Source organism: Paenarthrobacter sp. NPDC090520, assembly GCF_044769205.1.
Lineage (GTDB): Bacteria > Actinomycetota > Actinomycetes > Actinomycetales > Micrococcaceae > Arthrobacter.
The window spans coordinates 56496-111746 of the sequence record NZ_JBIVXM010000015.1 but is presented as its reverse complement, the minus strand read 5'-3'; the positions used below and the strand labels follow the sequence as shown (position 1 = coordinate 111746).

The window sequence follows — 55251 nt, the reverse complement described above, 5'->3', positions numbered from 1 at the left end:
CCGGCGGTTTCATCCAGGCCGAGGGCAATGTTCATGGACTGCACGGCGCCGCCGGCAGTTCCCTTGGTGAGGTTGTCGATGGCGCACGTGACGATCACGCGGCCGGTGTGGGCATCGAAGGCCAACTGCATCACTGCGTGGTTGGAGCCCTGGACAGACTTGGTGGTGGGCCACTGGCCCTCGGGCAGCAGGTGCACGAACGGCTCGTCGTCGTACGCATCTGCCCAGGCCTGCCGCAGCTCCACCGCGGTGACACCGTGGCCAACCTTGGCAGTCGCCGTGGTGAGGATCCCCCGGCTCATGGGAGCCAACGTGGGCGTGAAGGAAACCGTCACCGGCTCCCCCGCGGCATTGGACAGCCCCTGCTCGATCTCCGGCGTGTGGCGATGACCGCCACCCACGCCGTAGGGGCTCATGGAACCCATGACCTCGGAACCGATCAGGTTGACCTTGGCGGCCTTGCCGGCACCCGAGGTACCGGAGGCTGACACAATGACGACGTCGTCCGTGAGGAGCAGGTTGTTGGCGAACCCGGGCGTCAAGGCGAGCAGGGCCGACGTCGGGTAGCAGCCGGGTACGGCGATGCGCTTGGCGCCCTTGAGCGCCTCGCGCTGGCCCGGCAGTTCGGGCAGGCCGTAAGGCCACGTGCCGGCATGGGCCGAGCCGTAGAACTTTTCCCATGCCGCGGCGTCCTGCAAGCGGTGGTCCGCGCCGGCGTCGATGACTACCGTGCCCTCCGGCAGTTGGGCAGCGATCTCCGCTGACGCGCCGTGCGGCAAGGCGAGGAAGACGACGTCGTGACCCGTCAGGTTCTCTACGGTGGTGTCTTCGAGGATCCGGCTGGCCAAACCATGGAGATGCGGCTGCAACTCCCCTAGTCTGGAACCGGCGTTGCTGTGCGCGGTGATCGCGCCGATGGTGACGTTGGGATGGTTCGCCAGCAGGCGCAGCACTTCTCCCCCGGCGTAGCCGCTGGCACCGGAGACGGCAACAGAAATAGTCATGGCTCCAGCATACAGCAAAGTTATTCATACTTGCTGATATTTATGCACGCCTCGGGAGAACCTCATTTGGTGCAGCCCCGTATGCTTGTTGAAGGGTGATCCAGACCGTGCAGACCGAACGTCGGCTGCAGCGTTGCCCGTTATCGATACGGGGCACATTCCATGGCACCCACATCCACCGCTGAGCGCCCCAAACCACGCGCAATTCAGCCGAATCCCGTCGTACAGAGCTATTCAGAGCTCCTTAAGAGCGTCAAGAAAGCCGGACTCCTCGAGCGCCGCAGCGGCTTTTACCTTTGGGTGTTCGTGGCCCTGGTTCTGCTGATGGCAGGTACCTGGCTCGGCTTCGCCCTCCTGGGCGAGTCGTGGTACCAACTCCTCATCGCCGCCGCCGTGGGCATTCTCTGCACACAGCTGAGCTTCCTTGCGCACGAGGCCGGGCACAAGCAGATCTTCGCGTCCAGGCGTGCCAACGACTGGTCCGCGCGCCTGCTGGCCACTGGTGTAGCTGGCATCAGTTACTCCTGGTGGGAGCAGAAACACGGCGCCCACCACAACCATCCCAACGTCATCTCCAAGGACCCGGACATCCGGAACAATGCCCTGGTCTTCCATGAGGACGCGGCAGCCGAGCGCAAGGGGCGCCTGGCCTTCCTGACGCGGAGGCAAGGGTGGTTTTTCTCCCCGCTCCTGACGCTCCTGGGCCTGAGCCTCCAGTTCGATTCCCTGCGCTTCGACTTCGGAAAGCAGAAGGTGCGGCACCGTTGGGTTGAGACGCCCATCCTGGTGGCCCGGCTCGTGGCCCTGCCGGTACTGGCGTTCACCTTCCTTCCCATCGGCATGGCCTTTGCCTTCCTCGGAGTTCAGATCATGGTCTACGGGTTTTACATGGGGGCGTCCTTCGCACCAAACCACAAGGGGATGCCCGTCCTGCCCAAGGACAGCCGCGTGGACTTCCTCAACAGGCAGATCCTCACCTCCCGCAACATTTCGGGCGGGCGCTTCATGGACTTCCTCCTGGGTGGCCTGAACCGGCAGGTAGAGCATCACTTGTTCCCTGACATGGCGAGGCCACACCTGCACAAGGCCGCGGGAATAGTGCGCGAATTCTGCGCCAAACACTCCATTCCCTACACCGAAACATCACTGATGCAGTCCTACGGGATCGTGGTCAGCTACCTCAACGACGTCGGCCTTGCAGCCGGGCGCGGCTTCGACTGCCCGGTTGCTTCGACGCACGGACGCCGCTAGCCGTTCGACACCATGGGTGGCTTGCTCCCTAGGATGGAATCTGGAACCGGGCACCGGAAGGACCGTCCCGGATTAAGGAGCCACCATGACGCACGCGATCGTTGCCCAGCAGCCCGGAGGGCCCGAGGTTCTTGAGTACACCGCCGTTGAGCCACTGCAGCCCGGTCCCGGACAGTTGCTCATCAAGGTTGCCGCCGCAGGGGTCAACTTCATCGAGACCTACCAGCGAAGCGGCATCTACAAAGTTGAATACCCTTTCACCCCGGGTGCAGAAGCCGCCGGAACCGTGGAAGCCGTGGGCGACGGCGTGGAGGACTTTGCCATCGGCGACCGCGTGGCAACCGCCGAGGCCTCCCGGACCTACGCCGAGTACGCCTTGGTGGACGCCGCGAAGGCATTGCCCGTTCCGGACAAGGTGGATGACCACACGGCAGCCGCGCTACCGCTGCAGGGCATCACCGCCCACTACCTCATGAATTCCTCCTTCCGCGTGGAGCCGGGGCACACTGTCCTCCTGCACGCAGGCGCCGGCGGCGTGGGACTGCTGCTATCGCAGCTCCTGAAGGCCAGGGGCGCGAGGGTCATCACCACCGTTTCCTCGGACGAAAAGGCAGACCTCTCAACATTGGCCGGCGCAGACGAAGTGCTGCGCTACGACGGGTTCGCGGAAAAGGTCCGCGAACTCACCGACGGCGAAGGCGTCAATGTTGTTTACGACGGCGTCGGGAAAGACACGTTCGACGATTCGCTGAAGAGCCTGCGCATCCGGGGTTCGCTGGTGCTTTTTGGAGCAGCCTCCGGCCCGGTCCCACCGTTCGATCCCCAGCGCCTGAACGCGGGCGGATCCCTCTCCGTCACCCGCCCCACCATGGTCCACTTTGTCCAAAACACCCATGAGCGCCGGTGGCGGTCCACCGAAATTTTCGAAGCCGCAGCGAACGGAACCCTCTCGGTACGGATTGGCGCCCGCTATCCGCTCGCGGAAGCCGCCCAGGCCCATCGGGATCTGGAAGGCCGCAAGACCACCGGTAAGGTGCTGCTGCTTCCCTAGCTGCAGGGAAACGTTCGGTTGCTGCCAGGCGAACCCCTGTGCAACACATTGTGACGAGCAGGAAACGTCAGACACCTATTGTTCACCTTCCTGGGTAAAGCTGGGCCGGTGAGCATAGATCATCCTGGCGCGGCCGCGGTTTCACCTGCCGTGGCCGCCTACCGCCCCCAGTTCCCGGGGGCGTCAGCAGCACCCGCCGAACGTACCCTCGTGGACATCCTGGAGGAGACTGCACAGTCCTTCCCCGAAGCATCAGCGTTGGACGACGGCCAGAAGTCACTGAGCTACACCGAGCTGCTGGCCGCGGTCCGCACTTTCTCGCGGGCCCTGAACGAGGCGGGGCTCGGCCGCGGGGACAAGGTGGGTGTCCGCATTCCGTCGGGCACCAATGAGCTCTACATCGCCATCCTTGGCATCCTCATGTGCGGTGCAGCCTACGTTCCGGTCGACGCCGACGATCCCGAGGAACGCGCCAAGCTGGTGTTTGGCGAAGCCAAGGTGGGCGCAGTCATCGGCGCGGGCCTGTCCGTCAAGGCAACGGATTCCTCGCACGGACCCATCCGGGGTGGGAGCAAGCCAGGGTTGGATGACGATTCCTGGATCATCTTCACCTCCGGTTCCACGGGCACGCCCAAGGGCGTGGCCGTCAAGCACCGCTCGTCCGCCGCCTTTGTGGACGCAGAAGCCCGCATCTTCCTGCAACCCGAACCGATCGGACCCCAGGACCGCGTCCTGGCCGGATTGTCCGTCGCCTTCGACGCCTCCTGCGAGGAAATGTGGCTCGCCTGGAGACATGGTGCGTGTCTGGTCCCGGCTCCCCGCGCGCTGGTCCGGACGGGCATGGACCTGGGTCCATGGCTGATCAACCACGGCATCACAGTGGTCTCCACCGTGCCAACCCTCGCGGCCCTCTGGCCCGCCGAAGCCCTGGAAAACGTCCGCCTCCTGATCTTCGGCGGCGAAGCCTGCCCGCCCGAACTGGCCGAAAGGCTCGCCGTCGACGGCCGGGAGGTCTGGAACACCTATGGCCCCACGGAGGCCACGGTCGTTGCCTGCGCCGCACCCTTGGGAGGTCCGGGGCCAGTCAGGATCGGACTGCCCCTGGACGGGTGGGACCTGGCCGTCGTGGATTCCGCAGGCGTTCCGGTAGCCGAAGGCGACGTCGGCGAGTTGATCATCGGCGGCGTGGGCTTGGCCCGATACCTCGACCCCGCCAAGGACGCGGAGAAGTACGCACCCATGCACACGCTGGGCTGGGAGCGGGCTTACCGCTCGGGAGACCTGGTCCGCTTCGAGGCCGAGGGCCTCATCTTCATGGGCAGGGCCGATGAACAGGTCAAGCTCGGTGGCCGGCGGATCGAACTTGGCGAAGTCGATGCCGCCCTCCAAGCCCTGCCGGGTGTGGCCGGCGCAGCGGCGGCCGTGCAGACAACGGCCGCCGGCAACCAGATCCTGGTGGGCTACCTCGCCGCCTCCGACGGCGTCAGCCTGGACCTGGACGACGCCCGGAAGGCACTCGGCGAAAACCTGCCCGCAGCCTTGATTCCCCTGCTCACGACGGTCGACACGTTGCCCACCAAAACCAGCGGCAAGGTTGACCGCCATGCACTGCCCTGGCCGTTGGCTGGCGCGGCTGCCGCTGCCGAGCCCGGCGATACTCCCTTGAACCTGCCCGACGACGCGCGCTGGGTGGTGGAGCAGTGGGAGTCCGTGCTGGGCAGCACCGTGGGCTCCCTCGATGCCGATTTCTTCGCCTATGGCGGGGGCTCGCTCGCGGCGGCCCAGCTGGTTTCCGCGTTGCGCGTCCGGTACCCCACCATCACGGTGGCCGACATCTACGCCACGCCGCGCGTCGGGGCGCTCATCGACGCCGCCCGGCAGTCGATTCCCGACGGCGGTACACCCGGTCCCGCTGCTGAGCGCACCGTGCGTCCCACCGCCCTGAAGTCACAGATTTTCCAGGTCCTCATGGGCGTCCCGCTGCACATCCTGGTGGGCATGCGCTGGCTGACCTACCTGATGGCCGCCAACCGCCTCCTTGCCGATTACGCGGGGTTCGCTGCGGCACCGGTGGTCTCGTGGTGGTGGATTGCTGCTTCGTGGCTGGTCTTCGTCAGCCCCTTGGGCCGCATGGCGATCTCCGTGGCAGCTGCCCGGCTGCTCCTGCACGGAGTCCAACCCGGCACCTACCCGCGCTCCGGGAAAACCCACCTGAGGCTTTGGCTCGCGGAGCAGATCCAGGACCTGTCCGGCGCCATCGGCCTGGCCAGCGCACCGTTCGTTCCGTATTATGCCCGGGCCCTCGGAGCGAAGATCGGACGCGACGTCCACCTGCATTCGCTGCCTCCCGTGACGGGACTCCTGTCCTTGGGCAGCGGCGCAAACATTGAACCCGAAGTGGACCTGTCCGGCTGGTGGGTGGATGGCGATTCCGTCCACATCGGGCAGATCCACGTGGGGGCCGGAGCAGTAGTGGGCTCCCGCAGCACCCTGATGCCGGGCGCCACCATCGGGGCGGGCGCACACGTCGAAGCCGGCTCGGCCGTGTTGGGCAAGGTCAAGTCCGGGCATCTCGTGGCCGGCTCACCTGCTGAGCGGCGGGGCAAGGCCAAGCACGAATGGCCCGACGTGGTGCATCAGCGGACCCTGGGCGACAGGCTTTGGTTCTCGGCCTTTGCCGGAGCTTCTGCGTTGCTTGCGCTGATCCCCTACGTCTCGGCCTTCGTTGGTGCACTGGTGATCCTCGCCTTCATCCGGGGCCACGAATCCCTCGAAAGTGCCGTTCCCCAGATCCTCGCAGCCCTCCCGCTGGCCGCGTTGGCATGGTTCTTTGCGAATCTCCTCCTCATCCTGGTCGTGGCCCGCCTCCTGGGTTTGGGCCTCAAGGAAGGCTACTACCGCGTCCGGAGTCGCGTCGGGTGGCAGGTCTGGGCCACCGAACGCCTCCTGGACATGGCCCGCGACCTTCTCTTTCCCATTTACGCGAGCCTGTTCACACCGATCTGGCTGCGGTTGCTCGGCGCCAAAGTGGGCAAGAACGTGGAAGCGTCCACGGTCCTCCTGGTCCCCCGGATGACCACCATCGGGGACGGCGCCTTCCTGGCGGACGACACCATGGTGGCCTCCTATGAGTTGGGCGGCGGCTGGATGAAGATCGCCCCGGCCAAAATTGGCAAGCGCTCCTTCCTCGGCAACTCCGGGATGACCGCTGCCGGACGCAATGTTCCCAAGAACTCGCTGGTGGCAGTTCTCTCCGCGACCCCGGCAAAAGCAAAGTCCGGAACCTCGTGGCTGGGCAGCCCACCCGTCCGCTTGCGCAGGACGGCCGTGGACGCCGACCAGACGCGCACCTTCCGTCCACCGTTCAAGCTCAAGCTCGCCCGTGCGCTGTGGGAGCTGTGCAGGTTCGTCCCGGTCATTCTCACCGTAGCCATCGCCGCGGGCTCCATGCTGGCCTTCAACGCGATCGCGCAACTTTGGGGTTACTGGGCGGCCGCCCTTCTCGGTGGCGTCGTCATGTTGGCTGCGGGCGCGGTAGCCGCAATGAGCGCAATCGTCGCCAAGTGGGTGCTGGTGGGTACCATCCGCGTTGGCGAGCACCCGCTCTGGAGTTCCTTCATCTGGCGGAACGAGGTAGTGGATACCTTCATCGAGATGGTCAGCGCACCCTGGTTCGCGCGCTCGGCGGCGGGAACTCCGGCCTTGGTGTGGTGGCTCCGTGGGCTGGGCGCCAAGATCGGGCGCGGAACCTGGTGCGAGAGCTACTGGCTTCCGGAGGCTGACCTTGTGACCCTCGGCGAGAACTCCACGGTTAACCGCGGCTGCGTGGTCCAAACCCACTTGTTCCACGACCGCGTCATGAGCATCGACACCGTGACGCTCGGCGCCGGCGCCACCATGGGTCCGCACGGCGTCATCCTCCCCGCCGCACGTGTGGGCGACGGCGGAACCGTTGGACCGGCGTCGTTGGTCATGAGGGGCGAGACCGTACCGGCCGGAACCTATTGGATGGGAAATCCCGTCAGCCCCTGGGAAGGTCCGGCCGCACAGTCCGCGAGACTCAAGTAGATTGGGCACACGGCAACAGCAGGAGAACCAGGATTGAGGCCACCGCACTTTATGACCGCAGCGACCACAAACACCGCCGCCGACCCCTACACGCTGGACCACGGGAGCACGGGCTACCGCGTGGACAGGTACGAGCTTGACCTCGACGTTCGGCTCGGCAGCAACAGGTTGATCGGGCGGGCCGTCCTGCGGTGTACCGCGTTGGAATCCATGAGCCAGGTCATCCTGGATTTGGTAGGCCTGCGGGCATCAAAGATCCAGCTGGACGGGAAGAAGGTCCAGAAGTTCAGCCAGCGCAGTGAGCACTTGGTCATCGCTGCCCAGGCTCAGATTAAGTCCGGCCAGCAGTTCGACCTGGATATCCGCTACGAAGGCAACCCCCAGCCCCGGAGGGGGCTCTGGGGCGAAGTCGGCTGGGAGGAACTCACCGATGGTGTCCTGGTGGCGGGCCAGCCGAACGGCGCCGCGTCCTGGTTTCCCTGCAACGACCACCCGCGGAGCAAGTCGAGCTTCCTGATTTCCGTCACCACGGACGACAATTACCGTCCGGTCTGCAATGGCCGGTTGGTGTCCAGAACCCGGAAATCGAGCCGCGAGACCTGGGTCTATGAACATGCCCAGCCCATGGCGACGTACCTGGCCACCGTGCAGATCGGACGTTACGGCCTGATTCCGCTGAACGCCAACGACACCCACCAACGCGTTCCGCAATTCGCGGCTGTTCCGGCGGGCCTGGCCGAGGACGCACGCATGGGCCTGCGCCGGCAGCCGGACATGATGCGGACCTTCGAGGATTGTTTCGGTCCCTACCCCTTTGCCGAGTACACCTCGGTGGTCACGGAAGACGAGCTGGAGATTCCCCTTGAGGCGCAGACCGTGTCCATCTTTGGCCGCAACCATATGCGGGACACGTGGGAAGCCCAACGCCTGATCGCCCACGAGCTCTCGCACCAGTGGTTCGGGAACTCACTGACGGTCAGCAGCTGGAAGCACATTTGGCTGCATGAGGGCTTCGCATGCTACGCCGAATGGTTGTGGTCGGAGGAGTCGGGAACCATGGGCGTTCCCGCCCGGGCGCTGGCAGCGTGGAAGAAGCTCGACGGCGGTCCACAGGACCTTTTGGTGGGCGATCCCGGCCCGGAGCTGATGTTCGACGACCGGGTTTACAAGCGTGGTGCCCTGGCCGTGCACGCCCTCCGCGTCAAGGTGGGAGACGAAGCCTTCTTCGGCTTCCTCCAGCACTGGACCGCGGCCAACCGCCACGGTTCGGTGTCCACGGAGTCGTTCATCGAAGCCGCCAACGCCTTCGTACCAGGCCTGGACGCCGGTTCCGTCCTGCGTCCGTGGCTCTACAACGCCGCGCTTCCCCCACTGCCGTCCGCTCGCTAGCCGAGTGCCAGCGCTGCCACGAGCCCATCCGGGAGCGGCCGTCCACCCACGGCGCCTACATCTTGTATGCCCGGACGGTTCAGCACATCCACGGCAGCCGGGTCCAGGCGAAGCCCGTCGCCGGTCATCTTGAGCCAGGCTTCCTTCCGTGCCCAGAGCCGTGCCCTCTGGGCGTCGCGCTCCACTTCCGGCGCCGCGTCGATCAGCCTGCGTTCCCCCGCGGTCAGGGCAACGTCGTCAAAGCCCTCGAAGCCAACCCGGCTTACCGCTTCAAGGTCCACTCCCAGCCGGAGGCCTTCCGCTGGATGCACGACGCCGGCCAGCAGCATCCAGCCCGACGCCCGGGAGGCGCTGAGCACCAAAGGCGCCGGACCGTCGTCGAGCATGAATCCGGGCCGGCCGTGATCCTGGCCGGGGCCGCACTGGGGACAGCTGTAATCCGGCGTGAGCCTGGACGGATCCACCGCCAATAGCTCCGCAGCGAACCGACGCAAGGCAATACGCCCCGCAACGAATTCATCCCGGTCCCGCGCGGACGCGAAGCGCGCCGCACGGTGTTCCCCGGCTCTTCCCAAAGCCAGCGCGAGCGGTGATTCAAGAAGTGCCACCTCCCCGAGTTGGAGCAGCCTCAAAACCGGCTCCAAGTCTCCCCCTCTTAGAGCAACGCGGGGTCACTTTCGGCCCAATAATCCCTTCGGAATGGGCTGCAAGTGACCCCGCGTTGTTCGGTCTGGACTAGCGCTGGACTGCTCCGAACCGCTCTGCGGCAACGGCAACGGCGGCAGCGCGGGCTTCGGAGGCCTCGTCCGCAGTCAGGGTGCGGTCAGCGGCCCGGAAACGAAGGCCGAAGGCCAACGACTTCTTGCCTTCCTCGATGCCCGGACCCACGTAGACATCGAACAGCGCGACGTCTTCGAGGAGCTCTCCGGCACCTTCGCGGAGTGCGGCCAGAACCTGGTCAGCAGGCACATCCTGCGGAACCACCAAGGCCACGTCCTGGGTTGCCACGGGGAACCCGGAAATGTGTTTGGCCACGATCACGTCGGCCGCTGCTTCGAACAGCGCGTCCACGTCGATCTCCATGGCCACGGACCGCGCCGGCATGTCGTGCGCAGCGAGGAGCTTGGGGTGGAGTTCGCCCGCGTAGCCCACCACGTCTCCGTTCCGGAGGGCCAGCTGGGCCGCCCGGCCGGGGTGGAACGCCTGGTGGCTGCCCTGGCTTACCACCAGCTCGACGCCCACGACGTCTCCGATGAGACGTGCAACATCCAGTCCGTCAGCCCAATCCCACGCCCGGGGCGTGTGGGTCGCAGCGGCCGGTGAATCGTGGCCCGTGAGGACAGCGGCGATGTGCAGCGGCTGGTGCGGAACGCCGTCGAACAGGCCCTCAAGAACCTCATCCGAAGGCTTGATGCCCAGCGGAGGGATGGACTCAGTCCCCAACCGGTCGCCCGGCAGGAAGACCGAGCCGGCCTCGTACAGGGCGAGGTCGCGGAAACCGCGCGACTGGTTGCGGCGGACAACCTCGATCAGCCCGGGCAGGATGGACGTACGGAGGTAGCCGTGTTCCTCGCTGATCGGGTTGGCGAGCTTCAACGCCGGGCGCTGCGCACCTTCCGCGGCCACGCCGAAGGTGTCGTTGGCCGCCTTGGAGACGAACGGGTAGGACAGGACTTCCGTCAGGCCGGCGTCCGCCAGCGCCTGCACCACGCGACGCTTCTGCTGCTGCGTGCGGCTCAAACCACGGCCCGGAGGCGCCACCGGAAGGGTGGCCGGAATGTTGTCGTAACCCACCAGGCGGGCGATTTCCTCGGAGAGGTCTTCTTTGGTTTCGAGGTCGTTCCGCCAGCTCGGTGCCGTCACGGTGTAGCCGGAAGCGGTCTTCTCCACGGAGGCACCGAGGTCTGCGAGCGATGTGGTGATCTGTTCCTCGGTGAAGTCGATGCCAATGCGCTTGGACGCGAAGTCACCGGGCAGTTCGATGGTGACGGCGTCCGGCGCGGTCCCGACGTCGGTTCCGGCCTCGTCAGCCGTGCCACCGGCCAGCTCCACCAACAGGTCCACGACGCGCTGCGCGGCGATGTTGGCGATGTGCCAGTCGACGCCACGCTCGAAGCGCTTGGACGCCTCCGAGGGAAGCTTGTGGCGACGACGTGAACGGGCGATCGAGACCTCGTCGAAGTGCGCGGCTTCCACCAGGATGTTGGTGGTGGAGTCCGAAACCTCGGTGTGGGCACCGCCCATGACGCCTGCGATGCCGATGGCGCCGGAGTCGTCGGTGATCAGGAGGTCCTCGACATCGAGCGTGCGCTCCTTGTCGTCGAGGGTGGTGATCTTCTCCCCCGCCACGGCACGGCGCACCACAATGTCGCCCGAGAGCCTGTCAAGGTCGTAGCAGTGGTTCGGCTGTCCGAGTTCCAGCATGACGTAGTTGGAGATGTCCACGGGCAGCGAGATGCTCCGGATACCGGCGAGGCGCAACCGGGAAGACATCCACGGCGGGGTGGGACGCGAGGGATCGACGCCCCGGACCGTGCGGGCCACGAAGCGGTCGCATCCGGGCTTGCCATAAATGGGTGCGTCGTCGTTGAGCTTGACGCCGTAACCGCCCTGCAGGCTGGCCGGCGCGCTCACCTTGGAGGCGGGGTCGGTGAAGACAGTCCCTGTGGCGTGGGCGTATTCGCGGGCGACACCACGGATGGAGAACGCGTACCCGCGGTCCGGGGTCACGTTGATCTCCGCAGCCTGGTCGTAGAGACCCAGGAGTTCCATGGCGTCCGTGCCAATTTCGGGGTCGAGGCCAATGCTGGACAGCACCAGGATGCCATCGTGGTCCTCGCCGATGCCCAGTTCACGCACGGAGGCAATCATGCCGGCAGACAAGTGGCCGTACGTCTTGCGCGCGGAGATGTGGAAGTCTCCGGGGAGCACGGCACCAGGCAGCGTGACCACTACCTTGTCGCCTTCCACGAAGTTGTGGGCACCACAGATAATGCCCTGCACACCGGAAGGATCGATTCCCTTGCCCGTGAGGGTCTGTTCCTGTCCTTCCGGAACGACGCGGACCTGGCACCAGTTGATGGTCTTGCCGTTGGTCTGCGGCTCCTTGACGAGGCTCAACACCTGGCCAACCACGACGGGCCCCTTCAGGGCATCCGTGGGACGGTGGACTTCTTCTTCTTCGAAACCGACCTTGACCAAATCGGCCATGACGTCTTCGGCCGTTGCGTCGGCCGGTACCTGCGCGAACTCACGCAGCCAGGAAAGTGGGATACGCACTGTTAGATCTCCATCCCGAAGTGCTCGCTGAAACGTACATCGCCCTCGATCATGTCGCGCATGTCGCCGACCTCGTTGCGGAACATGAGCGTGCGCTCAATGCCCATGCCGAAGGCAAAACCTGAATAGACATCCGGATCAATGCCGGCCGCCCTGAGGACGTTGGGGTTGACCATGCCGCAGCCACCCCATTCGATCCAACGCGGACCGCCCTTGGCACCGGGGTGCCAGATGTCCAGCTCGGCGGACGGCTCGGTGAACGGGAAGTAGTTGGGGCGCAGGCGGATGGACGCTTCGTCGCCGAACATCTGGCGCGCGAAGTGCTCCAGCGTGCCGCGGAGGTCCGCCATGCTCAGGTTCTTGTCGATGGCCAGGCCCTCGAACTGGTGGAACACCGGCGTGTGCGTGGCATCCAGTTCGTCCGTGCGGAATACCTTGCCCGGGCACAGGACATAGATGGGCACTTCGCGCTCAAGCATGGAACGAACCTGAACGGGTGATGTGTGGGTTCGCATCAGCAGGTGCGCCTCGGGCGGTTCCACGAAGAACGTGTCCTGCATTTCACGCGCAGGGTGGTCCGGCTTGAAGTTCAAGGCGTCGAAGTTGAACCACTCGGACTCGACCTCCGGGCCTTCGGCGATTTCCCAGCCCATGCCCACGAAGATGTCCGAAACGCGGTCCTGCAACGTGGACAGCGGGTGGCGGGCACCGGCGCGGCGGCGACGCGGGGCCGCCGTGACGTCCACCGTTTCCTCCACGAGGATCCGGGCGTCGTTCTCCGCTTCGAGAACCTGCGTGCGCGCTGCGAGCGCCTGGTTGACCCGGCCACGCGATGAACCCATCAGCTTGCCGGCTGCCGCTTTGTGCTCCTTGGCCAGGCCACCGATTTCACGGTTGGCGAGGCTGAGCGGCGACTTCTCACCGGTGTGGGCGAGGCGGACGGCCTTGAGTTCTTCGAGGGAGGATGCGGCCGCAATGGCGGCGACGGCGTCCTCAACGGCGGCGGTGATGGCGGCCTCATCCAGCGGATTCGGGATGGCAGCGCCTGGCAAAGTGTCAGTCATCTACTGTTCTTAGCTACGAGTCGGGAACGGCCGGCATGGCTGGCCTGCAAAACAAGAGGCAGTGTCCGCCGTGGCGAACACTGCCTTCCAGTCTAGTAGAACCTTCCCTACCGGGTCTTCAGGGGGCCGGAGGTGCGGCGGGCGGCGGCGGTGTGGGTCCGCCGTCGTTCCTTGGCTGCGGAGCCTGGCCGGGAGTGTAGCCCTGGCCCGCCCAATCCTGCTGTGGCGCGTATCCCGCGGGTCCGTTCTGTCCAGGTCCATACTGCGCCTGCCCGTACTGTGCGGCCGGAGCGGAGGCCGGAACGGGCTTCGGCGCACGACGCCTCAGGAGTACGAACAGCAGCACAACGGCAGCAGCCACCACGGCGACACCCACGACCAACCAGATGATCCACAGCGGGAACCCGGCGTTGGCCTCGGCTTTGACCTGGACGGTGGATTCACTGATGGACAGCATGTCGAACGTTGCGGTGTTCCCATCGACAGTGGCTCCCTTGGCCTCGACTACCTTGCCGGGGAAAGTGAAGCGGACCGAGGCTTCGTCGAACATCGACCTGGCCATGCCGGCCGAGGACGGGTCGCTGGAGTCGGTCCCCGTGACGCCGCCCATGGAGAGGACGTAGAAGTCGCCTTCCTTCTTGAGCTCGAAGGGGTTCTCTGAACTGGAGGACTCCGCAAGCTTCGCCGGATCAAGGTTGGTGGCGGTGATCTTCTTGCCCTTGTACTTTTCGTCCTCGTAGTCCACCACTGTGGATCCCTCGGGGATATCCATCTCCTGGCTGCCCGTGCCGTTGGACTTCATGAACTCGTCAAAGGACTTCTCTCCCAGAACGGACTTCTGGATTGCGTAGACCACTTCATAGTCGACGCTCTTCTCGCTGTTGACCTTGACGGACATGTTGAGCTTGACGCAGCCGGTCAGGGCCAGCATGACGGCGACCAGTACGGCAAGGACGCCTGCAGCGCGCTTCACTTTCATTTCTTCTTCCCCCAAATGGTGACGTGGACTGGGTGGGTGCTGGATCAGCGTAACCCGCGGCCGGCGCGGCGCGGGGTACGCCGGGCTAGCATGGCTTCATGACTCCCGGGCAGCGCCTGCGACAGATCGCCAACGCCGTCAATCTCAGTACGCCGTTGGGCTTGCTGGTTGCGGCGGCCTCACGGTCCCGGTTGTCGAAAGGACCGCGCGGCCTGCTCATCGCGGCCGGCTACCACTGGAAGATCCCGCATGCCGGGGCGTTCACGCTGGGGAACGTCATTTTGTACCGGTCGCCCCACGGTGTTGCCGGCGCCAATGAGAGGTTGCTGGCCCACGAGGAACGGCACAGCACACAGTACGCCTGGTGCCTGGGGCTCCCGTTCCTTCCCCTGTACGGAGTGGCCGCAGCGTGGTCCATGCTGAGGACCGGGAGCCCCGGCTTGGCCAACATCTTCGAGCGCCATGCCGGATTGGAAGCCGGCGGTTACATTGACCAACAAAGGCCGGGCGTTCCAGCCCGCAAGCGAAGCGAGGCGGTATGAAGCGAACCATCACAGTCACAGGTACGGCGAGCGCCAAGGCTGCGCCGGACCTGGTGACGCTGACGCTGGGTGTCGAAACCCGCCGGGACTCGGCAGCGCTGGCTTATTCCGACGCCGGACACGCCGCGGGTGCTGTAGCGGCCAGCCTGCGCCAAGCCGGCGTGGCGGACGTCGACCTGCAGACCAGCGGCTTGAGCCTGCGCGCCGACCTGGTGTGGGTGGAGGGCCAGGGACAAAAGGTCTCGGGGTACATCGCATCCACGAACCTGCTGGTGGCCATCCGCTCGCAAGCCGACGCGCCTGCCGCCCTTGCCGCGGCGGTGGCCGCTGGTGGAGACGACATCCGGATCAATGGCATTGGGCAGGGCTTCTCCGACGCTTCCCGCGTGACCGCTGCCGCACAGGAGGCGGCGTGGGCCGACGCCGAGCGCAGGGCACAGCAGTATGCCCAGTTGGCGGGAGCCCGGCTGGGCAGCGTGGTGACCGTTTCCCAGCAGCCGACGCCGGGCGCCCCGGTTCCGGTGGGTGGCATGGCCAGGGCCTACGCGGCCGAAGCCATGCCCGTTGAAGCGGGAGAGTCATCGGTGACGGCAAGCGTCACGGTGGAGTGGGAGCTCCTGGCCGGCTAAGCCCTGGTCAGTGGATGGCTCCTGCGGACAGCTTTGCATCGGTGCCGGTTTGGGCCGCGGTACGAATAACGACGGCGATGCCCCTCGCCATTGATTCGAGGGGCATGGACGGTGCCGTGCTGCCCTGAACGAGATCCTCCGTGGCATACGGCACGTGGACAAATCCACCCCTGGCCCCGGTCCGGTCGTTCAAAGCGTGCATCAGCGCGTAGAAAACATGGTTGCAAACGTAGGTTCCGGCGGATTGGGAGACTTCTCCTTTGATGCCCTCAATCTGCAGGCTCCGCAAGGCCGCCTTGATGGGCAGGGTGGTGAAGTAGGCGGCAGGACCCCGGGGCACTACTTCCTGGTCGATGGGACGGTTGCCCTTGTTGTCGGGGATGCGGGCGTCGTCGCAATTAATGGCCACGCGCTCCAAGGAAATCCGGCTGCGGCCACCGGCCAGGCCAACACTGAGGACCAGTTCCGGTTGGTGGGCCTCAATGGCCTGCAGCAACACATCGACCGATTCGCCAAAGACACAGGGCAGCTCGACCGTCTCCACCGTCAGGCCCTCGGCGCGGAGTATCCGGGCGGCCTGCAGCACAGCGGTCCACGACGGATTGGTGGCATCGCCGCCGAAGGGTTCGAATCCAGTCAGCAGGATCATGGGCCAACCTTAGCAACGCCTGGAACCGGCTTCGAAGCACTTGACTTTAATTCGAACATACCTTCGAATGGAAGTCATGAGATGGGACGCACAAGCACTTTCACCAAGCCGTGAACGCGTACCCGGATCCGGTGCCGGCACAGCTCCCGGCCCTGCCCCGGTTGTGGATGCCTTGCTGCCGCTCTCCGGGTTGGTGCGTTCCATCTCAACACCCGAATTCTCCGGAGTCACCTTCCATGAGGTCACCGCCAAGTCAGTGCTCAATAAGGTGGCTGCCGGTTCCCAGATGCCGTTCGAGTGGACCGTGAATCCTTATCGCGGCTGCAGCCATGCGTGTGTCTATTGCTTCGCACGGAAAACCCACACCTATCTGGACTTTGATTCCGGCCGCGATTTCGACTCCCAAGTGGTGGTCAAGATCAACGCGGCCGAGGTCCTGCGCAAAGAGCTGGCCAAACCCTCATGGCAACACCACCCCGTGGCGCTGGGCACCAATACGGACCCCTACCAACGCGCCGAGGGCCGCTACTCCCTCATGCCGGGAATCATCCGCGCCCTGGCAGACTCCGGAACCCCGTTTTCCATCCTGACCAAAGGCACCCTGTTGTCCCGGGACATCCCTTTGCTCAAGCACGCAGCCACCATGGTTCCAGTAGACCTTGGAATCTCGTTGGCCATGACCAACCAGGACCTCGCGGAGCTCATGGAGCCAGGGACGCCCTCCCCCAAAGCCCGGTTGAAGTTGATTGCCAGGCTTCGCGACGCGGGGCTCGGCTGCGGCGTCATGGCCATGCCCATCCTGCCGTGGCTCACTGACTCGGATGAGGCCTTGGACTCGTTGTTCTCCGAACTCGCCGCGGCAGGCACCACGGGGGTCACCGCCGGGGCGCTCTACCTCAAGCCCGGAACCCGCGAGTGGTACATGGAATGGCTGGCCCATAACCATCCGGAACTCGTGGGCAGGTACCGTCGGCTCTACGGGAAGGGCTCCTACGCGCCCAAGGAATACCGGACATGGCTGGCGGGGCGGGTCAATCACTTCAAGGCCAAATATGGCTTCGCGGGTACGCACGGGTTCAGCCACAGAAACGCCCGGCCCCGGACTACGGAACCGGCGCACGACGCCGCCCATCCTGCGGGGGCCACCGAGGCGGGCCAGGAGACCTTGTTCTAAGACAGGCCCCTACAGCGCGGAGGTGGCCACGCGCTCCAGCAACGCCCGCACGATGGGAAAGTCGGCGGGGATCCATTCGAGCTCCAGGACTTCGTTCCCGTCGAGGGATACCCACCGCAGTTCGTCGTGGTCTTCCAAGGGACGGGGCTCTCCGCCGGTCAGTTCAGCGAACCACACCCGCATCGCGGCCCGCCCATTCAGGGTCCAGCCGGAGGTGCTGCCGGACTGCAGTTCCTCGCCCAGGCGGACAGTGACGCCCAGTTCCTCCATGAGCTCCCGTTGGAGTGCCGATTCCGCCGACTCCCCGGCTTCCACCTTCCCACCAGGGAACTCCCACATCCCCGCGAACTGGGGAGGCGCGGTACGGCGTGCGGCCAGGAGGAGGGCAGGAGCTGAAAGGGAATCGACCACAGCCGCGCCCACCACGTTGATCAATGCAGTCACTGGATAAGTCTAGGCGTGGCGGGACCATGGGCATCATCACAAAACAAAGCCCCGCAGGCCGCTGGCCACTAAACTTGATCTCGGTTTTTCTTCCTACCCCGGCCCCGGGGACACCCTCACGAAGCAGGCTTATGACTACCACCATGTCCCCACCCACCTCCCGTCCCACGCGGCGCCACCTTGGTTTGGCCATCCTGTCGCTGGCCATGGGTGGGTTTGCGATCGGAACCACCGAGTTCGCCATGATGGGGCTTCTGAAAGAGGTAGAGGACGGGCTTCGCATCAGCACGCCCGAGGCCGGGAACCTGATTTCGGCCTATGCACTGGGCGTGGTCATCGGCGCGCCGGTCTTCGCGGCCTTCGGGGCCAAGCTCCCCCGCAAGCACCTGGCGCTGGGACTGATGCTCTTCCTGTCCATCGCCAACCTGACCTCTTTCATCGCACCTGATTACGGACTCATGCTGTTGTCCCGGTTCGCATCGGGCCTCCCCCACGGCGCCTACTTCGGTGTTGCCGCGGTCATCGCCGCCAGCCTCGTGGCACCCACCAAACGCGGCTGGGCCATTTCCATGGTCATGGCCGGACTCACCGTGTCCAACGTCATCGGCGTCCCCCTGGCCACCTGGGTGGGACAAACGTTCGGATGGCGGCTCCTCTTCGTGATCGTCGGTGCGATCGGCCTGGTCACCGTGTCGATGGTCTGGAAGTTCGTACCCTTCGAGCCGGTCCATCCGGAGGCGAGCATCAGGCGCGAACTGGGCGCCCTCAAGCGTCTCCAGGTTTGGCTTGCACTCTTGATCGGCATCATTGGCTTCGGCGGCTTCTTTGCCGTCTACACCTACATCGCCCACACGATGACCAGCGTGGCCGGTATCCCGGAGAGCCTCATTCCGGCGGTCGTGGCCCTGTACGGCGTTGGCATGGTGGTGGGCAACATCATCGGTGGCAGGATCGCGGACCGTTCCGTCATGGGCACCATCTACCTGGTGATGCCCGGCATCGCCGTAGCCCTGGTGGTGTATGCGATTGCTGCGCACTGGGCCTGGTCCGCCTTCCTCATGGCTTTCGTCGTCGGCGGAATCGGCTCCATGCTGACACCCGCGCTCCAAACCCGCCTCCTGGACGCGGCTCCCGGCGCGGCTTCGCTGGCTTCCTCCTTGAACCATTCGGCCCTCAACATAGCCAACGCCCTCGGAGCATTCCTCGGCGGAACCGTGATCGCCTGGGGTTGGGGTTACGTTGCTCCGGCGCTGGTAGGCGCTGTCCTTGCCGTGCTCGGCCTGGGCGTAGCTGTGGTCAGCGGCTTGGTGGAACGCAGGAGGCCCCTGGCCTGACAGTTGCAGAACCAAAAAGTGATCGGCTCCGCAGTGCGGAGCCGATCGCTTTTTCCTATGTCCTATCAGGACTGGACGCGTTCCAGGTCGGGTTCCAGGTAGATGACCCGCGCAATCGGAACCGCCGCACGGATCCGTTGTTCGGCGTCGTCAATCACCTTGGCGATGGCCTGGCCGGTATCGGCGGCTCCCATGGTGATCTTCGCGGCCACCAGCAACTCCTCGGGACCCAGGTGCATGGTCTTGAGGTGGATGATCCGTGTTCCGTCCGCCATAAGGGCCTCGGTAATCCGGGACACATCCTCCTTGGTGGCCGACTCGCCCAGCAACAGGGACTTGGTTTCCAGGGCCAGGACAACGGCGATGGCCACCAACAGGAGGCCGATCATTCCCGTGCCGAAAGCGTCCCAGACGCCGTTTCCGGTCGCCAGCGTCATGCTGACCCCGAAGAGGGCAAAGAGCAGGCCCAGGAGCGCGCCAAAGTCCTCCAACAGGATGACGGGCAGTTCGGGTTGCTTGGCGTTCCGGATGAACGAGACCCAGCTTTGATTGCCCCGGAGATGGTTGGATTCGATGATGGCGGTACGGAAGGAGAACCCCTCGGCAATGATCGCACCACCCAGGACAGCGAGCGGAACCCACCAGAAGGTGCCTTCAATGCCGTGGGGGTCGTGGAACTTCTCCCACGCCTCATACAGGGCGAACAAGCCGCCGACGCTGAAAAGCACAATCGAGACGATAAAGGCGTAGATGTAGCGTTCACGTCCGTAGCCGAACGGATGTTCCGGGTCGGCCGCACGCTTGGCGCGTTTCCCGCCTACCAGCAGCAGGATCTGGTTACCGGAATCGGCCAGGGAGTGGATCGCTTCGGCCAGCATGGACGAAGACAGCGTCAGGATGAAGGCCAGGAACTTCAGTACAGCGATGGTCAGGTTCGCGGCGAGTGCCGCCACAATCGCTTTGGTACCGCCACTTGCAGCCACGGAAGTCACCTTTTCGGTTTCGGGAGTGATGGGAGTGGGCCAGGACAGGCCATCGACCTGCCTTGACGGCAACAAAGTACCCGGAGCGTGGCTACTTATGCATTTCGCCGGCGGGAGCGCTGGTGAAGACCGCTCCTTGCTGGGACCGGGCACTGGCGTACAGGCACACCGTGGCCGCCGTTCCCAGGTTGAGGCTTTCGGCTGAACCGTAGACGGGCACAGCCACCCGATGGTCGGCCAGGCCGAGTTCCGCATCGGAGAGACCCTGCGCCTCATTGCCGAAGAGCCAGGCCGTGGGCGCTTCCAGCGCGTAGTCCGAAGCAACATCCCCGTTGCCGAGCCGCCGGGCGGCGTTCTCGTCCTGCAGCTTGTCCAGGTTCACGGTGCCGTAGCCGTCCGCTGCAAGGACGCCAATCCCACGCGCCTTACAGAGCGCCACGAGTTCCTCGACATCAGCCCCAAGGACAACAGGAAGGTGGAAGAGGGAGCCAGCCGTGGAGCGTACGGCCTTCGGATTGTAGATGTCCACGCTGCTGCCGGTCAGCACCACAGCGTCCGCGCCCGCTGCGTCGGCGGCCCGCAGTACGGTTCCCGCGTTACCGGGGTCGCGCACTTGGCACATCACGGCAAGAAGGCGGGGACCGGCGTCGAGCACGCTCTCAAGGCTGACGTCCACAAAGCTGCACACGGCCACGACGCCCTGCGGATTGACGGTGTCCGCCATGGCGGCCAACACATCATCGCTGGCCAGCCGGAGCTGCGTGCCACGGGCCAGCTCCGCAAGTTCGGGAAGCCTGTCCAGGCACGCTTCGCTGGCAAAGACTTCATGGACGACGGCGGCACCTCCGGCCGCGAGCCGCTCACGGTGGAGGGTCAGCGCCTCCCGCACGGCCTGCGGTCCTTCAGCGAGGAACCGGCCGCGCTTTAAACGCGCCGGGCGCCCGGCAAGTTTGGCGACATCCCTTACCCGATCAGCTCGGGGGTTGGTCATCGTTATTTCTTGCGGGCGCCCGGTTTCGTTCATATAAAGAACTTTAGTGGCAGTTGCGACTAGTTCTTGATCTGCTGGCGGGCTTCGCCACCTGCGGGCTCGAAGCCTGCGGCCTTGGCAGCCTCAACGGTGGAGAACCAGTACTCAGCGGCAGTGTTCTCGTACCAGGTGGAACCCGGAACGTGGTACTTCTTGGACTCGGCGTTGCCCTTGATGGCGTGGCCTTCGGGAGCGCCCTCACCCTCAACGGCTGCGATGGCACCGTCGATGGCGGGCTTGTCGGAAACGACAGCCTTGACAGCGGTGGCCGTGGCAGCAGCGGAAGCAACCTTGGCAGCCTTCGGAGCAGCTTCGGCCTTGGCCGGAGCAGACGTGTCAGCCGGGAGGGCAGCCTTGGCAACGTTCACCAGGGCGGTGAAAGCGTTGGCGTCGGAAACAGCCAATTCGGCGAGCATGCGGCGGTCAACCTCAACCTCAGCAGCCTTCAGGCCCTGGATGAGACGGTTGTAGGTGAGGCCGTTGGCGCGGGATGCAGCGTTGATGCGCTGGATCCAGAGGCGACGGAAGTCACCCTTACGCTTGCGGCGGTCGCCGTAGCTGTACACAAACGAGTGCAGCAGCTGCTCTTTTGCCTTGCGGTAAAGGCGCGAACGCTGACCGCGGTAACCCTTTGCGCGTTCGAGGACAACCCGGCGCTTCTTGTGGGCGTTGACCGCCCGCTTCACACGTGCCACGTGCGTACTCCTTCAGAAATCTTTATCCCAAGCTGCTACTGCCGGATCTCCGGCCGGCCTGAGAAGGCTTTTGGTGTAGTCGGTCCCCGCCGGACGGCGGCAACCTTAGAGCTTGGAACTTAGACGCCCAGCATCTTCTTGATGACCTTGGCGTCGCCCTTGAAGACGATCTTGTCGCCGGCGAGGCGACGGGTCAGGGTGGTGGGCTTGTGCTCCAGGTAGTGGCGGCGGTTGGCCTGCTGGCGCTTCAGCTTGCCGGTGCCGGTCAGCTTGAAGCGCTTCTTAGCACCGCTGTGGGTCTTCATCTTCGGCATGGGAACCGATCTCCTTACGTATCCACGGACAATGTCCGCAGTTCTTTCGTGCAGCCTGCCTCCAAGGGCCGGCGTGCTGGTTGCTTGCCGTTCGGAGCGGAGCTCCTTGGGCGTCGAACTAGTTGGTCTTGCGTGATGCAGGCTTCGGCGCGGCCTTGGGGGCCGCGGGCCGTGCGCCCGGCTTGGGAGCTGCAGGCTTGGCCATCGGCTTCGGAACCGCCGGAACGGCAGGCTTCGGAGCGGACGGGACAACAGGCTTCGGCGCTTCCGGTGCAGGTGCCGCTACGGGAGCGGGAGCCGGAGCTTCCTCAGCAACAGCGGCTTCCTCGGCAGCCGGGGCTTCCTCAGCAACCGGCGTTTCCTCCGGAGCCTCCGCAACCGCGGGTGCTTCGCTGACGGGAGCTTCCTCGGCTGCCGCCTGCGTGGCTTCCTCGACTACGGGAGCTTCGGTTTCCTGAGTGGCCTCTTCCCCGGCAGCCGTGAGGCCGGCAGGAAGGAGATCCGCGAGGGACTGGGTCATGGGACCCTGGTCGCCCGAGGTGTCCACACGTGCTGCCGCCTTGGCCTCGTTCTGGGCCTTGGCTTCGGCACGCTGTGCTGCGCGGCGGGCTTCGGCCTTGGCCTCGGCCTTGTTCTTGAGCGGACCGATCACCATGACCATGTTGCGGCCATCGATGCGCGGGCTGGACTCGACAACGCCAACCTCGGCAACGTCTTCGGCAAAGCGCTGCAAGAGGCGGATGCCCATTTCGGGACGCTGCTGCTCGCGGCCACGGAACTGGATCATGGCCTTGACCTTGTCACCGGCACCGAGGAAGCGGAGGGCGTGTCCACGCTTGGTTTCGTAGTCGTGCTTGTCGATCTTCAGGCGGAAGCGGATTTCCTTCAGAACCGTGTTGGTCTGGTTCTTGCGGGCTTCGCGCGCCTTGACTGCGGCCTCGTACTTGTACTTGCCGAAGTCCATCAACTTGCAAACAGGAGGCTTAGCCTGCGGGGCAACTTCAACGAGATCGAGATCGGACTCGGCAGCAAGACGCAGGGCGTCCTCAATGCGGACAATTCCTACCTGTTCGCCGGCAGGGCCGACCAGCCGCACCTCGGGGACGCGGATACGCTCATTGATTCTTGGCTCGCTAATGTTAAAGCTCCTGTGGTTGTGGTGAGTTTCACCGGCAAAAAGAGAAGGCCTCCAATTGCTGGTGCAATCGAAGGCCTCGAAGATCGGCGCAGCCCCACGAAGGGAGCCAACTGCACTTCCGGCAATGCCGTGAAGCGTCCGACCAGGTTACCCGGCAACCTTCAAGTCCCGTGAGGGAAGCGGCTGACGCGGGTGGGAGAGAACTCCGCTTGCAAACTGAAAATCAAGTCTACAGAAATAACCCGCCAAGCGCACATTCACACGGCAGGCAAAGACTGCAGTTCCACTAACGTAGAAATAACGACTTCCAGTCGGTCTGTGACAAGCTTACCAGTATGAGCACTGAAGACAGCAATCACCGTAACTCCTTCGGCGGAGACGCGGCAGACACCGGAGTCTCCCAGCAGATCCGCGACATCGCCGAAGTTCCCGCCGTCGAGGTTATTACCACCGGCGCCGTGCACCTCATGAGCGCCGCAGCGGTCAAGGTTGGCCTGGCCGACGATCCCCACGCGGAAGACCTCAAGGACCTTGACGAGGCCCGCAAGCTCATCACCGCCCTGGCCGGCCTGGTCACGGCGGCCGCCCCGGAGATCGGCTCCCAGCATGCCGGTCCTTTGCGCGATGGCCTGCGGTCCCTTCAGCTGGCATTCCGCGAGGCTTCCCTCATCCCGGACGCACCGGGCAAGGGTCCGGGCGAAAAGTTCACCGGCCCGGTGAACTAGCGGCAAGCCCAGGCAGCAAACGACGACGGCGACCCAACCTTTCGGTTCGGGTCGCCGTCGTTGTTAAGGCACAAGGCGCCTCAGACGCGGGCGGCGCGGCGGCGCAAGGACATCAGGACGAAACCTGCAACGCACAGGACGACGCCGGCAGAACCCACAGCAGCGAAGCCCCCGGACGGCCCCACGTTGTCGATGAACACCCCCGCCAGCGGCGCACCAAGGGCCACACCGGCCGTCAGCGCCGAACCGTACCAGCCCATCGCTTCACCACGACGTTCCTCGTCCACAAGGTCGGCAACCTTCTCCGAGGACGCGGACAGCACGGGCGCACACAGCAGGCCGGGGAGGATCGACAGGAAGGCCAGCGTCCACGTGTCCCGTGCAAAGCCCATGGGAATAGTCAGCGCGGCCATGCCCAGCAGGAGGAGCATGGGCGAGACCGGGCGGTTCATGGCGCCGTAAACAAGTCCACCGACCACCGAGGCAGCACACCAGAAGAAGAAGACTATACCGATCTGGTTCTGGTGGCCTCCCCGTTCCAGCAGGCCAACGATGCTCACGTCCGAGCCACTGAGCACCATTCCGGAGCCTGCCGCAACGGCGAACAGCGCAGCTACTGAGACGGTGAACCACGTGAAATTGCGGGCAACGCGGCTCCGCAGGCCACCCTTGGACGCCGAAGGTGCCATTTCGGAGGCAGCCTCCTGGACATGGCCGGGTGCGGAAGCAACCATGGCAGCCTCGGCGGCTGAAAGATCGGCCGCGGCACGTTCCGCGGACTCCCCGGCCGAGCAGGGATCCTCGCTCCTCGTTGGAGGATTGAACCAGATCAGGAACAGGCCAGCCACGGAAACCGACACTCCCACGGCAGTCAAGCCCAGCGCCGAGAAACCGCTCGTGGCGACAATGGCACCGATGGCCGGTCCGATCATGAACACTAGCTCGGTGGCAATCGAATCCAGTGCGAAGGCGCCGCGACGCTGTTCACCATCCACCATCACACCCAGCGACTGCCGGACCACGCTGAAGATGGGCAGCGTGAACAGGCCGCCCACGAACACCAGGGGCAGGAGCCATTGATAGGAAACGTGCGGCACGATCGACCAGATCACGGTCTCGGACACGACGGAAGGAATAAGGGCCTTACGCAAGCCCACCATGTCTACCCGGCGTCCGCGCCAGGGAGCTCCCAGCGCGATCCCGATGGTCATGACTGCCGCGGCAGCCCCCGCTGCGGCGTACCCCTCCCCCAAAGTCAGGACTATGTGCAGCGTCAGCAGGACGCCGGCCGCCGAATGCGGGATGCGGGCCACCATGCCCACCAACAGCAACCGCCGCACAGGGCGGATGGACAGCATCTCCTTGTAGAGAGCGAAATTCACAGCCAGTTTCCTCTTGTTCCCCAAGGCAGCCCCGGGGAACGGGTGCTGCCGTTAATGCTGCGCGGGCTCCTGTGCTGCACGCTGCAGTTTTACTTCAATGGAATCAACGCCCTCGGCAAAGGAATCCATCCTTGCCCAGGCCTCGTTCAATTGGGCCACGAGCGCTTGGACCGCTACGGCGTCCAGCCCGTCCTCAAGGAACAGCACTACCCGCAACTCGGGCCCCGCTCCGCCGCCAGGTACCTGGCGTCCATCGGCCGTCAGGGACGCAACGCCCGCACCGGGCTGCGTCTCAAGCCTGCGGACCGTGCGGAAACCAGAAACCGTGGAAGCGAGAGCAGCCTCCAGTTGATCATCAAGGTAGGACGGCGTCCAGTCCTTCTGCTGGGCAAGAGCCCACATGGCCGGGCGGCGCACCACGAACGTGTAATCCGAGCCCGGGTCCAGGACCAGCAGTTGTGCACCCTCGGATACGGCGGAAAGTGCCGCCCTGGCCGCGTAAACAGCAACAGGCCGGGCCTCCGGATGCCATCGCTCCAGGGCATCCGCGGAAGTGAAGACGGGCATGGCCGTCCTTCCGTCAGGAGCCTTGAGAGTGACCAACGCCATATCAGCCTGCTTGTCGGCATGGAGCCCGTCCACGCCTGCGGCCTCTTCGGCGAGCGTCGCAACCACGGGCACGAAGACCCTGGCCGTGGCGAGCGCCGACACCACATCGGCTTCGCTGCCATTGCCGTCCAGCAAGGCCGCTACTGCGGCGAGGTATCCGGAATCGGCCGAACCGTCGTCGTCCTCGAAGTTGTGGATTTTGGCGGCGTCGCCGTCCAGGCTGCGCCCCGCCCACGGCTGCCCGGCGGAATCGGTGGGCCCGCCTGCACCCGCCAGGGCGGCGGCAATGTGCCCTGGAAGCTCCCGGCGTTGTTCCTGGTGCCCTGCCATCAGCGGCGGCCGGCGACGTCCAGCGCTTCGGGGAGCGTGAAGGCACCGGCGTACAGCGCCTTGCCCACGATCGCACCCTCGACGCCCAGCGGAACCAACTCACGGAGCACGCGGAGGTCCTCAAGGCTGGAAATACCACCCGACGCCACCACTGGCTTACCGGTCTTCTCCACCATCTGGCGGAGCAGTTCGACGTTGGGTCCCTGCAGCGTGCCATCCTTGGTCACGTCGGTGACCACGTAACGGGCGCAGCCGGCGTCCTCAAGACGGGCCAGGACCTCCCAGAGATCGCCGCCCTCCTTGGTCCAGCCGCGGCCGGCCAGCGTGGTTCCGCGGACGTCAAGACCGACGGCGATCTTGTCGCCGAAGCGCTCGATGGCACGGCGGGTCCATTCCGGGTTCTCCAACGCAGCCGTACCGAGGTTCACCCGGGCTACGCCGAGGGCCAGTGCGCGTTCCAGCGACTCATCGTCGCGAAGCCCGCCGGACAACTCCACCTTCACGTTGAGCTGGGAAACCACGTCGCTGATCAGGTCCGCGTTGTTGCCCCGGCCGAAGGCGGCGTCGAGGTCCACCATGTGCACCCACTCAGCGCCGGCTTCCTGCCAGTTCAGGGCTGCTTCAAGGGGCGTGCCATAGCTCGTTTCCGAGCCCGCCTCTCCTTGGAGGAGGCGGACGGCCTGGCCGTCAACAATGTCGACGGCGGGAAGGAGTTCCAGAACGGACTGTGCGGGCGTGGTCATGTGTGTCCTTGCAGTTGATGGGAACGCCGGGTTACTTGCCCGGAAGCGTCAGGAGGTAGGCGGCCAGGAGGGACATCCCGGCCAGCACGTAGAAGGAAATGGAAACCCAGAGGGGCTTTTTCTGCTGGTGGAAGGAGATGCCCCCACCTACCAGGAGGCCGGCGAGCCCCATGAGCACTACGGACCACATTCAGGCGGCGCCTTCAGGTTTCCGGAGGCCGTCCACCCAGTTGCGCAGCAGCCTGGCACCGGCATCGCCCGATTTCTCCGGGTGGAACTGCGTAGCGCACAGCGGGCCGTTTTCCACCGCGGCGATGAAACGGGCTCCGTGCTCGGACCACGTCACCATGGGCGGAGCCATCCGGGGCTGGACAACGTCGAAGTTCCATTCCTGAACGCCGTAGGAGTGCACAAAGTAGAAACGCTCGTCCTCCACTCCGGCGAAGAGCTTGGACCCCTCCGGAACGTCCACGGTGTTCCAGCCCATGTGCGGAACCACGGGAGCGGGCAGGAGCTCTACCTTGCCTGGCCATTCGGCCATTCCTTCGGATTCGGTACCGTGCTCCACTCCGGCCTCGAACATCACCTGAAGGCCAACACAAATGGCGAGGACCGGCCGGCCTCCGGCAACGCGGCGCCCGATCATGCGGATGCCATCAACGGCCTTGAGCTCCTTCATGACAGTCTCGAACGCACCGACTCCGGGAACCACCAGTCCGTCAGCGTTCAGCACGTCTTCCGGCTTGGCGCTCAACACGACGTGGGCGCCTGCGCGCTCCAGTGCCCGCACCGCCGACCGCACATTTCCCGAGCCGTAATCAAGCACCGTAACCGTGGGCTTGCCCTCGGGCGATTCGGGCTTTGCGGAAGCCGATGCGTCAGTCACCGCACCGTCTTTGAGGATCTGGTTGCTCATAGTGCTCCCTTGGTGGACGGAATACCCTCCACGCGGGGATCGGATTCAACGGCCGCGCGGAGCGCCCGGGCGAATGCCTTGAACTGTGCCTCAACAATGTGGTGGGGGTCGCGTCCTGCCAGGACATTCATGTGCAGGCAGATACCTGCGTGCAGCGTGATGGCTTCGAAGACGTGCCGCGTCAGTGAACCAGTGAAGTGTCCCCCGATCAGGTGGTACTCCTGTCCGGCGGGCTCCCCGCCGTGCACCAGGTAGGGGCGGCCGGAAACGTCCACAACTGCGTGGGCCAAGGCCTCATCCAGGGGAACGGTGGCCTCGCCGAAGCGACGGATACCGGCCTTGTTTCCCAACGCAGTCCGCAGGACCTCGCCGAAGGTGATGGCCACGTCTTCAACGGTGTGGTGGGCGTCGATATGGGTGTCCCCCGTGGCCTTGACCGTCATGTCGATCAAGGAGTGCTTGCACAGCGCAGTCAGCATGTGGTCGTAGAACGGGACCGAGGTGCTGATGTCCGAGACACCCGAACCGTCCAGGTTGATCTCCACCAGGACAGAAGACTCACTGGTGGTGCGCTCCATGCGCGCGGTACGGGCAGCGGACGGCGTGGCGCCGGTTTCGCTCATCTGGGGAACGTCCTTAACACGAAAAGGGAAATGGATCTAGGGACAAGTCTAAGTGGGTGGCTTCTCAACCGAGCCGTGGAGCAACACCGGCCTCGCCGGCCAACAGCGCTTCAAGTGCTTCCAGGAACGCTGTGGTCTCCCGTTCGGTACCGGCAGTGACACGCAAGTGCCCGGGGATCCCAACATCGCGGATCAGTACTCCAGCATCCAGCAGGCCCTGCCAGATGGCTTGCGGGTTCTTCAAGCCACCAAAGAACACGTAATTGGAATCCGAGGCCGCCGGCTTGAGGCCCATCCGCAGCAATTCAGTGACGATGCGGTCACGCTGGACCTTAATGTCCTCGACGTCGGCCATCAGGGCCTCGCGGTGCTGCAGGGCTGCCAGGGCGGTCGCCTGCGTTACCGCCGAGAGGTGGTACGGCAGCCGGACCAGCCGGATGGCATCGGTGACCTCGGGCGCCGCAGCCATGTAGCCCAACCGCGCACCGGCAAGGGCGAAAGCCTTGCTCATGGTGCGGGAAACAATGAGCCGTTCGCGGCCCGGCAGCAAGGTCAGGGCACTGGGAGTGTTGTCGTGGGCGAATTCGTGGTAAGCCTCGTCCACGATCACGATCGCCTGGCTGGCCTCTCCTGCTTCATAGACAGCCTCCACGACGTCCAACCCAAGACCCGTTCCGGTGGGGTTGTTGGGCGAGCACAGGAAGACGATATTTGCGCCCGCCTCAGCCACCTGCGCAGCGGCGGACGCGGCATCCAAACTGAAATCCCCGCCACGAACACCACGGACGTACTCAGTGTCCGTGCCGCTGGCCAGGAGGGGGTACATGGAATACGTGGGAGGGAACCCAAGGGCCTTACGGCCGGGACCACCGAAAGCCTGGAGGATCTGCTGGAGAACCTCGTTGGATCCGTTGGCAGCCCAGATGTTCGCAGGACTGAGGCCGTGGCCCAGGAATTCCGCCAACGCCTCCCGCAATTCAGTGAACTCGCGGTCGGGGTAACGGTTCAGTCCGGTGGCCGCTGCGGCCACGGCTTCGGTGATCGCGGCCTGGACATCGGCGGGCACGCCATGGGTGTTCTCGTTGACGTTGAGCAGAATCGGAACGTCAAGCTGCGGTGCGCCGTAGGGGCTTAGTCCACGCAGGTTGGTCCGGAGGGGAAGTCGGTCGAGTCGCTCAAGCTGGTCAGTCACCCCACCAGTTTAAGGTGCGCCGGTGAGTGCCCTGTAACTGTGACGCCGGAGAGGATTCGCGCCACCGTCCGGATGGACTACTTGGCAGGAACAAACAATTGCTGACCGGGGGTGATGCGTCCGCCGCGGAGATCATTCAGCTGGATGATCTCCGTGATGACGTCCCGCGGGTCACGCTCGGGTGCGGCAGATCCTGCAATGCCCCACAGGGACTGACCGGGCTGCACGGTGACACTGACGGCGACTGGCGGTTGCAGTTGCGACGGGGAATCCGAGGCCTTGGCCGGCGAGTTCAGGAAGCCCGCAAACGTGAGCAGCGCGGCCACGAGCAACATGGCCGGGATGCCAAAGAAAACGATCCGCCCGCGCCGGGTGAGCCGGATGCGGGTGGGTACCGGCGCGTTGCGGAACTCGTGGAACGTTGTGACTGCGGACATGAGCTGAGCCCTTCTGAGCGATTGCCTGGTCCCGGGGAACCGGGACCCTGCTGCCAATACCTTGTGTTCGTTGGTCTCGCCGCGATATTCGAACACTTCCTTCGAACATCCCGGCTTCGATCCGGATTACTAGAACACATATTCGAACCTTGCTATGACATTTTTAGCACTTATCAACGAACGGTGTCGAGACTCGCTAGAACAAATGTTTGATAAACGCTGGTGCCTGGCCTACGTTTGAGGGAAGAAACAGGCACAAAAGCAGTGCATCAGGAGGGTCCGACATTTTTGACCCACATCCCGGCAGCACTCAGAACGCCGCCGGGCGGAACGGAAGGGCAATGGCGAACATGGCAGCGAAGGCCACAGGCGGCGGGGCACCCCTGCGGAGCCAACAGCCCACCAAAAGTCCCAAAAGCCTGACTGTCCGGCAGAAGAAGATCCTCGAGACCATCCAGCGCTCCGTCAATGACAACGGCTACCCGCCCAGCATGCGCGAAATCGGGGATACGGTCGGATTGGCCAGCCTCTCGAGCGTCACCCACCAGTTGTCCCAGCTGGAAAAACTCGGCTACCTCAGGAGGGACCCCAAGCGTCCTCGCGCCATGGAAGTCCTCATGCCACTGACCCTTGACGGTGGTGCCACCATCCCGGGAGTGGAAGCCCCCGCAACGTTGCGCAGTACCGGTGGCCTCGCCGTCACCGAGCTGGCAAGTGCCAGCGACACCGCGATGGTTCCCCTGGTGGGCCGCATCGCTGCCGGTGGCCCGATCCTGGCCGACCAGACCGTGGAGGACGTCCTGCCCCTCCCGCGGCAATTGGTGGGCCATGGCGAACTCTTCATGCTGAAGGTCGCCGGTGATTCCATGATCGATGCCGCCATCTGCGATGGCGACTGGGTTGTTGTCCGCCGGCAGAACGACGCCATCAACGGCGATATCGTGGCAGCCCTCCTGGACGACGAGGCCACGGTCAAAACATTCCGGCAGCGCGACGGCCACACCTGGCTCCTCCCCCAGAACACCCAGTACGAGCCCATCCTTGGCGATCAGGCCACCATCATGGGCAAAGTCGTGTCGGTGTTGCGCTCCCTTTAAGGGCCAGCCTCCAGAAAGTCTGTTCGAAGACCCGCGTCGGCACACACTGCTTCAGGGGAGCCCGCGCCAGCGGTGGCGGGCACCCCTGAGGAATCGTCTTATCGCCCGCTCCGGGCCAGCCTTTGCAAGGCGCCCTGGACGGTCTTCCGGTCGGTCGTGGCCCAGAAGGGCGGCAAGGCAGCCCGCAGGAAGCCGCCGTACCTTTCGGTGGAAAGCCTCGAGTCGAGTATCGCCACCACGCCCTTGTCTCCCGTAGACCGGATCAACCGGCCTGCTCCCTGCGCCAGGCGGATTGCGGCATGGGTCGCCGAGACGGCCATGAACCCGTTTCCACCGGACTGAGCCACAGCACGCGACCTTGCCGTCATCAAGGGATCATCGGGCCGTGGGAAGGGGATCCTGTCAATGACCACCAGGCGGCACGAGCCGCCCGGCACGTCCACCCCCTGCCACAGCGACATGGTGCCGAAAAGGCACGTATCGGGTTCGTCGGCGAACTGTTTCACCAGCGCTGCCATGGTGGATTCTCCTTGGCACAGGATGTCCACATCGAGCCGCAGCCGCATGGCATCCGCGGCCTCCTCGGCTGCCCGCCGGGAGGAAAACAGGCACAACGCTCCGCCGCCGGAGGCACGGATGAGGTCCTCAAGCTCGTCGAGGGCTTCGGGCGAGGTGCCGCGTCCGGGCTTGGGCAAGTGCTTGGCCACGTAGAGGACGCCCTGCTTCGGATAGTCAAAGGGCGATCCCACATCCAAGCCTGTCCAGCTGGGAGCTCCGTCCCCCAGCAGGCCCAGCCCGCCCGCGGCCGGCTCGAACGCCGACCCGATGGCCAGCGTGGCGGACGTCAGAACCACCGTGTGGCCCGCAAACAGCCCTTCCCGGAGGCGTCCGGCCACGCTCAGGGGAGCAATATTAATGAGTGCGGGAGCTGTTTCGTCAGGCGGCGAGTAGCCCTGCTGGGGATCGAAAGTGCTGTTCCTGGAGAACCACACCACTTCACGATTTTCCTTCGCGGCCAGCAACCGCTCCGATAGCTCCAGAATGAGCATGAGCCGCGAACGGGCCAACTGGCGTCCACCGTCCACGGCGTTCGACGAATCCGTTTTCGAATCGGACAGGGCGGCCCTGGTGGCGTCCCGGAGCTGGTCCAGGCAATCAAGTTGTTCGTCATTGAGGCCGTTGGGCACCAAGCCGCTTGGAACACCAACCAGGGCCATGTCCAACCTGTCCGCGGCCGCGTTCAGGGCATCGACGGTGATGGCCGTGTGCTTGCGTGCGCTTGAGGCCGCAGCATGGATCATGGCCACGGACAACTGGCCGGACACGGCTCCCGTGACCCGGTCCTGGAGTTCGTGGGCTTCGTCCACCACCACAACGTCATACTCCGGAAGGACTGCCAGTCCCTCAAAGGCGCTCACGGCGAGCATCGCGTGGTTGGTGACCACCACGTCGGCTTCCGCCGCCCGGGCGCGTGCCTGCTCGCTGAAGCACTCCTCCGCCAAGGGACACTTCTGCGCCCCCAGGCATTCCATCGAGGTAACTGAAACCTGGCGCCATGCACGGTCTGTCACACCCGGCATCAGTTCGTCGCGGTCGCCCGTGGCGGTCTTCTCCGCCCACTCGCGCAGCCGCACCACTTCCTTGCCCAGTTGCGACGACGGCCCGCCCAGCGATGCGGCGAAGTGCGGCACGCTGGTGTCCTCTCCAAGGGAGAAAAGCTGTCCCTCGGAGGGTTCTTCGCTGGGAAACCCGCCCTCGAGCTTTTGCAGGCACACGTAATTGGCCCGGCCCTTGACGAGCGCCACATTCACTGGCCGTTCCAAGGCCGGGTTGATGGTCTCCAGCAGGCGGGGAAGGTCCCTCCCCACGATCTGCGTCTGGAGGGCCAGGGTGGCGGTGGACACCAGCGTGGGCTTGTTGCTGTCCATGGAATGGGCGATCAACGGGATCAGGTAAGCCAACGACTTACCCGTTCCCGTTCCCGCCTGGACCAGCAGGTGTTCCCCGGACTCGATGGCCCGGGCAACGTGCTTGGCCATTTCATGCTGGCCAGTGCGGCTTTGGCCGCTCATGCCTGCAACAGCCTTGTCCAACAGCTCGAGGGTGAACTTCTCCCCCACCGACGCAGCGGGTTCCGCCGCCACCTTCTCAACCATTGCTGACGAACGACTCCAGCTCGGCGGCCAGGCCCTCGCGGACCATCGCCACCACGCGCGTGCCGTCTTCCTCGTGCTCAAGGCTAAGGATTTCGGCGTCGGAGTTATGCAGCTTGTTGATCAGCTCGCCGCGGTTATAGGGAATGAGCACCTCCAGCCGGACGCCCGGCCGCGGGATCGACTGGCTGATGGTCTCCAGGAGTTCGGCAATTCCCTCCCCCGTGCGGGTCGAAACGACGGCGTGGCGCGGTTCCTTCTGCCTGAGGCGCTCAACGACGAACGGATCCGCCACGTCCACCTTGTTCAAGACGATGATTTCCGGAACCTTCCGGGCATCGACTTCGCTGAAGACTGTCCGCACAGCCGCAATCTGACCTTCGGGATCAGGGTGCGAGGCATCGACGACGTGCAGGATCAGGTCCGAATCCGCCACTTCCTCGAGCGTTGAACGGAATGCCTCAACCAACTGTGTGGGCAGTGAGCGGACGAACCCCACGGTGTCGGCCAAGGTGTAACCGATACCGTCAGGCGTTTGGGCCTTGCGGACCGTGGGATCCAACGTGGCGAACAGCGCGTTCTCCACCAGGACACCGGCATCCGTCAGGCGGTTGAGCAGTGAGGACTTGCCGGCGTTGGTGTAGCCGGCGATCGCGACGGAAGGAACGGCATGACGACGGCGGTTGGCCCGCTTGGTCTCGCGCGCCGGCTTCATCGCGGCGATCTCCCGACGCAGCTTGGCCATCCGGGTACGGATGCGGCGGCGGTCGAGTTCGATCTTGGTTTCACCGGGACCACGGGAACCCATGCCGGCGCCTGCGCCACCCACCTGCCCACCGGCCTGGCGGGACATGGAGTCACCCCAGCCGCGGAGCCTGGGGAGCAGGTATTCCAGCTGGGCCAGTTCCACTTGGGCCTTGCCCTCACGGCTCTTTGCATGCTGGGCGAAGATATCCAGGATCAACGTGGTGCGGTCAACAACCTTGACCTTCACGATGTCCTCCAGGCCACGCCGCTGGGACGGCGAAAGCTCGGTGTCCACAACCACCGTGTCGGCTCCGGTGGAGGCGACGATTGCCTTGAGCTCCTGGGCCTTGCCAGACCCCAGGAAGGTTCCAGGGTCAGGCTTGGTCCGGCGCTGGACCAGCCCATCCAGGACTTCCGAACCGGCGGTTTCAGCAAGCGCCGCGAGCTCCCGCAGGGAATTCTCGGCATCGGCCAAGGTGCCCTCGGTCCAGAGGCCTGCGAGGACCACTCGTTCAAGGCGCAACTGCCGGTACTCAACCTCGGTGACATCCTCGAGTTCCGTGGAAAGGCCTGCCGTCCGGCGGAGCGCGCGGCGTTCAGCAAGGTCTTCCTGCTCGCCGTCGAAAATGCTGTGCTCCTGGTCAAGCGTGGAGATCGCTTGGGCCTTGCCAAGAACGCCCCTGGCGTCAGGATCCCCGGATGCCTGCGCTGGGACATCCTTGGACAAAATCCGGTCGATGACGGCCTGGATCTCTTCAGGACTCATGTCCTGGGCGTCGGAATCGGATCCGGAGTGCTTCTGGGTGGTCATGGTCTCCTTAGACTGTTCGGCAATTCCAGAATAATGCTGTTTGCTGTGCGGCGCGTCGGTATTCGCGCTGGGCTGACGTGCTTGGGCCAAAAGGGCCTCCTGGAGCGCGGCCGGCAGCCGGATGGCGTCCGGCTGGCCTGGCTGGTGGGTGGTGGCGGTCGGATCCGCGCAGAGGTCCGGTCCGGCTGAAGACTGTCCGTGCTGTCCGGTCGCACCCACACAAGGCCGGTCAAGCCTGCAAGCAGCCAGGCCGGGTCGACGGAGCATGGGGTCGGATGGTGACGTGATCTTCTGAGCGCCCGAACCCCGGAAAGGGACGCGGACCGAGCCGGGGAACCTGCCGGGCGGAATGGGCGGCGCTGGTCACGGAAAGTGATTCGGCAGCGCGGTCCTGCATCGCGGGCAGAGCCATGGGCTGATTACTCAAAGATCAAGAACATGCCTTCCACGGTAGCATCCCGTGTCAAACCGACCCTTCCGGGCTGCAGTTTCCCAAGGCGCCGATCGCCAACTAATCTGGCAAATTATGGAGTCTGCACACTATTTCAGCGCCCAACCCGCCGGTCCCTTCACTCGTAAGGCTTTGACGGTGGAACTGGCCGGAGCTACCCGGCATCTGCAGACCTCCTCCGGGATTTTCAGTCCGGACGGCATAGACAAGGGAACAGCGATCCTGCTCTCGGACGTGCCGCCGCCTTCGCCCCGCGGGAACCTGCTGGATATCGGCTGCGGTTGGGGTCCGATTGCGTTGACGATGGGTCTGATGGCCCCGTCGGCGCAGGTCTACGCCGTGGACGTCAACGAACGCTGCATCGCGCTGACCAACGAGAACGCAGCATCGCTCGGGCTCGGCAATGTGAAGGCGAGCCTTCCCGACGAGGTAGCTGCCGACGTCGAGTTTTCCACCATCTGGTCCAACCCGCCCATCCGGATCGGCAAGGACGAACTTCACTCACTCCTGCTGACCTGGCTGCCCAGGCTGGCGCCGGGTGGCAACGCCTGGTTGGTGGTCCAGAAGAACCTGGGCTCGGACTCCCTGCAGCGATGGCTGGCTGCCGAATTGGACACGTCCTTCACGGTGTCCCGTGAAAGCACCTCCAAGTCCTTCAGGATCCTTCGGGTCAGGAAAGCGTCCCTTTAGCCACAATGACGGCTGGCCCGCTGAGTTCAACATGCTCGCGGCCATCCGGCCCCGGGAAGAACTTGACGTCCACCACGCCGCCGGGAACGTTGACGTGCCACGCGTTCGGCGCAGTGCTCCCTGCCCAGTGGCGAATGGCGACGGCGGCTGCACACGCCCCGGTGCCACAGGACTGGGTTTCACCTACACCACGCTCGTGAACGCGCATGGTGATGGATCCAAAGCCGTCGTGGACCAGTGGCTCCGCAGGGACGACGAACTCCACGTTGGTGCCGTTGGCGGGCTTCGGGTCCACCACAGGAGCCTTGAAAAGCTGCGTGGCTGACAATTCAGACAGCTCCGCCAGCGCCACCACGGTATGGGGGTTTCCCATGCTGACCGAAAGGCCAGGGCGGGCCACCTCAAGTCCGTCCGCGCTCACCAGGGCGTCCATGGCCTTGGAGGTGGCTTCGGCCGGGAAGATGAACTCCCACGGGCCCATATCCACGGCGTAACCGTTGTCCGAGCGGACGATCTTCTTGATCCCGCCACGGGTTCCGATGGTCAGGGCTTGTCCGGGACCAAGCTCAACCAGGCCCTGGTCGATAAGGAAGTGGACGAAGACCCGAACGCCGTTGCCGCACATCTCGGACAATGAACCGTCGCCGTTGCGGTAGTCCATGAACCATTCGGCCGAGGAATCCTGTTCCAGCAGGGCGCGGCCTTCGGGCAAATCGCGGGACGGCACGGCCCGGATCAGTCCGTCGCCTCCAATGCCGCGGTGCCTGTCGCACAACTGTGCCACCTGGTCCGGGGTGATCTCGTGAATGGCCCCGGGGTCAGCGATCAGCACAAAGTCATTTCCGGTTCCGTGGCCCTTTGAGAAGGCCAGGCCTGACAGCTCGGCTTCGGGCAAGGTGGCCCCGGCCGCACCGGGCTGCGGGACGGAAACTGCGGTGGTCTGATCCATGAATCTAGGCTACCTGCCGCTGGTCTTCGGCCAGAAATCAGGCGGCCTTGGTGAGCGCCACGGCTTTCGCAACGAGGGCCGGGTCCTGCCAGTCGAGCCAGTGGATCCGCGGGTCCGCCCGGAACCAGGTCAATTGCCGCCGGGCGAACTGCCTTGTTGCCACAATTGTTTCCTCGGCCGCTTGGGGAATGCCCGCCTGACCATCCAGGACTTTCAGGAACTGTGCGTAGCCCAACGCCCGCGATGCTGTCTTGCCTTGCCGCAGGCCTGCCGCATCCAAGCGCTTCACCTCATTCAGGAGCCCCGCCTCCACCATCCGGTGGACGCGGTCCGCCAGCCGGTCCCGGAGAACGTCCCGGTCCACTGAGAGTCCCACTTGGATTGCCGGTTGGAAATACTCGCGTTGGGGCATGAACGAACTGAAGGGCCGTCCGGTGAGTTCGTGGACTTCCAAGGCCCGGATCACCCGCCGGGCGTCACCCAGCCTGGCCGCCGAGACCGGATCGACGTCTTCCAGGCGCGCGCGGAGCGGGGACAGGCCGGTGGCCGCACACTCGGCTTCCAGCCGCTGGCGGATCACGGGGTCCGTACCCGGAAATTCGAGGACGTCCAGTGCCGCCCGAACATACAGGCCTGAGCCGCCCACCATGATGGCACGCTTGCCGCGCGCATGGATGTCCTGGATGGTCCTCCGGCATTCAACCTGGAACCCGGCCACGCTGGCTTCCTCTGTGACGTCCAACGTGTCCAGCAGATGATGCCGCACGCCTTTGCGTTCATCCATGGTGATCTTGGCCGTGCCGATGTCCATGCCACGGTAGAACTGCAGGGCATCGGCGTTGACGACTTCGCCGTCCAACGCGAGGGCCAGCTCAACGCCAAGGTCCGACTTTCCCGAACCGGTGGGACCAACAACCGCAATCACGGGCAGTGCGGACGTATCCGGCCCTTCAGGGTGCATGATGCGCCGAACCCGGTTCAGCGGCGGACAGGAATGGCCGGCATGCCCAGCGATACGCCGGTCTTCACGCTGCCGGCGCCAGGGGCAGGAACCCCGCAGCTGTCAGCCTGCGCACGGTCCCATGCGTCGCCGGCCCTGGAACGGCGAAGGACGTAGTCCGTGGGTCCAGCGGGATCGGCCACCAGGTGGAAGGCAGCGGCCTCGGTGATGGTTACGGTGACGAAATCGCCGGGCCGGGGTGCCTCGGAGCCTTCGGGCACCGAGAAGTGCACCAGCCGCTGGTCCTTGGAACGCCCGGACAGTCGATGCGTCTCCTCCGATTTGCGACCCGACTGCGCTGTCACGAGGATTTCGACGCTGCGGCCAAGCTGCTTGGCATTCTCCTCAGCAGCGATCCGGTCCTGGAGGGCCGTAAGCCGCTCGTAGCGTTCCTGGACGACGGCCTTGGGCAACTGTTCCGGAAGATCGGCAGCGGGGGTGCCTGGCCGCTTGGAGTACTGGAAGGTGAAGGCCGAGGCGAACCGGGACTGTTCCACGACGTCCAGGGTGGCCTGGAAGTCTTCCTCGGTCTCGCCGGGGAATCCCACAATGATGTCCGTCGTGATCGCCGCGTTGGGGATCCGTTCACGGACCTTGTCCAGGATGCCGAGGAATTTGCTGGACCGGTAGGAGCGGCGCATGTCCTTGAGGACCTTGTCCGAACCGGACTGCAGCGGCATGTGCAGCTGGGGCATGACGTTGGCTGTCTCTGCCATGGCGTCGATAACGTCATCGGTAAACGCGGCGGGATGCGGGCTGGTGAAGCGGACACGCTCCAGGCCTTCGATGCCACCACATGCCCTGAGCAATTTGGAGAAGGCCAGGCGGTCGCCGAACTCCACGCCGTAGGAATTCACGTTCTGGCCCAACAGCGTCACTTCAACAGCGCCGTCGTCCACCAGAGCCTGGATTTCCGCGAGGATTTCACCGGGGCGGCGGTCCTTCTCCTTGCCACGCAGCGACGGCACGATGCAGAAGGTGCAGGTGTTGTTGCAGCCAACGGAGATGGAAACCCACCCCGAATACACGGAATCACGCTTGGTGGGCAACGTGGAAGGGAAGACATCGAGTGACTCGAGGATCTCCAGTTGGGCCTCATTGTTGTGGCGTGCCCTGTTCAGCAAAGCCGGGAGTGCCCCGACGTTGTGGGTTCCGAACACGGCGTCCACCCATGGCGCCTTCCGGACAATGGTTTCGCGGTCCTTCTGGGCCAGGCACCCGCCGACCGCGATCTGCATTCCGGGGTTCGCGGCCTTGACCTGGCGCAACTGTCCGAGGTTCCCGTAGAGCTTGTTGTCCGCATTCTCGCGCACCGCGCAGGTGTTGAACACCACGACGTCGGCAAGCTCACCCTCAGCCGGCACGTAGCCGGCGTCCTCCAGGAGTCCGGCCATGCGCTCGGAATCGTGGACGTTCATCTGGCAACCAAAAGTCCGGACTTGATAGGTCCGTGGCTCAAGGGAGGGCTGCGTTGAATCTGCTGAAGGGGAAGGAATGGTCAAACTCACTACTCAAGGGTACCGGCTTCGTCCAGTACCTCACCGACGATCCTGAAGGCCAGGGAGGGCGCGTAGCCCTTCCTGGCCAGCATGGAGGCAAGCCTCCGGGTGTACTTGTCGCGCTCGGCACGGTCCGCAAGGTCAAGTCCGGGCCTGAGCTTGCGCTGAACGAGCTCCCGCGCAGCACGCTCTTCATCCTGGTCACTGAGCTGGGACAGGGCCTCTTCGGCATGGTCCAGATCGATGCCTTTGTCTGAAAGCTCCCGGCGCAACGCCCCCTTGGCAAGCTTCTTGCTTTGCGAACGGCTGCGGACCCACATGCGAGCGAACTCCGCGTCATCAATGAGTTGCACTTCTTCGAAGCGGTCCAGGACTGCTTCCGCGACGTCCTCGGGAACCTTTCGCTCGGCCAGCTTGCGCGCAAGCTGAAGGCGGCTCCGCGGCGCCATGGTCAATTGACGCAGGACGATCGCACGCGCCACGGATTCCGGGTCAGGCTCGGGGTCGTCCGCGACGGGGGAATCCGGGTCCGGCCCGAACCTATCCGTCAACGGCCTTCAGCTTCGGGGTGTCCTCTTCGGGCTTGACGCCAACGCCCAGCTTCTCCTTGATGAGGCGCTCCAGTTCCTGGGCAAGCTCGGGGTTGTCGCGCAGGAACCGGCGCGAGTTCTCCATGCCTTGGCCCAACTGGTCGCCATCGTAGGTAAACCACGAGCCGGACTTCTTGATGATGCCGTGCTCAACGCCCATGTCGATGATGCCACCCTCGCGGGAAATGCCCTGGCCGTAGATGATGTCGAACTCAGCGACTTTGAAGGGCGGGGCCATCTTGTTCTTGACGATCTTGGCCTTGGTGCGGTTGCCCACCGAGTCCGCGCCTTCCTTGAGCGTCTGGATGCGGCGGACATCAACGCGGACGGACGCGTAGAACTTCAGGGCCTTACCACCGGTGGTGGTTTCCGGCGACCCGAAGAACACACCGATCTTTTCACGCAACTGGTTGATGAAGATGGCGGTGGTCTTCGTCTGGCTCAGGCGACCGGTGATCTTTCGCAGGGCCTGGCTCATGAGGCGGGCCTGGAGGCCCACGTGCGAGTCACCCATCTCGCCTTCGATTTCCGCGCGCGGAACAAGAGCGGCCACGGAGTCGATGACGATGATGTCCAGCGAGCCGGAGCCCACCAGCATGTCCATGATTTCCAGCGCCTGTTCACCGGTATCCGGCTGCGAAACGAGCAGGGCGTCAGTGTCCACGCCAAGCTTTGCGGCGTAGTCAGGGTCCAGGGCGTGTTCGGCGTCAATGAAGGCTGCAATGCCGCCGTTGCGCTGGGCGTTGGCTACGGCATGGAGGGCAACGGTGGTCTTACCCGAGGATTCCGGACCATAGATCTCTACGACACGGCCACGGGGCAGCCCGCCAATGCCGAGCGCCACGTCCAGGGCGATGGAGCCGGTGGGAATGACCTCAATGGGAGCCCGGGTATCGTCACCCAAGCGCATGATGGAGCCTTTGCCGAATTGCTTGTCGATCTGGGCAAGCGCTGCTTCGAGCGCCTTCTCACGATCCGGGGTTGCCGCCATGGTTCACACCTCTGATGCTTTCTCGCTGTGGAGTGGCCTGAACGGCCGCTTTCCTTGTCATGTCTGACGCTATTACGGGGCCCTGACATTTTTGCTCAGCCCGCTTTGCCTATGTGGAAAACAGCTGCGGACTGCCTGGGAAATCGCCGCTCAGGATCAATTTTCCTCTCACAGGAGCATATCCCCATCCGAACAGATATTCGAACAATGCGGCGGCGTGTCACCGGCCGGACCCGTCAAGTGCGGCTAGCTGAGGGGTTTGATGTCCCGGCCCAGGCGCCGCTCAAGGGGCACGTCCTGGACATCGCAGACCGCGATCCAGACCTCCCGGGGAGGGAAACCCGCGGCGAGGGCATCCACCGCAGTCCGTCCCCCGACGCCGGCCAGGACTAGGGAGCCCGCAAGGACCCGGGAATAGCCCGTGCCGAATTCATCGTCCATCAACCGCCAGAAGTCACTCGCCCTCACGGATAGAGTCTCTCATGCTTGCCGGACCTTAGAATGGTTGCCATGAGCAATCCTCTTCCCAGCGCGCCCGCACCGGCCGTTGCCAGTGACGACGTGGACGACGCCCTTCAGCAGGTGGAACACCAGCTGAGCCTGCTCTGGCGCCGCGCCCGCTCGATTTCGCATCAATTGTCCCGCCAGGTCCACCCGGACATGGAGCCGGCTGCCTACGGCCTGCTGACCATCATCCGCCGCGAGGGTCCCATCCGGCTGACGGACCTGGCAACCTGCATTGGCGTGGGAAAGCCCTCAGTGAGCCGGCAGATCGCCTTCCTGGAAGGCATCGGCCTGGTCTATAAGGAAGCTGACCCGCAGGACGGCAGGGCACAGTCCATCCGTTTGACGGACAAGGGCGAAGAGAAAATGCACCAGGTGCAGGACGCGCGCCGACAGGTCTTCCGCGAAAGGCTTGGCGAATGGCCGCTGGAAGACGTCAAGACCTTGGCCGATTACATGGGCCGCCTCAACGCCGTCTACAGCGATCCCCTCCTCAGGGAGGTTCCCCTCAAGGACAACGAGCCGGGCGAAGCCACGGACTAGGACGAAGAAAAGGTCCCCGGCCAAACGGCTGGGGACCTTTCCAATGATCTTGGTGCTTGGTTACCGGGCTCCGGAGAGCATGCCCTGGCCGAAATCGTCGGTGAGATCGAGATCGCGGCCGTAGCGCTGGGAGAACTCCTGCGGAACGGTGTCCGGAACAGCGACGCCCTCTGCAACTGCAACGCGGTCGCTGACTTCGCGGAGCATGCTGGACAACGGAACGTCCAATGCGGTGCAGATCGAGGACAGGAGCTCGGAAGAAGCCTCCTTTTGGCCACGTTCAACCTCGCTCAGGTAGCCCAGCGAAACGCGGGCGCTGTGTGAGACCTCACGAAGGGTACGGCCTTGACGCTGGCGGACATCGCGCAGTACATCACCGATCTCGTGGCGTAGTACAACCATTTTGCGCTCCTTCTGTTCGCTCTGTGCCTGATCAGCCAAGCCCACATCCTTCCAGCGGACAACGCCGTTCACGGATACGGGCTGCTTTACCATCTGTATCGCCTTGCTCCCTCGTTCTTCCGGTCCGCTGGCTGGCGGACCGGGTTGGTTTCTACATCCTAGGCGCCCCGGCCATTCCGAAGCGACACAATGACACAACTATTGGCAATCAGTTTTTGTTCCCGGCTACTTTACGAACGGTAACCAAGCCCACGTACGGCCGCAAGCAGCCGCTCCAGGGCACCCGTGCACGCTTGTTCCCTGATATCTTGCCTGTCCCCCGAAAAGGAGTATTCAAACCATCGGCTGCCAGTCTCCGTGGCAACACCGATGAAGACGGTGCCGACGGCCTTGCCGTCGTGCGGATCCGGCCCGGCCACCCCCGTGGTGGAAATTCCCACATCGGCGCCACAAGCCCGGCGGGCTCCTTCGGCCATGGCCGCGGCAACATCACCGTCCACCGAACCTGCTGCGTCCAGCAACTCCCGGGACACACCGAGCACGCCCGCCTTGACGGTGTTCTGGTAAGCCACCACACCGCCCTGGAGCATCCCGGAAGCACCGGGTGTGTTTGCCAACGTGGCCGCCACCATTCCTGCCGTCAAGGACTCGGCCGTGGCCACCGTCAGGTGCTGTTCGATCGCTTCGGCAACTGCCGCCGTCGCGGTTTCAGCCGCGGTGGGGACCGAACTCATGCGCGGCGTCCGGCGGCGCGGAGCTTCAGTGCCTGGACCACGTACTCGACGCCGGTCCACAACGTGATGGCCAAGGCGACCATCATCACCCAGAAGGCAACATCGACGAGCCACGGCGCAATGGCCTTGAGTGGAAGGGTGTAGAGGAAGATCGCCACTGTCTGGACCACCGTCTTCAACTTTCCGCCGCGGGAGGCAGGCATCACGCCGTAGCGGATCACGACGAAACGCAGCGCGGTAATCCCCCACTCACGCACCAGGATCAGGATGGTCACCCACCAGGGCAACTCGCCCAGCACGGAGAGCAGAACCAGGGCGGAGCCAATGAGCAGCTTGTCCGCGATGGGATCGGCGATCTTGCCGAAGTTGGTGATGAGGCCGCGCGCCCGGGCGATGTCGCCGTCGAGCTTGTCCGTGTAGATCGCGACGGCGAACGCGGCCACCGCCGCCCAGCGCCACCATCCGTGCTGACCGTCGTCGGCAAGCAGGAACCAGACAAAGAAAGGAACCAGGACAATGCGGAGCATCGTCAGGATGTTAGGCAGGTTCCAAACATCGGAACTGCTCGACGTGGCGTTGTCGCCCTCGGCTGTAGTCACCCCTCTAGGCTACCGTCTGGAGATCAGCGGCCAGTGAGCGACCAGGCGTCTTCGCCGCCTTCATCGTCATCGGAACCATCGGCGCCGTCGTAATAGTCGACCGCCTGCGTCCGGTTGTCGAGGTCCGCCGCTACCAGGTCCTCTGCGTACCCGCCCGCGGCGATGTTCGCGTTCGCGTTATCGCTCAGTGCCGCCGTCTGTGCATCCGGCGCGGCAGGTGCTTCCTGGCCCTTCATCGCCGCAAGGACGGCAGCGAGATCGTCCGGCTTGACCAGGACATCGCGGGCTTTGGATCCTTCGGACGGGCCCACGACGCCCCGTGATTCCAGCAGGTCCATCAGCCGGCCCGCCTTGGCGAAGCCAACACGGAGCTTGCGCTGGAGCATCGAGGTGGAACCGAATTGCGTGGTGACCACCAGTTCGGTGGCCTGGAGCAGGACCTCGAGATCGTCTCCGATGTCGTCGTCGATCTGTTTCTTGGGCGCGTCGGCGGCGACGTCGTCCCGGTAGACCGCCTGGAGTTGCCCCTTGACGTGCTCCACCACTTTATGGATTTCCGACTCGGATACCCAGGCACCCTGCACGCGCATGGCCTTGGAAGCACCCATCGGCAGGAAGAGGGCATCACCTTGGCCGATGAGCTTTTCGGCACCCGGCTGGTCCAGCACAACGCGGGAGTCCGTGACGGAGGAAGTGGCAAAGGCCATGCGGGAGGGCACGTTGGCTTTGATGAGGCCCGTGACCACGTCCACGGACGGACGCTGGGTGGCCAGGACCAGGTGGATACCGGCGGCACGGGCCAGCTGCGTGATGCGGACAATCGAATCTTCGACGTCGCGCGGAGCAACCATCATGAGGTCCGCGAGTTCGTCCACGATCACCAGGAGGTACGGGTAGGGCTTGATGACCCGCTTCGAATCCACCGGCGGCGTGACCTTGCCGGCACGGACGGCCTTGTTGAAGTCGTCAATGTGCTTGTAGCCGTAATTGGCGAGGTCGTCGTAGCGGGCGTCCATTTCCCGGACTACCCACTGCAGGGCCTCGGCCGCCTTCTTGGGATTGGTAATGATGGGCGTAATAAGGTGCGGGACGCCCTCATATGCGGTCAACTCAACGCGCTTGGGGTCCACCATGACCATGCGGACCTCGTCCGGCGTGGCGCGCATCAGGAGCGAGGTGATCATGGAGTTCACGAAGCTCGACTTACCGGCACCGGTGGCGCCGGCCACCAGAAGGTGGGGCATCTTGGCGAGGTTGGCCACTACGTAGCCACCCTCCACGTCCTTGCCGACACCCATGACCATCGGGTGGTCCGTTCGGCGGGCGTTCTGGCTCCGCAGGACGTCGCCCAAGGAAACGGTCTCACGGTCCGAGTTGGGAATCTCGATGCCGATGGCCGACTTCCCCGGGATGGGGCTCAGGATGCGCACATCGCTGGACGCCACGGCGTAGGAGATGTTCTTGGACAGCGCCGTGACGCGTTCCACCTTGGTTCCCGGAGACAGTTCGATCTCGTACCGGGTGACGGTGGGTCCGCGGCTGAAGCCGGTCACCGAGGCGTCCACATTGAACTGCGTCAGGGTGTCGGTCAGGGCTGCCACGACGGCGTCGTTCGCCTCCGTGCGCTCCTTCGGAATGGACCCCGGCGTCAGGAAATCCGAGGCAGGCAAAGTGTAGGTCACGTCCCCGGCCAAGGACAGCTGTTCCGTGCGCTGCGGGATGGGCGCCTGCGGCAAAGGCGCGCCGGCGGGCTTGGCCGGTACCTGGGCCACGGGGGTGGTCATTTCCGGTGTCAGGACCGGAATGGCTTCGGTGGGATTGTCCAGGCCAGGTGCCGCGCCGAGTCCCTGGGCTGCCTTGATCTTCCCGACGGCGATCTCCGCCTGCGTCGGGCGGCGCACCCCCGGCGGTACGCGCGGTGCGGACGGCGCTGGATTCTCGTCGTCGTCCACTATTGCATGTTCGAAGGCCTCGTCCCCGACGTAGCCTTCAAGCTTGGCCTCGGACTCGTCATCCTTGCCAAAGAGCCGGGTGCGCTTCTTCCTGGGCTTCGCCGCCGGCTCCTCGCCATAGAGATAACTGCGGTCGTGCGCGTCCTGGCCGGCACGGGCCTCTTCCAGGTCCACGCCCATGAGGTGCTCGTACCCGGTACGGATCCGCGAAGGGATTGCACCGAACGGCGTTGCCGTGACGATCAGAAGGGAAATGAAGGCCAGCAGGCTGTAGATGAGGACCGGAACAGCCACATGGATCGCCGCCAGCGGAGCCGCGGCGAGGAATCCAAGCATCCCGCCCGCCCGTCGCAGGCCGTCAAAGCCGTCCGCCACCGTGGGTTGGCCACCGATGACGTGCGCCAGCGCCGAACCGGCCAATGTCATGACCATGAAGCCGATGCCTACACGGTTGTTGCCCCGGCCGTCCTGCGGCTTGCGGAACAGCCGGAAGGCGCAGACAAAAAGCATGAAAGGAAGCAGCAATGACATCCAGCCAAAGGTGCCGTTGACCACGCTGTAAACGACGTCCGGAAGCCAGCCTGTCCAGCCCCACCACGCGAAGGTGGCGATTGCTATGCCAAGGACAAGGTTGAAGAGCGCGGCGCCATCACGGCGGTCCTCGGGATCGAGATCGCTGACGTCCGAACCGATGCGGCGCACGCCGGCGCCCACCACGTGGCCGATGCCCTGCCAGGCACCGGAAAGCATCCGGACCGGCAGCGGCGCATGGGGCTCGACGGCGGCCTGCTTTCCCCGCGCGGAACCGCCGCGGCCGCTCCGGGCTGCGGTGCTTTTGCTTGCAGCTCCGCCTCGGCCGGTGCCGGATTTATTGCTGGAGCTGCCTCTTGGCGTGGAGGAGGTACGGGTCGCCATAGTTGCAACGCTACCCGAAGAGGGCCTGAAATCCGCGGATTTCAGGCCCTCTTCGGGGTGCATGTTGCCGGCACGTCAGGCCTCCAGGACCACCGGGATGATCATGGGGCGGCGACGCAGCTTGCGGTTGACCCAGGTGCCAATGACCCTGCGCACCACTTGCTGCAACTGGTGGTTGGTGTGGTCGGCGTGGCTCAGCACGGCTTCCTCGAGGGCGGCATTGATCTTGGGAATGATCTCGTCGAACACGGAATCGTCCTCCGCCACGCCGCGGGCGTGGATCTCCGGGCCGGAGACGATCTTGCCCGTAGTGCGGTTGATGACCGTGATGACGGAAATGAAGCCCTCATCACCCAGGATGCGGCGGTCCTTGAGGTCCGCGTCCGTGATCTCCCCGACGCTGGAGCCGTCCACGTAGACGAAGCCCACCTCCACCTGGCCCACGATGTCTGCTTTGTGGTCCTTGAGGTCAATGACCGTGCCGTTGTCACTGAGGATGATGCCCTCGGTGGGAACGCCGGATTCCTCGGCGATCCTGCCGTTGGCGATCAGGTGCCTGGTTTCGCCGTGCACGGGCATCGCGTTAAGCGGTTCCAGGATGTTGTAGCAGTAGAGCAATTCTCCGGCAGCAGCGTGGCCGGATACGTGGACCTTCGCTGTTCCCTTATGGATCACCGCTGCGCCGAGCTTCAAGAGTCCGTTGATGATGCGGAACACGGCATTCTCGTTGCCCGGAATCAAGCTGGAAGCAAGGATGACGGTATCGCCCTGCCCCACCACCACGCGGTGGTCCCCGTTGGCCATGCGGGACAACGCGGCCATCGGCTCGCCCTGGGAACCGGTGGACATCAGGACCACCCGGTTGTCCGGGAGGTCGTCAATGTTCTTGATGTCCACCAGGATGCCCGGCGGTACGTCCAGGTATCCGAGCTTGGCGGCAATCGCCATGTTCCGGACCATGGAGCGGCCCACGAAGGCGACGTTGCGGCCATGCTTGGCCGCGGCATCCAGGACTTGCTGGACACGGTGCACATGCGAGGAGAAGGACGCCACAATGATGCGCTTCTTCGCCTGGGCAAAGAGGTTGTCCAGCGTGGGACCGATCTCCTTCTCCGCCGTGGTGAAGCCGGGAACATCGGCGTTGGTGGAGTCGGCCATGAAAAGATCCACGCCTTCTTCGCCCAAGCGGGCAAAGTGCCGAAGGTCGGTGATCCGGCCATCGAGCGGCAACTGGTCCATCTTGAAGTCGCCGGTGTGGAGGACCGTTCCGCCCTCAGTACGGAGGAACACGGCCAGGGCATCGGGGATGGAGTGGTTGACGGCAACGAACTCGCACTCGAAGGGGCCGAACTGCTCAACCTGCCCTTCGGTCACGGTCAGCGTGTACGGCTTGATCCGATGTTCCTGCAGCTTGGCTTCCACCAGGGCAAGGGTGAGTTGGGAACCGATCAGCGGGATGTCTGCCTTGAGGCGCAGCAGGTACGGTACAGCACCGATGTGGTCCTCATGGCCGTGCGTCAGCACCACGCCCACGACGTCGTCCAATCTGTCCTCGATGTACGAGAAGTCAGGCAGGATCAGGTCCACTCCGGGCTGCGTCTCTTCCGGGAAGAGCACGCCGCAGTCCACAACCAGCAATTTGCCGTTGATCTCGAAGACCGCCATGTTGCGGCCGATCTCCCCCAGCCCACCGAGCGGAACAATCCGCAACGTGCCTTGCGGCAGCTTCGGCGGAGTAACCAGTCCAGGAAGGGCGGTTTGGGTCATATTCAGCTACTTTCCGGCGGAACCGTCCTAGACGTTGAAGTCCATTCCAGCTTCCGCCAAGTCCCCGCGGATGGTGTCGATCTCGGCCTGGTCCGGCTCCACGAGAGGCAAACGGACAACCGAGTTGGGCAGGACTCCCTGCCACTTGAGAATCTGCTTGGCGGCTACTGCGCCCTGGACCCGGGTCATGGTTGCGCGAACCACGGGCTCCAATTCAAAGTTGATGGCCCTTGCCGTGGCGAGGTCGTTCGCGTTGACCGCGTCGATCAGCTCGCGGAAGCGGCGCGTCGCCACGTGCGTGGTGACCCCCACCAGGCCTGCGGCACCGAGCGCCATCCACTGCAGCGTCAGCCCGTCGTCCCCGGAGTAGAAGACGAGGTCGGTCTCGGCCATCACGCGGGTGGCGGCGGCGAAGTCGGCCTTGGCGTCCTTGACGGCCACGATGTTCTGGTGCTTGGCCAGGGCAATCATGGTCTCGGGAGCAATCTGGATGGAGGAGCGGCCGGGGATGTCGTAGAGCATCACCGGGAGGTCGGTGGCGGACGCGATGGTCTCGAAGTGCGCGCGCACACCGGACTGGCTTGGCTTGTTGTAGTAGGGGGTGACGATCAGGAGGCCGTCGACGCCTACCTCAGCGGCACGCTGGGAGAGGTGGACGGAGTGTGCGGTGTCGTTGGTGCCGGTGCCGGCAATGATCGCTGCCTTGCCGCCGACTGCGTCCTTGACGGCGCGGAACATGCCGATGTTTTCATCGTCAGTGAGGGTGGACGTCTCACCGGTGGTACCGGTAACTACAAGACCATCGCAACCATCTGCCACGAGCTTTTCTGCCAGCGCCGCGGCTTGGTCGTAGTCGACCTTGCCGTCCTCGGTGAACGGGGTGACCATGGCGGTCAGCAGGGTACCAAGAGCGGGAATGTGGGCGCGGGAGTCAGACATAGGAAAAACGTTACCCTGTCCCGCGCGGGTTATGAGAATACGGTCCGCGTGATGGTCGTCATGGGGTGGAGGCCGGGCGGACGGTCCGACGCCTCGGCTCCTCGGCACAATAGTGCGCCACAGCCCGCTCCTTAAGCTGTTCGGCCCACGCCACGAGCCGCTGCGATGCCCGCACATACTCAAAGAGTTCGAGCGGGGTGAGGGCTTCAAGGTCTGTTTCAGCAAGGCGCCGGGCCAATTCCGCCCCGGGAGCCTGCTCCCCCAGCACCACACCCTCGCGGCGCCACTGGACATCCTCGGGCGCCTCCCCCGCAACGAGTTGCCTGAACAGGAAGTCCACCACACCGGGGCTCATCGCCTTCATGGGACCAGCCAGGCCATCCGCGGGTTCGGAAGCATTGTTCATGAAGCCATGTTATTCGAACATATCTTCGAAAAACAAGGGCAGGTATCCGCCAAAGACCATCCCACTGCCGGCACAGCGCCTTCACAGCAGCCCATGAGACGATCACTTCATGACGTGGCGAGAGACGGCTCCATCCCGGGAATCTCCCGGCGGCAGCACGCTCGCCACACGCCTCACCGGGATCGACGCCGCACGGGGCGCGGCACTCCTGGGCATGATGGCAACCCACCTGGTACCAACCTTCGGGCCGGCACCGGAGTGGGCACCCACTTGGGTTGGCCTGACGTTTTCCGGGCGCTCTTCGGCCTTGTTCGCCGTCCTCGCGGGCATTGGCCTGGCGCTCTCAACCGGCAAACAGGAGCCCCGGCACGGCTCCGGACTGTGGGCTGCGCGGCGCGGCGTCGCCTTGCGGGCCTTGGTGATTGCCGTCGTCGGGCTGATGCTCGGTGGCCTCGACGTCAACATCGCCATCATCCTGGTCCACTACGCCGTGTTGTTCCTCTGCGTCCTGCCGTTCCTGGGCCTTCGGCTCAAGGCCCTGTGTGCCTGGGCTGCCGGCTGGGTACTGGCCGCGCCGGTCCTGGCCTATCTGGTCCGCCCGCTGCTCCTGGAGGCCAACCCACCCCTGCAGTTGGGCCATAACCCTGGCACCGATGACCTCGAAACGCCTGGCAAGCTCCTCGCGGATCTCTTCTTCACCGGCTATTACCCGGTGTTCCAGTGGATGGCGTACCTGCTGATCGGGCTGGTCATCGGCCGCCTCGCCCTCACAACCGTTCGCGTCCAGTGGCTGCTGGTGGGGGCGGGCACGGCAGCGGCAGTGGCAGCAAAACTCGCGGGAACAGCAGCCATGGAATCGTTTGGCGGCCGCGCTGCGTTGGAAGCGCTCCCGCAAACCCGCGGCTATCCCTTGGAGAGCATGCTCCAGGTCAACCTCACCGGGCTCCAGCAAACCGGTTCCTGGTGGTGGCTTGCCACAGCGTCGCCGCATGCGGGAACCACGTTGGACCTGCTGCACACCAGCGGCGTTGCCGCAGCCGTCACCGGAGTGTTCCTTCTCCTCGGCAGGGTGGCCGAGCGTCTCAAGGTCAACTTCCTTGTGGTCCTCAGCGGCCCTGGAGCCATGACCCTGACCCTGTACACAGCCCATGTGTGGGTTGTTTCGGGTTTTGCCGGCAACCCGCTGCCGGCAGGCTGGACGGACGAAGGCATGTACTGGGCACAAGCCTTGGCCGCAGTATCCATTGGCGCTTGTTTTGCCTTGCTGCGGCGTCGCGGCCCCCTTGAATGGCTCGCCCACCAGGCGTCCCGGCTGGGCAGTTACCGCCCCGCAGCGGTGGGCTGAGAGCGGAACAGCTTAACGGCGTCGCGCATGGAGGCACGGGCGCGCTTCCGGTCTCCCGAGGCGTCGTACGCGCAGCTAAGCCGGAACCAGGAGCGCCAGTCCTCGGGAGCCGCCTCGGCTTCGGCCTTGTACTTTTCGAATTCGGCGTCTGCTGCGGCGCGGACGATCCGTCCGCCGGGAGTCCGCGGCAGGTTGTCGACCGGAAGGCCGCCTTCGGATTCAAGGACTTTGGCCATTTGCTCAGTGCGGGCACCAAACAGCAGTTCCCGGATCAGCGCCCACGCACCGATAACGGGCAACACCAGGTACGCGGCGCCGATTCCCTTCGCAACGGGGCTGGGATCGCCCAGTAACAGCAGAGACCGCTGCAGGGAAACCACCAGGTACAGCACCAGGAGCAACGTGATCGCCCCGACCCAGATCTTGGTGCGGTTCTTCTTCAATGCCTGCCACAAACTGCCCATGGTGCTAAAGCCCCAGGTCAAGGTAGCCGTCCAGCCCCACGGTGAGGCCGGGATGCGCGGCAACTTTCCGCAGCCCCAGCAGCACGCCGGGCATGAACGACGCCCGGTCGAAGGAGTCGTGGCGAAGCGTCAGCTGTTCACCCGGACCGCCGAAAAGCACCTCCTGGTGCGCCACCAGGCCGCGAAGGCGGACGCTGTGCACGCGCACTCCTTCCACGTCGCAGCCCCGCGCACCATCCAGCTCGGATTCCGTGGCGTCAGGGCTGGCCGGGACGCCTGCCTCCTGGCGGGCTTCGGCAATCAGCTGGGCGGTGCGCACGGCAGTACCGGAAGGTGCATCCACCTTGTTCGGGTGGTGCAGTTCAATGATTTCGACGGATTCGAAGTATTGCGACGCCTTGGCGGCAAAGGCCGACGCCAAGACGGACCCCAGGGCAAAGTTGGGAGCGATCAGGACACCCGTACCGGGCTTCTGTTCCAGCAGTTCACCCAGCGATGCCAGCCGCTGGGTGTCCCAGCCGGTGGTACCCACAACGGCGTGGATGCCGTGCTCAACGGCGAAGCGGACGTTGGCCTCGGTAGTATCAGGAACCGTCAGGTCAACCACGTACTGCGCACCTGCCTCGAGCAGCGTCTCCAGGGAATCACCTCGGCCGAGGGCAGCCACCAACGTCATATCCTCGGCGGCCTCGACTGCCTTCACGGCCTCGATTCCCATGCGCCCGTGGGCGCCCAGCACTGCTACGGCAAGTTGTTCGGTCATGCCCTTAAGCCTACCGTCGGGTCGGGCAGGCCCCGGAACCGTTACTCCCCGGCGCCCACCCATTCGACGGTGCCGTCGGTGAAAAATTGTTCCTTCCAGATGGGAACCTGCGCTTTGATCCGGTCCACGAGTTCGGAGCAGACCGCGAAGGCCTGTCCACGGTGGGCGGCGGCCACGGCGCACACCAGTGCGGGATCCCCCACTTCCAACGTGCCGATCCGGTGGGCTGCCCAGATGCGCACCGGCTGTGAGGCCTCCCCGGCATGTTCGGCCACCAGTTGTGCCACCACCTCGGTCATGGTGCGGTGCGCAGTGGGGTGGGCGCTGTAACTCAACCGGTCCACGGCCTTGCCGGCGTCGTGGTTGCGCACCACGCCGCTGAAGCTCACCACCGCACCGGAGGTCTCCGATTCGACGGCGGCGATCGCCTGGTCAACGGAGATCGGCTCGGCACTGAGCACCGCGTTGACGACTTCGAAGTCTGTTTCAGTGGGCATGGCTTCCTTCCAATTGTTCGCAAAGATGTCCGATCAGCGGATCGAGCACGGCCAGGCCGTCCATGACACCCTTCGGGGAGCCCGGAAGGTTGATGATGAACGTCTGTCCGGCGGCCCCGGCGTGGCCGCGGCTGAGCATCGCCATGGGCGTCTTGGCAGCACCCGCCCTGCGGATGCCCTCCATGATTCCCGGAATCTCCCGGTCAAGGAGCGGCAAGGTCATTTCCGGCGTCCGGTCATCCGGGCTGAGGCCCGTACCGCCGCTGGTGATCACGACGGCGGGTTGCTGGGTCAGCAGGGCCCGCAGGGCCGCGCCAACCGGCTCCCCATCAGGGACCACCATGGCGGGGAACGTCTCGAAACCGTGTTCCGCCAACCAGTCCAGGATGACGGGCCCGGTCTCGTCGCGGTAGATTCCTGCCGCCGCCCGCGTGGAGGCTATGACGACGCCGGCCTTCCGCGGACCGTGGGTGTTCGGCTCGCACGCACTCATTCAGCGGCACCTCCCGGCTCGGCCGGGACGCCCTGTCCGGTGATGGTCCAGTCGCCGCTCTTGCCGCCGCTCTTGGCCAGGACGTGGATGTCCGTCAGGACGGCGTGCTTGTCCATGGCCTTGATCATGTCGTAAACGCTCAGGGCCGCCACGGACGCGGCGGTCAGCGCTTCCATTTCCACGCCGGTCACCCCACGCGTCTTGACCGTCGCCACGACGGTTACCGATGCGCGGTCCAGCTCAAAGTCGATGGTGACCTTGGAAATCGGCAGGGGATGGCAAAGCGGGATCAGTTCCGGAGTCTTTTTCGCCGCCATGATTCCGGCCACGCGGGCTACGGCCAGCGCATCACCCTTGGGAAGGCCGCCGGAGCCCAGCAAGGCAAGCACCTCCGGGGTGCTCCGGACGGTCGCCGTGGCTGTGGCTTCGCGGGTGGTTACTGCTTTGTGGGAGACGTCCACCATCTGGGCCGTCCCGTCCTGCCGGAGATGCGTCAGCTCGCCCGGCTCATTGGAAAGGTGGTTCACAGTACCCATACTTCCACTTCGGCCCCTTCGGGCAGTTCCGTGACGTTCGCCGGGATCTGCACCAGGGCGTTGGAGCGGGCCAACGCATGGACCAAGTGCGAGCCCGCCCCGCCCTCCATGCGGAATACACCGTTGGAGAGCCTGCCGCGCCGCACCTGGTGCTTGCCGTCCGGCGACGTCAGGCCCGCCGCGAGGCGGGCCTGTTGGACCGGTCGGGGCGCCGGGGTTCCCAGCACCTGGGACAGTGCCGGGCGCAGGAACATTTCAAACGAGACGAGGCAACTGACCGGATTGCCCGGGAAGCCCAGGAACGGAACGCCCTGGAAGCGGCCAATGCCTTGTGGGCCGCCGGGTTGCATGGCAACCGGCACGAAGTCGACGTCTTCAGCAGCCAGTGCTTGGCGGACCACCTCGTAGTCCCCCTTGCTGACGCCACCAGTGGTGACCATCAGGTCTACCTGGGCGGCATGCCCGCGAAGGACCGCAAGGAGCGATTCCGGATGGTCGTCCGAGATTCCCGTCCGAACCACCTCGAGGCCGGCCTGCCGCATGGAGGCTTCCAGCAACGTGCCGTTGGAATCGAAGATCTTTCCCGCAGTGAGGGACTGTCCAGGTTCAACCACTTCGTCGCCCGTAGTCACCAGGAGGACGCGGACGGGCCGGCGCACTTCCACCGTGGTCAGTCCGAACGCCGCGAGCAATCCCAGTTGGGCAGGGCCCAGCTGGGTACCGGCTGCCAGGGCGAGTTGGCCCTCGGCTATGTCGCTGCCCACGTTCCTGACGAACGTGCCGGGGGCGGTGGCCGGAAGCCGGACCTCGGCGTCGGCACCCGGCGCAGGGAAGGTGTCCGGGACGGCCTTCTCGATGGGCACGACCGCATCGGCACCCTCCGGGATCATGGCGCCGGTCATGATGGGCACGGCAAAGCCTGGCCGCAGCGCTTCGGGGGCCGCGCCTGCCGGGATCGGAGCTGCCACTTTCAGCACCGCACCACCATCGGCAAGATCAGAGGTCCGGACGGCAAAACCATCCATCTGGGAGTTGTCGAAGGGCGGCAGGGAGCGCGGGGCGTGGAGGTCGACGGCGAGCGCCCGGCCCAGTGCCTCCAGCAACGGCACGTGATCGCTGCCCTGGTTCTGTACAGCAGCGCTGTCCGAGGGCTGCGTCCTGTCCACCAACCGGGCAGTGAGCAGCTCCACCACGGCGGCACGGTGGTCTGCAACAGATCTGGGCACGGAGGTCCTCCTGTGGTTGCGCAGTCTTCAAGCTTGGGATCCGGAGTTGTCCGGCCCTACCCAGAGTAGGGCCTCAAGCCACCTTCAGGTTGATCGTGTGGTAGCCGGTGGCTCCGTCGGGGGCCACGGGGGCCCGGTTTTCGCTTTGGGGCTGCCCGGTCAGGTCGGTGGCCCGGACCTGGACCTCGTAGTCTCCGGGAGCCAGGTCGATTCC

Annotated in this window: 56 protein-coding genes (2 of these 56 running past the window's edge); 14 read left to right on the top strand and 42 right to left on the bottom strand. The window is 64.8% G+C overall.

What is annotated here, in order from left to right; translation table 11 throughout:
* A protein-coding gene (argC, locus tag ACIQTZ_RS17450; RefSeq protein WP_402943803.1) for an N-acetyl-gamma-glutamyl-phosphate reductase crosses the window boundary here: on the bottom strand, positions 1-1004 show its 5' portion. It extends 28 nt beyond the left edge of the window; 1004 of the gene's 1032 nt are visible here — the first part of the coding sequence; it begins with the start codon at positions 1002-1004; its stop codon lies beyond the left edge, outside the window.
* Positions 1005-1166: 162 nt separating this feature from the next.
* On the opposite strand from argC, the gene ACIQTZ_RS17445 reads away from it, so the two are divergent.
* From ACIQTZ_RS17445 to ACIQTZ_RS17430, 4 genes are all read left to right on the top strand, one after another.
* A complete protein-coding gene (locus ACIQTZ_RS17445; RefSeq protein ID WP_402982535.1) occupies positions 1167-2255 on the top strand; it encodes a fatty acid desaturase family protein in 1089 nt (362 codons plus the stop codon).
* An 85-nt stretch (positions 2256-2340) separates the two neighbouring features.
* Positions 2341-3306: a quinone oxidoreductase family protein gene (locus ACIQTZ_RS17440; protein WP_402982534.1), complete on the top strand. Its 966-nt coding sequence runs from the start codon at positions 2341-2343 to the stop codon at positions 3304-3306.
* Between the two features lie 108 nt (positions 3307-3414).
* Positions 3415-7374: a Pls/PosA family non-ribosomal peptide synthetase gene (locus ACIQTZ_RS17435; RefSeq protein WP_402982532.1), complete on the top strand. Its 3960-nt coding sequence runs from the start codon at positions 3415-3417 to the stop codon at positions 7372-7374.
* 51 nt (positions 7375-7425) lie between these two features.
* On the top strand, positions 7426-8763 hold the full coding sequence (locus tag ACIQTZ_RS17430) for a M1 family metallopeptidase (protein ID WP_402982530.1): 1338 nt from the start codon (positions 7426-7428) through the stop codon (positions 8761-8763).
* Here the strand turns inward: ACIQTZ_RS17430 and ACIQTZ_RS17425 are convergent.
* The 4 genes from ACIQTZ_RS17425 to ACIQTZ_RS17410 form a co-directional block, all read right to left on the bottom strand.
* Complete coding sequence (locus tag ACIQTZ_RS17425) at positions 8760-9395, bottom strand: 4'-phosphopantetheinyl transferase family protein (protein WP_402982529.1); 636 nt, start codon at positions 9393-9395, stop codon at positions 8760-8762. The genes ACIQTZ_RS17430 and ACIQTZ_RS17425 overlap by 4 nt on opposite strands.
* A gap of 103 nt (positions 9396-9498) precedes the next feature.
* Positions 9499-12042 (bottom strand): phenylalanine--tRNA ligase subunit beta, encoded by a 2544-nt coding sequence (gene pheT, locus ACIQTZ_RS17420; RefSeq protein WP_402982527.1) that lies wholly within the window; start codon positions 12040-12042, stop codon positions 9499-9501.
* A 2-nt stretch (positions 12043-12044) separates the two neighbouring features.
* Positions 12045-13106, bottom strand: coding sequence for a phenylalanine--tRNA ligase subunit alpha (pheS, locus tag ACIQTZ_RS17415; RefSeq protein WP_397324055.1), 1062 nt, complete (start codon positions 13104-13106; stop codon positions 12045-12047).
* Between the two features lie 118 nt (positions 13107-13224).
* Positions 13225-14085: an LppM family (lipo)protein gene (locus ACIQTZ_RS17410; RefSeq protein WP_400331562.1), complete on the bottom strand. Its 861-nt coding sequence runs from the start codon at positions 14083-14085 to the stop codon at positions 13225-13227.
* Between the two features lie 98 nt (positions 14086-14183).
* Between ACIQTZ_RS17410 and ACIQTZ_RS17405 the strand changes: the two genes are divergently transcribed.
* Positions 14184-14627 carry a hypothetical protein gene (locus ACIQTZ_RS17405; protein WP_402982525.1) on the top strand — a complete coding sequence of 148 codons (444 nt, stop codon included), beginning with the start codon at positions 14184-14186 and terminating at the stop codon, positions 14625-14627.
* Positions 14624-15256: an SIMPL domain-containing protein gene (locus ACIQTZ_RS17400; RefSeq protein ID WP_402982524.1), complete on the top strand. Its 633-nt coding sequence runs from the start codon at positions 14624-14626 to the stop codon at positions 15254-15256. The genes ACIQTZ_RS17405 and ACIQTZ_RS17400 overlap by 4 nt, the downstream gene beginning before the upstream one ends.
* A gap of 7 nt (positions 15257-15263) precedes the next feature.
* Here the strand turns inward: ACIQTZ_RS17400 and pcp are convergent, their stop codons facing one another.
* Positions 15264-15905 carry a pyroglutamyl-peptidase I gene (gene pcp / locus ACIQTZ_RS17395; protein WP_402982522.1) on the bottom strand — a complete coding sequence of 214 codons (642 nt, stop codon included), beginning with the start codon at positions 15903-15905 and terminating at the stop codon, positions 15264-15266.
* Between the two features lie 76 nt (positions 15906-15981).
* On the opposite strand from pcp, the gene ACIQTZ_RS17390 reads away from it, so the two are divergent.
* The gene (locus ACIQTZ_RS17390; RefSeq protein WP_402982520.1) at positions 15982-17079 is read left to right on the top strand and encodes an Rv2578c family radical SAM protein; all 1098 of its coding nucleotides are present in this window, start codon (positions 15982-15984) and stop codon (positions 17077-17079) included.
* A gap of 9 nt (positions 17080-17088) precedes the next feature.
* On the opposite strand, the gene ACIQTZ_RS17385 is transcribed toward ACIQTZ_RS17390, so the two are convergent.
* Positions 17089-17523, bottom strand: coding sequence for a (deoxy)nucleoside triphosphate pyrophosphohydrolase (locus ACIQTZ_RS17385; RefSeq protein ID WP_402982519.1), 435 nt, complete (start codon positions 17521-17523; stop codon positions 17089-17091).
* Between the two features lie 131 nt (positions 17524-17654).
* Between ACIQTZ_RS17385 and ACIQTZ_RS17380 the strand changes: the two genes are divergently transcribed.
* The gene (locus ACIQTZ_RS17380; RefSeq protein ID WP_402982517.1) at positions 17655-18857 is read left to right on the top strand and encodes an MFS transporter; all 1203 of its coding nucleotides are present in this window, start codon (positions 17655-17657) and stop codon (positions 18855-18857) included.
* Between the two features lie 65 nt (positions 18858-18922).
* Here the strand turns inward: ACIQTZ_RS17380 and ACIQTZ_RS17375 are convergent, their stop codons facing one another.
* The 5 genes from ACIQTZ_RS17375 to infC all read right to left on the bottom strand — a co-directional run bounded on the left by ACIQTZ_RS17375 (position 18923) and on the right by infC (position 22975).
* Positions 18923-19840, bottom strand: a complete 918-nt coding sequence (locus tag ACIQTZ_RS17375) for a cation diffusion facilitator family transporter (RefSeq protein WP_402982515.1) — start codon at positions 19838-19840, stop codon at positions 18923-18925.
* 91 nt (positions 19841-19931) lie between these two features.
* A complete protein-coding gene (locus ACIQTZ_RS17370) occupies positions 19932-20864 on the bottom strand; it encodes a TrmH family RNA methyltransferase (RefSeq protein ID WP_402982514.1) in 933 nt (310 codons plus the stop codon).
* A 26-nt stretch (positions 20865-20890) separates the two neighbouring features.
* Complete coding sequence (gene rplT / locus ACIQTZ_RS17365; RefSeq protein ID WP_400331540.1) at positions 20891-21565, bottom strand: 50S ribosomal protein L20; 675 nt, start codon at positions 21563-21565, stop codon at positions 20891-20893.
* A gap of 119 nt (positions 21566-21684) precedes the next feature.
* Entirely contained in the window at positions 21685-21879 is a 195-nt protein-coding gene (gene rpmI / locus ACIQTZ_RS17360; RefSeq protein WP_347110628.1) for a 50S ribosomal protein L35, read from the bottom strand.
* Between the two features lie 118 nt (positions 21880-21997).
* The gene (gene infC, locus ACIQTZ_RS17355) at positions 21998-22975 is read right to left on the bottom strand and encodes a translation initiation factor IF-3 (RefSeq protein ID WP_402982512.1); all 978 of its coding nucleotides are present in this window, start codon (positions 22973-22975) and stop codon (positions 21998-22000) included.
* 377 nt (positions 22976-23352) lie between these two features.
* Here infC and ACIQTZ_RS17350 point away from each other — a divergent pair, with 377 nt between their 5' ends.
* A complete protein-coding gene (locus tag ACIQTZ_RS17350) occupies positions 23353-23742 on the top strand; it encodes a DUF1844 domain-containing protein (RefSeq protein ID WP_400331535.1) in 390 nt (129 codons plus the stop codon).
* 80 nt (positions 23743-23822) lie between these two features.
* Here ACIQTZ_RS17350 and ACIQTZ_RS17345 read toward each other — a convergent pair whose 3' ends face one another.
* From ACIQTZ_RS17345 to ACIQTZ_RS17310, 8 genes are all read right to left on the bottom strand, one after another.
* Positions 23823-25124 carry an MFS transporter gene (locus ACIQTZ_RS17345; protein ID WP_402982510.1) on the bottom strand — a complete coding sequence of 434 codons (1302 nt, stop codon included), beginning with the start codon at positions 25122-25124 and terminating at the stop codon, positions 23823-23825.
* Between the two features lie 51 nt (positions 25125-25175).
* Positions 25176-26063 carry an SseB family protein gene (locus ACIQTZ_RS17340; RefSeq protein WP_402982509.1) on the bottom strand — a complete coding sequence of 296 codons (888 nt, stop codon included), beginning with the start codon at positions 26061-26063 and terminating at the stop codon, positions 25176-25178.
* The gene (priA, locus tag ACIQTZ_RS17335) at positions 26063-26806 is read right to left on the bottom strand and encodes a bifunctional 1-(5-phosphoribosyl)-5-((5-phosphoribosylamino)methylideneamino)imidazole-4-carboxamide isomerase/phosphoribosylanthranilate isomerase PriA (RefSeq protein ID WP_400331529.1); all 744 of its coding nucleotides are present in this window, start codon (positions 26804-26806) and stop codon (positions 26063-26065) included. The genes ACIQTZ_RS17340 and priA overlap by 1 nt, the downstream gene beginning before the upstream one ends.
* Positions 26807-26837: 31 nt before the next feature.
* Positions 26838-26996 carry a hypothetical protein gene (locus tag ACIQTZ_RS17330; protein ID WP_400331527.1) on the bottom strand — a complete coding sequence of 53 codons (159 nt, stop codon included), beginning with the start codon at positions 26994-26996 and terminating at the stop codon, positions 26838-26840.
* On the bottom strand, positions 26997-27722 hold the full coding sequence (gene hisH / locus ACIQTZ_RS17325) for an imidazole glycerol phosphate synthase subunit HisH (RefSeq protein WP_400271300.1): 726 nt from the start codon (positions 27720-27722) through the stop codon (positions 26997-26999).
* On the bottom strand, positions 27719-28345 hold the full coding sequence (gene hisB / locus ACIQTZ_RS17320) for an imidazoleglycerol-phosphate dehydratase HisB (RefSeq protein ID WP_089594411.1): 627 nt from the start codon (positions 28343-28345) through the stop codon (positions 27719-27721). Before hisB ends, hisH begins: the two co-directional genes overlap by 4 nt.
* 64 nt (positions 28346-28409) lie before the next feature.
* Positions 28410-29537: a histidinol-phosphate transaminase gene (locus ACIQTZ_RS17315; protein WP_402982507.1), complete on the bottom strand. Its 1128-nt coding sequence runs from the start codon at positions 29535-29537 to the stop codon at positions 28410-28412.
* A gap of 77 nt (positions 29538-29614) precedes the next feature.
* Positions 29615-29974: a LysM peptidoglycan-binding domain-containing protein gene (locus ACIQTZ_RS17310; RefSeq protein WP_402982505.1), complete on the bottom strand. Its 360-nt coding sequence runs from the start codon at positions 29972-29974 to the stop codon at positions 29615-29617.
* Between the two features lie 350 nt (positions 29975-30324).
* Between ACIQTZ_RS17310 and lexA the strand changes: the two genes are divergently transcribed.
* Positions 30325-31071 (top strand): transcriptional repressor LexA, encoded by a 747-nt coding sequence (gene lexA, locus ACIQTZ_RS17305; RefSeq protein ID WP_400331666.1) that lies wholly within the window; start codon positions 30325-30327, stop codon positions 31069-31071.
* Between the two features lie 98 nt (positions 31072-31169).
* On the opposite strand, the gene ACIQTZ_RS17300 is transcribed toward lexA, so the two are convergent.
* Both ACIQTZ_RS17300 and hflX read right to left on the bottom strand, forming a co-directional pair.
* Positions 31170-33227 (bottom strand): ATP-dependent DNA helicase, encoded by a 2058-nt coding sequence (locus ACIQTZ_RS17300; protein ID WP_402982504.1) that lies wholly within the window; start codon positions 33225-33227, stop codon positions 31170-31172.
* Complete coding sequence (hflX, locus tag ACIQTZ_RS17295; RefSeq protein WP_402982502.1) at positions 33220-34782, bottom strand: GTPase HflX; 1563 nt, start codon at positions 34780-34782, stop codon at positions 33220-33222. The genes ACIQTZ_RS17300 and hflX overlap by 8 nt, the downstream gene beginning before the upstream one ends.
* A gap of 33 nt (positions 34783-34815) precedes the next feature.
* Here hflX and ACIQTZ_RS17290 point away from each other — a divergent pair, with 33 nt between their 5' ends.
* Together ACIQTZ_RS17290 and ACIQTZ_RS17285 are read left to right on the top strand one after the other, a co-directional pair.
* Positions 34816-34971, top strand: coding sequence for a hypothetical protein (locus ACIQTZ_RS17290; RefSeq protein WP_402982500.1), 156 nt, complete (start codon positions 34816-34818; stop codon positions 34969-34971).
* Positions 34972-35308: 337 nt separating this feature from the next.
* Entirely contained in the window at positions 35309-35923 is a 615-nt protein-coding gene (locus ACIQTZ_RS17285) for a class I SAM-dependent methyltransferase (RefSeq protein WP_400331514.1), read from the top strand.
* Here ACIQTZ_RS17285 and dapF read toward each other — a convergent pair.
* The 6 genes from dapF to ACIQTZ_RS17255 form a co-directional block, all read right to left on the bottom strand.
* Positions 35904-36872 carry a diaminopimelate epimerase gene (dapF, locus tag ACIQTZ_RS17280; RefSeq protein ID WP_402982498.1) on the bottom strand — a complete coding sequence of 323 codons (969 nt, stop codon included), beginning with the start codon at positions 36870-36872 and terminating at the stop codon, positions 35904-35906. The genes ACIQTZ_RS17285 and dapF overlap by 20 nt on opposite strands.
* Before the next feature lie 37 nt (positions 36873-36909).
* The gene (miaA, locus tag ACIQTZ_RS17275; protein WP_402982496.1) at positions 36910-37833 is read right to left on the bottom strand and encodes a tRNA (adenosine(37)-N6)-dimethylallyltransferase MiaA; all 924 of its coding nucleotides are present in this window, start codon (positions 37831-37833) and stop codon (positions 36910-36912) included.
* Positions 37834-37850: 17 nt separating this feature from the next.
* On the bottom strand, positions 37851-39380 hold the full coding sequence (miaB, locus tag ACIQTZ_RS17270) for a tRNA (N6-isopentenyl adenosine(37)-C2)-methylthiotransferase MiaB (RefSeq protein ID WP_402982494.1): 1530 nt from the start codon (positions 39378-39380) through the stop codon (positions 37851-37853).
* Positions 39380-39922 carry a regulatory protein RecX gene (locus ACIQTZ_RS17265; protein WP_402982492.1) on the bottom strand — a complete coding sequence of 181 codons (543 nt, stop codon included), beginning with the start codon at positions 39920-39922 and terminating at the stop codon, positions 39380-39382. Before ACIQTZ_RS17265 ends, miaB begins: the two co-directional genes overlap by 1 nt.
* Positions 39912-40952 (bottom strand): recombinase RecA, encoded by a 1041-nt coding sequence (recA, locus tag ACIQTZ_RS17260; protein ID WP_402982490.1) that lies wholly within the window; start codon positions 40950-40952, stop codon positions 39912-39914. Before recA ends, ACIQTZ_RS17265 begins: the two co-directional genes overlap by 11 nt.
* Before the next feature lie 246 nt (positions 40953-41198).
* A complete protein-coding gene (locus ACIQTZ_RS17255) occupies positions 41199-41393 on the bottom strand; it encodes a DUF3046 domain-containing protein (protein ID WP_400331664.1) in 195 nt (64 codons plus the stop codon).
* A 69-nt stretch (positions 41394-41462) separates the two neighbouring features.
* Between ACIQTZ_RS17255 and ACIQTZ_RS17250 the strand changes: the two genes are divergently transcribed.
* On the top strand, positions 41463-41999 hold the full coding sequence (locus tag ACIQTZ_RS17250; RefSeq protein ID WP_400271310.1) for a MarR family winged helix-turn-helix transcriptional regulator: 537 nt from the start codon (positions 41463-41465) through the stop codon (positions 41997-41999).
* Positions 42000-42059: 60 nt separating this feature from the next.
* On the opposite strand, the gene ACIQTZ_RS17245 is transcribed toward ACIQTZ_RS17250, so the two are convergent.
* The 7 genes from ACIQTZ_RS17245 to ACIQTZ_RS17215 form a co-directional block, all read right to left on the bottom strand.
* Positions 42060-42494: a helix-turn-helix domain-containing protein gene (locus ACIQTZ_RS17245; protein WP_021472656.1), complete on the bottom strand. Its 435-nt coding sequence runs from the start codon at positions 42492-42494 to the stop codon at positions 42060-42062.
* Between the two features lie 137 nt (positions 42495-42631).
* Positions 42632-43135 (bottom strand): CinA family protein, encoded by a 504-nt coding sequence (locus ACIQTZ_RS17240; RefSeq protein ID WP_402982488.1) that lies wholly within the window; start codon positions 43133-43135, stop codon positions 42632-42634.
* The gene (gene pgsA, locus ACIQTZ_RS17235; protein WP_400331502.1) at positions 43132-43734 is read right to left on the bottom strand and encodes a CDP-diacylglycerol--glycerol-3-phosphate 3-phosphatidyltransferase; all 603 of its coding nucleotides are present in this window, start codon (positions 43732-43734) and stop codon (positions 43132-43134) included. Before pgsA ends, ACIQTZ_RS17240 begins: the two co-directional genes overlap by 4 nt.
* Before the next feature lie 23 nt (positions 43735-43757).
* Complete coding sequence (locus ACIQTZ_RS17230; protein WP_402982486.1) at positions 43758-46601, bottom strand: DNA translocase FtsK; 2844 nt, start codon at positions 46599-46601, stop codon at positions 43758-43760.
* Between the two features lie 75 nt (positions 46602-46676).
* Entirely contained in the window at positions 46677-48368 is a 1692-nt protein-coding gene (locus ACIQTZ_RS17225; RefSeq protein WP_397324015.1) for a ribonuclease J, read from the bottom strand.
* A 27-nt stretch (positions 48369-48395) separates the two neighbouring features.
* Entirely contained in the window at positions 48396-49307 is a 912-nt protein-coding gene (gene dapA / locus ACIQTZ_RS17220) for a 4-hydroxy-tetrahydrodipicolinate synthase (RefSeq protein ID WP_402943863.1), read from the bottom strand.
* Between the two features lie 58 nt (positions 49308-49365).
* Entirely contained in the window at positions 49366-49713 is a 348-nt protein-coding gene (locus ACIQTZ_RS17215) for a hypothetical protein (RefSeq protein WP_402982484.1), read from the bottom strand.
* A 109-nt stretch (positions 49714-49822) separates the two neighbouring features.
* Between ACIQTZ_RS17215 and ACIQTZ_RS17210 the strand changes: the two genes are divergently transcribed.
* Entirely contained in the window at positions 49823-51058 is a 1236-nt protein-coding gene (locus tag ACIQTZ_RS17210) for a heparan-alpha-glucosaminide N-acetyltransferase domain-containing protein (protein WP_402982482.1), read from the top strand.
* Here ACIQTZ_RS17210 and ACIQTZ_RS17205 read toward each other — a convergent pair.
* From ACIQTZ_RS17205 to ACIQTZ_RS17175, 7 genes are all read right to left on the bottom strand, one after another.
* Positions 51034-51522: a hypothetical protein gene (locus tag ACIQTZ_RS17205; RefSeq protein WP_402982480.1), complete on the bottom strand. Its 489-nt coding sequence runs from the start codon at positions 51520-51522 to the stop codon at positions 51034-51036. The two genes, ACIQTZ_RS17210 and ACIQTZ_RS17205, sit on opposite strands and share 25 nt — an antisense overlap.
* A 4-nt stretch (positions 51523-51526) precedes the next feature.
* Positions 51527-52285 carry a 4-hydroxy-tetrahydrodipicolinate reductase gene (gene dapB, locus ACIQTZ_RS17200; protein WP_402982478.1) on the bottom strand — a complete coding sequence of 253 codons (759 nt, stop codon included), beginning with the start codon at positions 52283-52285 and terminating at the stop codon, positions 51527-51529.
* 41 nt (positions 52286-52326) lie between these two features.
* Positions 52327-52782, bottom strand: coding sequence for a molybdenum cofactor biosynthesis protein MoaE (locus tag ACIQTZ_RS17195; protein ID WP_400331481.1), 456 nt, complete (start codon positions 52780-52782; stop codon positions 52327-52329).
* The gene (locus ACIQTZ_RS17190; protein WP_402943875.1) at positions 52772-53275 is read right to left on the bottom strand and encodes a MogA/MoaB family molybdenum cofactor biosynthesis protein; all 504 of its coding nucleotides are present in this window, start codon (positions 53273-53275) and stop codon (positions 52772-52774) included. The genes ACIQTZ_RS17195 and ACIQTZ_RS17190 overlap by 11 nt, the downstream gene beginning before the upstream one ends.
* Positions 53272-53811 (bottom strand): cyclic pyranopterin monophosphate synthase MoaC, encoded by a 540-nt coding sequence (gene moaC / locus ACIQTZ_RS17185; protein WP_402982476.1) that lies wholly within the window; start codon positions 53809-53811, stop codon positions 53272-53274. Before moaC ends, ACIQTZ_RS17190 begins: the two co-directional genes overlap by 4 nt.
* Entirely contained in the window at positions 53799-55037 is a 1239-nt protein-coding gene (gene glp / locus ACIQTZ_RS17180) for a gephyrin-like molybdotransferase Glp (protein ID WP_402982474.1), read from the bottom strand. The genes moaC and glp overlap by 13 nt, the downstream gene beginning before the upstream one ends.
* A gap of 73 nt (positions 55038-55110) precedes the next feature.
* Positions 55111-55251, bottom strand: partial view of a molybdopterin-dependent oxidoreductase gene (locus tag ACIQTZ_RS17175; RefSeq protein WP_402982472.1) — the 3' portion only. It continues 1407 nt past the right edge of the window; the window shows 141 of its 1548 coding nt (coding positions 1408-1548); its start codon lies beyond the right edge, outside the window; its stop codon occupies positions 55111-55113.

Excerpts from the sequence above, each read along its gene's own strand:
- ACIQTZ_RS17445 (WP_402982535.1), top strand. The coding sequence starts at position 1,167 with ATGGCACCCACATCCACCGCTGAGCGCCCCAAACCACGCGCAATTCAG.
- ACIQTZ_RS17440 (WP_402982534.1), top strand. The coding sequence starts at position 2,341 with ATGACGCACGCGATCGTTGCCCAGCAGCCCGGAGGGCCCGAGGTTCTT.
- ACIQTZ_RS17430 (WP_402982530.1), top strand. The coding sequence starts at position 7,426 with ATGACCGCAGCGACCACAAACACCGCCGCCGACCCCTACACGCTGGAC.
- pheS (WP_397324055.1), bottom strand. The coding sequence starts at position 13,106 with ATGACTGACACTTTGCCAGGCGCTGCCATCCCGAATCCGCTGGATGAG.
- ACIQTZ_RS17410 (WP_400331562.1), bottom strand. The coding sequence starts at position 14,085 with ATGAAAGTGAAGCGCGCTGCAGGCGTCCTTGCCGTACTGGTCGCCGTC.
- ACIQTZ_RS17405 (WP_402982525.1), top strand. The coding sequence starts at position 14,184 with ATGACTCCCGGGCAGCGCCTGCGACAGATCGCCAACGCCGTCAATCTC.
- ACIQTZ_RS17400 (WP_402982524.1), top strand. The coding sequence starts at position 14,624 with ATGAAGCGAACCATCACAGTCACAGGTACGGCGAGCGCCAAGGCTGCG.
- pcp (WP_402982522.1), bottom strand. The coding sequence starts at position 15,905 with ATGATCCTGCTGACTGGATTCGAACCCTTCGGCGGCGATGCCACCAAT.
- ACIQTZ_RS17390 (WP_402982520.1), top strand. The coding sequence starts at position 15,982 with ATGAGATGGGACGCACAAGCACTTTCACCAAGCCGTGAACGCGTACCC.
- ACIQTZ_RS17380 (WP_402982517.1), top strand. The coding sequence starts at position 17,655 with ATGACTACCACCATGTCCCCACCCACCTCCCGTCCCACGCGGCGCCAC.
- ACIQTZ_RS17370 (WP_402982514.1), bottom strand. The coding sequence starts at position 20,864 with ATGAACGAAACCGGGCGCCCGCAAGAAATAACGATGACCAACCCCCGA.
- rpmI (WP_347110628.1), bottom strand. The coding sequence starts at position 21,879 with ATGCCGAAGATGAAGACCCACAGCGGTGCTAAGAAGCGCTTCAAGCTG.
- ACIQTZ_RS17350 (WP_400331535.1), top strand. The coding sequence starts at position 23,353 with ATGAGCACTGAAGACAGCAATCACCGTAACTCCTTCGGCGGAGACGCG.
- ACIQTZ_RS17340 (WP_402982509.1), bottom strand. The coding sequence starts at position 26,063 with ATGGCAGGGCACCAGGAACAACGCCGGGAGCTTCCAGGGCACATTGCC.
- priA (WP_400331529.1), bottom strand. The coding sequence starts at position 26,806 with ATGACCACGCCCGCACAGTCCGTTCTGGAACTCCTTCCCGCCGTCGAC.
- ACIQTZ_RS17330 (WP_400331527.1), bottom strand. The coding sequence starts at position 26,996 with ATGTGGTCCGTAGTGCTCATGGGGCTCGCCGGCCTCCTGGTAGGTGGG.
- hisH (WP_400271300.1), bottom strand. The coding sequence starts at position 27,722 with ATGAGCAACCAGATCCTCAAAGACGGTGCGGTGACTGACGCATCGGCT.
- hisB (WP_089594411.1), bottom strand. The coding sequence starts at position 28,345 with ATGAGCGAAACCGGCGCCACGCCGTCCGCTGCCCGTACCGCGCGCATG.
- ACIQTZ_RS17310 (WP_402982505.1), bottom strand. The coding sequence starts at position 29,974 with ATGTCCGCAGTCACAACGTTCCACGAGTTCCGCAACGCGCCGGTACCC.
- lexA (WP_400331666.1), top strand. The coding sequence starts at position 30,325 with ATGGCAGCGAAGGCCACAGGCGGCGGGGCACCCCTGCGGAGCCAACAG.
- ACIQTZ_RS17300 (WP_402982504.1), bottom strand. The coding sequence starts at position 33,227 with ATGGTTGAGAAGGTGGCGGCGGAACCCGCTGCGTCGGTGGGGGAGAAG.
- hflX (WP_402982502.1), bottom strand. The coding sequence starts at position 34,782 with ATGACCACCCAGAAGCACTCCGGATCCGATTCCGACGCCCAGGACATG.
- ACIQTZ_RS17290 (WP_402982500.1), top strand. The coding sequence starts at position 34,816 with ATGCTGTTTGCTGTGCGGCGCGTCGGTATTCGCGCTGGGCTGACGTGC.
- ACIQTZ_RS17285 (WP_400331514.1), top strand. The coding sequence starts at position 35,309 with ATGGAGTCTGCACACTATTTCAGCGCCCAACCCGCCGGTCCCTTCACT.
- dapF (WP_402982498.1), bottom strand. The coding sequence starts at position 36,872 with ATGGATCAGACCACCGCAGTTTCCGTCCCGCAGCCCGGTGCGGCCGGG.
- miaA (WP_402982496.1), bottom strand. The coding sequence starts at position 37,833 with ATGCACCCTGAAGGGCCGGATACGTCCGCACTGCCCGTGATTGCGGTT.
- recA (WP_402982490.1), bottom strand. The coding sequence starts at position 40,952 with ATGGCGGCAACCCCGGATCGTGAGAAGGCGCTCGAAGCAGCGCTTGCC.
- ACIQTZ_RS17255 (WP_400331664.1), bottom strand. The coding sequence starts at position 41,393 with ATGGACGATGAATTCGGCACGGGCTATTCCCGGGTCCTTGCGGGCTCC.
- ACIQTZ_RS17250 (WP_400271310.1), top strand. The coding sequence starts at position 41,463 with ATGAGCAATCCTCTTCCCAGCGCGCCCGCACCGGCCGTTGCCAGTGAC.
- ACIQTZ_RS17245 (WP_021472656.1), bottom strand. The coding sequence starts at position 42,494 with ATGGTAAAGCAGCCCGTATCCGTGAACGGCGTTGTCCGCTGGAAGGAT.
- ACIQTZ_RS17240 (WP_402982488.1), bottom strand. The coding sequence starts at position 43,135 with ATGAGTTCGGTCCCCACCGCGGCTGAAACCGCGACGGCGGCAGTTGCC.
- ACIQTZ_RS17230 (WP_402982486.1), bottom strand. The coding sequence starts at position 46,601 with ATGGCGACCCGTACCTCCTCCACGCCAAGAGGCAGCTCCAGCAATAAA.
- ACIQTZ_RS17225 (WP_397324015.1), bottom strand. The coding sequence starts at position 48,368 with ATGACCCAAACCGCCCTTCCTGGACTGGTTACTCCGCCGAAGCTGCCG.
- dapA (WP_402943863.1), bottom strand. The coding sequence starts at position 49,307 with ATGTCTGACTCCCGCGCCCACATTCCCGCTCTTGGTACCCTGCTGACC.
- ACIQTZ_RS17215 (WP_402982484.1), bottom strand. The coding sequence starts at position 49,713 with ATGAACAATGCTTCCGAACCCGCGGATGGCCTGGCTGGTCCCATGAAG.
- ACIQTZ_RS17210 (WP_402982482.1), top strand. The coding sequence starts at position 49,823 with ATGACGTGGCGAGAGACGGCTCCATCCCGGGAATCTCCCGGCGGCAGC.
- ACIQTZ_RS17205 (WP_402982480.1), bottom strand. The coding sequence starts at position 51,522 with ATGGGCAGTTTGTGGCAGGCATTGAAGAAGAACCGCACCAAGATCTGG.
- dapB (WP_402982478.1), bottom strand. The coding sequence starts at position 52,285 with ATGACCGAACAACTTGCCGTAGCAGTGCTGGGCGCCCACGGGCGCATG.
- ACIQTZ_RS17195 (WP_400331481.1), bottom strand. The coding sequence starts at position 52,782 with ATGCCCACTGAAACAGACTTCGAAGTCGTCAACGCGGTGCTCAGTGCC.
- ACIQTZ_RS17190 (WP_402943875.1), bottom strand. The coding sequence starts at position 53,275 with ATGAGTGCGTGCGAGCCGAACACCCACGGTCCGCGGAAGGCCGGCGTC.
- moaC (WP_402982476.1), bottom strand. The coding sequence starts at position 53,811 with ATGGGTACTGTGAACCACCTTTCCAATGAGCCGGGCGAGCTGACGCAT.